Origin of the sequence: Dryocola clanedunensis (genome assembly GCF_038405435.1) — a bacterium.
In the GTDB taxonomy this organism is placed as follows: domain Bacteria; phylum Pseudomonadota; class Gammaproteobacteria; order Enterobacterales; family Enterobacteriaceae; genus Dryocola; species Dryocola clanedunensis_A.
In genome coordinates, this window is the sequence record NZ_JBBYHZ010000005.1 from 1 (window position 1) to 57,671 (window position 57,671).

The 57,671-nt window shown below is 56.1% G+C and carries 54 protein-coding genes (1 of these 54 running past the window's edge); 13 read left to right on the forward strand and 41 right to left on the reverse strand.

Annotated features, from left to right (window positions below; all coding sequences use genetic code 11):
* Window positions 1-140 precede the first annotated feature (140 nt).
* Window positions 141-323: a helix-turn-helix transcriptional regulator gene (locus AAE045_RS12790; protein WP_455548289.1), complete on the forward strand. Its 183-nt coding sequence runs from the start codon at window positions 141-143 to the stop codon at window positions 321-323.
* On the opposite strand, the gene AAE045_RS12795 is transcribed toward AAE045_RS12790, so the two are convergent.
* Window positions 292-1,479, reverse strand: a complete 1,188-nt coding sequence (locus AAE045_RS12795) for a tyrosine-type recombinase/integrase (protein WP_455548069.1) — start codon at window positions 1,477-1,479, stop codon at window positions 292-294. The genes AAE045_RS12790 and AAE045_RS12795 overlap by 32 nt on opposite strands.
* A 315-nt stretch (window positions 1,480-1,794) precedes the next feature.
* Here AAE045_RS12795 and AAE045_RS12800 point away from each other — a divergent pair, with 315 nt between their 5' ends.
* The 3 genes from AAE045_RS12800 to AAE045_RS12810 are packed head-to-tail and all read left to right on the forward strand — an operon-like array spanning window position 1,795 to window position 4,747.
* A complete protein-coding gene (locus AAE045_RS12800; RefSeq protein ID WP_455548070.1) occupies window positions 1,795-2,775 on the forward strand; it encodes a Bug family tripartite tricarboxylate transporter substrate binding protein in 981 nt (326 codons plus the stop codon).
* Between the two features lie 15 nt (window positions 2,776-2,790).
* Window positions 2,791-3,225, forward strand: a complete 435-nt coding sequence (locus AAE045_RS12805; protein WP_455425220.1) for a tripartite tricarboxylate transporter TctB family protein — start codon at window positions 2,791-2,793, stop codon at window positions 3,223-3,225.
* 10 nt (window positions 3,226-3,235) lie between these two features.
* Window positions 3,236-4,747 carry a tripartite tricarboxylate transporter permease gene (locus AAE045_RS12810; RefSeq protein WP_455548071.1) on the forward strand — a complete coding sequence of 504 codons (1,512 nt, stop codon included), beginning with the start codon at window positions 3,236-3,238 and terminating at the stop codon, window positions 4,745-4,747.
* Between the two features lie 16 nt (window positions 4,748-4,763).
* Here AAE045_RS12810 and menE read toward each other — a convergent pair whose 3' ends face one another.
* From menE to lrhA, 22 genes are all read right to left on the reverse strand, one after another.
* Window positions 4,764-6,137, reverse strand: a complete 1,374-nt coding sequence (gene menE, locus AAE045_RS12815) for an o-succinylbenzoate--CoA ligase (protein ID WP_455548072.1) — start codon at window positions 6,135-6,137, stop codon at window positions 4,764-4,766.
* Window positions 6,134-7,099, reverse strand: coding sequence for an o-succinylbenzoate synthase (gene menC / locus AAE045_RS12820; RefSeq protein ID WP_455548073.1), 966 nt, complete (start codon window positions 7,097-7,099; stop codon window positions 6,134-6,136). Before menC ends, menE begins: the two co-directional genes overlap by 4 nt.
* Window positions 7,099-7,956, reverse strand: coding sequence for a 1,4-dihydroxy-2-naphthoyl-CoA synthase (gene menB / locus AAE045_RS12825; protein WP_271129312.1), 858 nt, complete (start codon window positions 7,954-7,956; stop codon window positions 7,099-7,101). Before menB ends, menC begins: the two co-directional genes overlap by 1 nt.
* On the reverse strand, window positions 7,953-8,735 hold the full coding sequence (gene menH / locus AAE045_RS12830; protein ID WP_455548074.1) for a 2-succinyl-6-hydroxy-2,4-cyclohexadiene-1-carboxylate synthase: 783 nt from the start codon (window positions 8,733-8,735) through the stop codon (window positions 7,953-7,955). Before menH ends, menB begins: the two co-directional genes overlap by 4 nt.
* Window positions 8,732-10,402, reverse strand: a complete 1,671-nt coding sequence (gene menD, locus AAE045_RS12835) for a 2-succinyl-5-enolpyruvyl-6-hydroxy-3-cyclohexene-1-carboxylic-acid synthase (protein WP_455548075.1) — start codon at window positions 10,400-10,402, stop codon at window positions 8,732-8,734. The genes menH and menD overlap by 4 nt, the downstream gene beginning before the upstream one ends.
* Window positions 10,403-10,484: 82 nt before the next feature.
* Window positions 10,485-11,786 carry an isochorismate synthase MenF gene (gene menF, locus AAE045_RS12840; RefSeq protein WP_455548076.1) on the reverse strand — a complete coding sequence of 434 codons (1,302 nt, stop codon included), beginning with the start codon at window positions 11,784-11,786 and terminating at the stop codon, window positions 10,485-10,487.
* Window positions 11,787-11,906: 120 nt separating this feature from the next.
* Window positions 11,907-12,206 (reverse strand): DUF883 domain-containing protein, encoded by a 300-nt coding sequence (gene elaB / locus AAE045_RS12845; RefSeq protein ID WP_455425228.1) that lies wholly within the window; start codon window positions 12,204-12,206, stop codon window positions 11,907-11,909.
* Between the two features lie 93 nt (window positions 12,207-12,299).
* The gene (locus tag AAE045_RS12850) at window positions 12,300-12,749 is read right to left on the reverse strand and encodes a GNAT family N-acetyltransferase (RefSeq protein ID WP_455548077.1); all 450 of its coding nucleotides are present in this window, start codon (window positions 12,747-12,749) and stop codon (window positions 12,300-12,302) included.
* A gap of 90 nt (window positions 12,750-12,839) precedes the next feature.
* A complete protein-coding gene (gene nuoN / locus AAE045_RS12855) occupies window positions 12,840-14,297 on the reverse strand; it encodes an NADH-quinone oxidoreductase subunit NuoN (protein ID WP_455548078.1) in 1,458 nt (485 codons plus the stop codon).
* Between the two features lie 6 nt (window positions 14,298-14,303).
* Complete coding sequence (nuoM, locus tag AAE045_RS12860) at window positions 14,304-15,833, reverse strand: NADH-quinone oxidoreductase subunit M (protein ID WP_455548079.1); 1,530 nt, start codon at window positions 15,831-15,833, stop codon at window positions 14,304-14,306.
* A gap of 117 nt (window positions 15,834-15,950) precedes the next feature.
* Entirely contained in the window at window positions 15,951-17,792 is a 1,842-nt protein-coding gene (gene nuoL, locus AAE045_RS12865; protein ID WP_455548080.1) for an NADH-quinone oxidoreductase subunit L, read from the reverse strand.
* Complete coding sequence (gene nuoK / locus AAE045_RS12870; protein WP_121268556.1) at window positions 17,789-18,091, reverse strand: NADH-quinone oxidoreductase subunit NuoK; 303 nt, start codon at window positions 18,089-18,091, stop codon at window positions 17,789-17,791. Before nuoK ends, nuoL begins: the two co-directional genes overlap by 4 nt.
* Window positions 18,088-18,642 (reverse strand): NADH-quinone oxidoreductase subunit J, encoded by a 555-nt coding sequence (gene nuoJ / locus AAE045_RS12875; protein ID WP_455425233.1) that lies wholly within the window; start codon window positions 18,640-18,642, stop codon window positions 18,088-18,090. Before nuoJ ends, nuoK begins: the two co-directional genes overlap by 4 nt.
* Before the next feature lie 10 nt (window positions 18,643-18,652).
* Entirely contained in the window at window positions 18,653-19,195 is a 543-nt protein-coding gene (gene nuoI / locus AAE045_RS12880; protein ID WP_202303082.1) for an NADH-quinone oxidoreductase subunit NuoI, read from the reverse strand.
* A 14-nt stretch (window positions 19,196-19,209) separates the two neighbouring features.
* A complete protein-coding gene (nuoH, locus tag AAE045_RS12885) occupies window positions 19,210-20,187 on the reverse strand; it encodes an NADH-quinone oxidoreductase subunit NuoH (protein WP_455548081.1) in 978 nt (325 codons plus the stop codon).
* A complete protein-coding gene (gene nuoG, locus AAE045_RS12890; RefSeq protein ID WP_455548082.1) occupies window positions 20,184-22,907 on the reverse strand; it encodes an NADH-quinone oxidoreductase subunit NuoG in 2,724 nt (907 codons plus the stop codon). The genes nuoH and nuoG overlap by 4 nt, the downstream gene beginning before the upstream one ends.
* A 122-nt stretch (window positions 22,908-23,029) precedes the next feature.
* The gene (nuoF, locus tag AAE045_RS12895; protein ID WP_455548083.1) at window positions 23,030-24,376 is read right to left on the reverse strand and encodes an NADH-quinone oxidoreductase subunit NuoF; all 1,347 of its coding nucleotides are present in this window, start codon (window positions 24,374-24,376) and stop codon (window positions 23,030-23,032) included.
* Window positions 24,373-24,873 (reverse strand): NADH-quinone oxidoreductase subunit NuoE, encoded by a 501-nt coding sequence (gene nuoE, locus AAE045_RS12900; RefSeq protein ID WP_202303090.1) that lies wholly within the window; start codon window positions 24,871-24,873, stop codon window positions 24,373-24,375. Before nuoE ends, nuoF begins: the two co-directional genes overlap by 4 nt.
* Window positions 24,874-24,875: 2 nt before the next feature.
* Entirely contained in the window at window positions 24,876-26,687 is a 1,812-nt protein-coding gene (nuoC, locus tag AAE045_RS12905; protein ID WP_455548084.1) for an NADH-quinone oxidoreductase subunit C/D, read from the reverse strand.
* 89 nt (window positions 26,688-26,776) lie between these two features.
* Window positions 26,777-27,454 carry a NuoB/complex I 20 kDa subunit family protein gene (locus AAE045_RS12910; RefSeq protein ID WP_455425238.1) on the reverse strand — a complete coding sequence of 226 codons (678 nt, stop codon included), beginning with the start codon at window positions 27,452-27,454 and terminating at the stop codon, window positions 26,777-26,779.
* Window positions 27,455-27,469: 15 nt separating this feature from the next.
* Window positions 27,470-27,916: an NADH-quinone oxidoreductase subunit A gene (nuoA, locus tag AAE045_RS12915; RefSeq protein WP_455425239.1), complete on the reverse strand. Its 447-nt coding sequence runs from the start codon at window positions 27,914-27,916 to the stop codon at window positions 27,470-27,472.
* 631 nt (window positions 27,917-28,547) lie between these two features.
* Window positions 28,548-29,483, reverse strand: coding sequence for a transcriptional regulator LrhA (gene lrhA, locus AAE045_RS12920; protein ID WP_455548085.1), 936 nt, complete (start codon window positions 29,481-29,483; stop codon window positions 28,548-28,550).
* A 988-nt stretch (window positions 29,484-30,471) separates the two neighbouring features.
* On the opposite strand from lrhA, the gene alaA reads away from it, so the two are divergent.
* Complete coding sequence (alaA, locus tag AAE045_RS12925) at window positions 30,472-31,686, forward strand: alanine transaminase AlaA (RefSeq protein ID WP_455548086.1); 1,215 nt, start codon at window positions 30,472-30,474, stop codon at window positions 31,684-31,686.
* Window positions 31,687-31,770: 84 nt separating this feature from the next.
* The gene (gene yfbR, locus AAE045_RS12930) at window positions 31,771-32,370 is read left to right on the forward strand and encodes a 5'-deoxynucleotidase (protein WP_455548087.1); all 600 of its coding nucleotides are present in this window, start codon (window positions 31,771-31,773) and stop codon (window positions 32,368-32,370) included.
* A 99-nt stretch (window positions 32,371-32,469) separates the two neighbouring features.
* On the opposite strand, the gene AAE045_RS12935 is transcribed toward yfbR, so the two are convergent.
* The 8 genes from AAE045_RS12935 to yfbV all read right to left on the reverse strand — a co-directional run bounded on the left by AAE045_RS12935 (window position 32,470) and on the right by yfbV (window position 38,757).
* On the reverse strand, window positions 32,470-32,661 hold the full coding sequence (locus AAE045_RS12935) for a calcium-binding protein (protein ID WP_455548290.1): 192 nt from the start codon (window positions 32,659-32,661) through the stop codon (window positions 32,470-32,472).
* Between the two features lie 29 nt (window positions 32,662-32,690).
* Window positions 32,691-33,314, reverse strand: a complete 624-nt coding sequence (locus AAE045_RS12940; RefSeq protein ID WP_455548088.1) for a hypothetical protein — start codon at window positions 33,312-33,314, stop codon at window positions 32,691-32,693.
* A gap of 251 nt (window positions 33,315-33,565) precedes the next feature.
* Window positions 33,566-34,156, reverse strand: coding sequence for a hypothetical protein (locus AAE045_RS12945; protein ID WP_455548089.1), 591 nt, complete (start codon window positions 34,154-34,156; stop codon window positions 33,566-33,568).
* Between the two features lie 85 nt (window positions 34,157-34,241).
* Window positions 34,242-34,877 (reverse strand): hypothetical protein, encoded by a 636-nt coding sequence (locus AAE045_RS12950; protein WP_455548090.1) that lies wholly within the window; start codon window positions 34,875-34,877, stop codon window positions 34,242-34,244.
* A 266-nt stretch (window positions 34,878-35,143) separates the two neighbouring features.
* A complete protein-coding gene (locus tag AAE045_RS12955; protein ID WP_455548091.1) occupies window positions 35,144-36,976 on the reverse strand; it encodes an SLC13 family permease in 1,833 nt (610 codons plus the stop codon).
* 85 nt (window positions 36,977-37,061) lie between these two features.
* Window positions 37,062-37,742 (reverse strand): sugar phosphatase, encoded by a 681-nt coding sequence (locus tag AAE045_RS12960; protein WP_455548092.1) that lies wholly within the window; start codon window positions 37,740-37,742, stop codon window positions 37,062-37,064.
* The gene (locus tag AAE045_RS12965; protein WP_271123175.1) at window positions 37,735-38,229 is read right to left on the reverse strand and encodes a YfbU family protein; all 495 of its coding nucleotides are present in this window, start codon (window positions 38,227-38,229) and stop codon (window positions 37,735-37,737) included. Before AAE045_RS12965 ends, AAE045_RS12960 begins: the two co-directional genes overlap by 8 nt.
* Before the next feature lie 72 nt (window positions 38,230-38,301).
* Complete coding sequence (gene yfbV / locus AAE045_RS12970) at window positions 38,302-38,757, reverse strand: terminus macrodomain insulation protein YfbV (protein ID WP_455548093.1); 456 nt, start codon at window positions 38,755-38,757, stop codon at window positions 38,302-38,304.
* A gap of 333 nt (window positions 38,758-39,090) precedes the next feature.
* Between yfbV and ackA the strand changes: the two genes are divergently transcribed.
* Both ackA and pta read left to right on the forward strand, forming a co-directional pair.
* Window positions 39,091-40,293 carry an acetate kinase gene (ackA, locus tag AAE045_RS12975; RefSeq protein ID WP_455548094.1) on the forward strand — a complete coding sequence of 401 codons (1,203 nt, stop codon included), beginning with the start codon at window positions 39,091-39,093 and terminating at the stop codon, window positions 40,291-40,293.
* A gap of 80 nt (window positions 40,294-40,373) precedes the next feature.
* The gene (pta, locus tag AAE045_RS12980; protein ID WP_455548095.1) at window positions 40,374-42,515 is read left to right on the forward strand and encodes a phosphate acetyltransferase; all 2,142 of its coding nucleotides are present in this window, start codon (window positions 40,374-40,376) and stop codon (window positions 42,513-42,515) included.
* A 99-nt stretch (window positions 42,516-42,614) separates the two neighbouring features.
* On the opposite strand, the gene AAE045_RS12985 is transcribed toward pta, so the two are convergent.
* The 5 genes from AAE045_RS12985 to AAE045_RS13005 form a co-directional block, all read right to left on the reverse strand.
* A complete protein-coding gene (locus tag AAE045_RS12985; RefSeq protein ID WP_455548096.1) occupies window positions 42,615-43,547 on the reverse strand; it encodes a transketolase family protein in 933 nt (310 codons plus the stop codon).
* Complete coding sequence (locus AAE045_RS12990) at window positions 43,537-44,373, reverse strand: transketolase (RefSeq protein WP_455548097.1); 837 nt, start codon at window positions 44,371-44,373, stop codon at window positions 43,537-43,539. The genes AAE045_RS12985 and AAE045_RS12990 overlap by 11 nt, the downstream gene beginning before the upstream one ends.
* A complete protein-coding gene (locus AAE045_RS12995; protein WP_455548098.1) occupies window positions 44,373-45,752 on the reverse strand; it encodes a PTS ascorbate transporter subunit IIC in 1,380 nt (459 codons plus the stop codon). The genes AAE045_RS12990 and AAE045_RS12995 overlap by 1 nt, the downstream gene beginning before the upstream one ends.
* A 21-nt stretch (window positions 45,753-45,773) precedes the next feature.
* A complete protein-coding gene (locus AAE045_RS13000) occupies window positions 45,774-46,046 on the reverse strand; it encodes a PTS sugar transporter subunit IIB (RefSeq protein WP_455548099.1) in 273 nt (90 codons plus the stop codon).
* 81 nt (window positions 46,047-46,127) lie between these two features.
* Complete coding sequence (locus tag AAE045_RS13005) at window positions 46,128-46,571, reverse strand: PTS sugar transporter subunit IIA (RefSeq protein ID WP_455548100.1); 444 nt, start codon at window positions 46,569-46,571, stop codon at window positions 46,128-46,130.
* Window positions 46,572-46,828: 257 nt separating this feature from the next.
* On the opposite strand from AAE045_RS13005, the gene AAE045_RS13010 reads away from it, so the two are divergent.
* The 4 genes from AAE045_RS13010 to AAE045_RS13025 all read left to right on the forward strand — a co-directional run bounded on the left by AAE045_RS13010 (window position 46,829) and on the right by AAE045_RS13025 (window position 51,347).
* Window positions 46,829-47,848 carry a LacI family DNA-binding transcriptional regulator gene (locus tag AAE045_RS13010; RefSeq protein ID WP_455548101.1) on the forward strand — a complete coding sequence of 340 codons (1,020 nt, stop codon included), beginning with the start codon at window positions 46,829-46,831 and terminating at the stop codon, window positions 47,846-47,848.
* A gap of 359 nt (window positions 47,849-48,207) precedes the next feature.
* Window positions 48,208-49,221 (forward strand): ABC transporter substrate-binding protein, encoded by a 1,014-nt coding sequence (locus tag AAE045_RS13015; RefSeq protein WP_455548291.1) that lies wholly within the window; start codon window positions 48,208-48,210, stop codon window positions 49,219-49,221.
* 50 nt (window positions 49,222-49,271) lie between these two features.
* Complete coding sequence (locus AAE045_RS13020) at window positions 49,272-50,084, forward strand: ATP-binding cassette domain-containing protein (RefSeq protein WP_455548102.1); 813 nt, start codon at window positions 49,272-49,274, stop codon at window positions 50,082-50,084.
* A gap of 3 nt (window positions 50,085-50,087) precedes the next feature.
* A complete protein-coding gene (locus tag AAE045_RS13025) occupies window positions 50,088-51,347 on the forward strand; it encodes a sugar ABC transporter permease (protein WP_455548103.1) in 1,260 nt (419 codons plus the stop codon).
* Window positions 51,348-51,427: 80 nt separating this feature from the next.
* On the opposite strand, the gene AAE045_RS13030 is transcribed toward AAE045_RS13025, so the two are convergent.
* The 4 genes from AAE045_RS13030 to dalD all read right to left on the reverse strand — a co-directional run bounded on the left by AAE045_RS13030 (window position 51,428) and on the right by dalD (window position 56,320).
* Complete coding sequence (locus AAE045_RS13030) at window positions 51,428-52,084, reverse strand: HAD family hydrolase (protein ID WP_455548104.1); 657 nt, start codon at window positions 52,082-52,084, stop codon at window positions 51,428-51,430.
* A 50-nt stretch (window positions 52,085-52,134) separates the two neighbouring features.
* Window positions 52,135-53,415 carry an RbtT/DalT/CsbX family MFS transporter gene (locus tag AAE045_RS13035; RefSeq protein WP_455548105.1) on the reverse strand — a complete coding sequence of 427 codons (1,281 nt, stop codon included), beginning with the start codon at window positions 53,413-53,415 and terminating at the stop codon, window positions 52,135-52,137.
* A gap of 66 nt (window positions 53,416-53,481) precedes the next feature.
* Window positions 53,482-54,945, reverse strand: coding sequence for a xylulokinase (gene xylB, locus AAE045_RS13040; protein WP_455548106.1), 1,464 nt, complete (start codon window positions 54,943-54,945; stop codon window positions 53,482-53,484).
* Between the two features lie 10 nt (window positions 54,946-54,955).
* Window positions 54,956-56,320, reverse strand: coding sequence for a D-arabinitol 4-dehydrogenase (gene dalD / locus AAE045_RS13045; RefSeq protein WP_455548107.1), 1,365 nt, complete (start codon window positions 56,318-56,320; stop codon window positions 54,956-54,958).
* Between the two features lie 211 nt (window positions 56,321-56,531).
* On the opposite strand from dalD, the gene AAE045_RS13050 reads away from it, so the two are divergent.
* On the forward strand, window positions 56,532-57,473 hold the full coding sequence (locus AAE045_RS13050) for a sugar-binding transcriptional regulator (protein WP_455548108.1): 942 nt from the start codon (window positions 56,532-56,534) through the stop codon (window positions 57,471-57,473).
* Here the strand turns inward: AAE045_RS13050 and AAE045_RS13055 are convergent.
* Window positions 57,470-57,671, reverse strand: the end of a protein-coding gene (locus AAE045_RS13055; protein ID WP_455548109.1) for a LacI family DNA-binding transcriptional regulator. Its footprint extends 821 nt past the window's final position; only the last 202 of its 1,023 coding nucleotides appear in the window; the start codon falls outside the window, past its right edge; the stop codon is at window positions 57,470-57,472. The two genes, AAE045_RS13050 and AAE045_RS13055, sit on opposite strands and share 4 nt — an antisense overlap.

The window sequence follows — 57,671 nt, forward strand, 5'->3', positions numbered from 1 at the left end:
TTACCAGCGTGCTTCGTAATGCTCCGCTGGCACCGTCTGATAACCAGGGCAAGCCGCGCAAATAACCAACCACATTCAAACGACCTCGCCACGGCGGGGTTTTTTATTGCCTGGAGGAAACCATGGTAGATGTAAATTTAATGCCAATTAACGCCGTCTGCGAAGCGACAGGTTACAAGAAGCCGACCATCTATGAATGGATGCGCGACGGGAAATTCCCTCGCCCAATCAAGAATGGTCGCTCTGTTCGTTGGCCTTCCAATGAAGTTGATGCATGGATTAAAGAGCGGATCACGTCTTGTCCGCGCTCAGGCCAGCAATGAAGTCTCCCCACCAGTTCATCATCTCCCGCCTTTCCTTCATGTACTCTGCGTGGTTGTAGGCCGCCGCTACCCTGTTCTTTTGTTGGTGGGCTAGTTGCGCCTCAATCACTTCTGGCCTGAACCCTTCTTCATGCAGCGTGGTAGATGCGGTGGCGCGGAAGTCGTGACCGGTTATCTCTCCGCTGGCAAACCCCTGATACTCAATCGCACGATTAATTGTGGTTTTGGCAATGACCTGTCCAGGCTTCGACGGACTCGGGAAAAGGAATTCTTTGTCGCCTGTCTGCAGCTTGAGTTCTTCCAGTAATTCGATAACATGACTGCACAACGGAACGCGGTGTTCTCTGCGCTTCTTCATTATCTCTTTTGGGATTGTCCACTCAGCCTTTTCAAAGTTGATATCTTCCCAGCGGGCCAACCTCAGTTCCTGCTGACGAACGAATGTCATAATCAGCATCTTAATAGCGATAGCCATCACCGGGCTTCGATAGTGCCTCAGCGCTGAAAGCAACTGACGGATGTCATCTAGTTCTACAGCCCTTGCGTGAGTTACCGGCTTCTGAATCACCGCGCCTTTAAGTGCGGCCGCCGGATCAACTTCTGCGCGCAACGTGGCAACTGCATAGCAAAATACTGACGAGCATATCTGCCGAACCTTGCCAGCTGAATATGCGTTACCGGCGTTTTCCAGTGTGCGCATAAGCGCAAGGATGTGAGCGGCTTTCACGTCACGGATCGGGATTTTCCCGATAGCTGGGAGGATGTGCTTATCAAGAAATCCGCGATTTACTATCTGAGTTTTTTCGGCCCATGTAATGGTCTTGCGCTCAAACCATTCGTCAGAAACTGACTTGAATGTGTTAGCCGCGTCGCCCATCGTGGCAAGCTTTTCCGTGTCTTTTACAACCGTTGGGTTCCTTCCCTGTTTAACCTTCTCACGCGCCCACTCACGTTCTTTTCTGGCATCAGCCAATGAAATAGCCGGGTATTCGCCAATAGTGTACCGGCCATCTTTTTTCGGGGTGAGCCAGAAGCGGTATCGCCATATTTTGGCACCGGATGGACGCACGTCGAGATAGAGCCCGTTACCGTCCTGCAACTGGTACGGTTTTTCCTGCGGCTTAGCGGATCGTATTTTCGTGTCGGTGAGAGGCATGGTTACCGGACAAGCAATCAAATTTGTCCGGTAGGTTATCCGGTTTTTTGCCAGCTCTCAATATTCGTCGGCATAACTCGGCATAACTTGAGCCAGTTCACAAAGGGGATTTGCGGAGGTGCGACATACTAAAGCATAACTACACATAATCCAGTGCAGATAAGCCAATAAGAGACGCATATCACATCCTGTAAAGTTAGTAGCGCGGTGAAAGGAAAATGAAAGGTTACTGTTTTAACAATCGAGAAACAGAATCGCTACAGAGCGGTTCACATAACGCAAAACATCTCTCGATAATTTGATGTGAGGAAGACAATGAAATCATCTCTGCTCTGTACCCTTTCAGCGCTTTCCCTGCTTTGCAGCTCTTTTGCAGGCATAGCGGCGGAAGCCCCCTCCCGCACCGAATGTATTGCCCCGGCAAAACCCGGCGGCGGTTTCGATCTGACCTGCAAACTGATTCAGGTCAGCCTCCAGGAAACGGGAGCCATTACCAAACCGATGCGCGTCACCTACATGCCGGGCGGCGTGGGTGCCGTGGCTTATAACGCAATTGTGGCCCAGCGCCCTGCCGAAGCGGGCACGCTGGTCGCCTTCTCCGGCGGCTCGTTACTCAACCTTTCACAGGGGAAATTTGGCCGCTATGGCGTGGACGACGTGCGCTGGCTGGCGAGCGTGGGCACCGACTACGGCATGATTGCCGTGCGCGCCGACTCCCCGTGGAAGAGCCTGAAAGATTTAATGCAGGCAATGGAAAAAGATCCTAACAGCGTGGTGTTTGGCGCGGGCGCCTCCATCGGCAGCCAGGACTGGATGAAAACGGCGCTGCTGGCGAAACAGGCCGGTGTCGATCCCCATAAAATGCGCTACGTGGCCTTTGAAGGCGGTGGCGAGCCGGTGACCGCCCTGCTCGGCAACCATATCCAGGCCGTTTCCGGCGATCTGAGCGAAATGGTTCCCTATCTGAAAGGCAACAAGCTTCGCGTGCTTGCCGTGTTTGCTGAAGAGCGGCTGCCCGGCGATCTGGCCCAGGTTCCCACCGCTAAAGAGCAGGGTTATGACCTCGTCTGGCCGATTATTCGCGGCTTCTACGTTGGGCCAAAAGTCAGCGACGAAACCTACGCCTGGTGGGTAAAGGAGTTTGAGAAGCTGCAGCAGACCGCAGAATTCAAACAGCAGCGGGATCTGCGCGGCCTGTTTGAGTTCAACATGACGGGCGCAGCGCTGGACAGCTACGTCAAAAAACAGGTTACGGATTATCGCGAGCAGGCTAAAGCGTTTGGGCTGGCGAAATAACCGATACCGGAGGTCATGATGAGCGATCGTATTTTTGCCGGTATCTGGCTGCTGCTGTGCATCGGCGGCCTGTTCGTCGCCTGGCAAATCCAGAGCGAATACACCTATGAACCCGTAGGGCCAAGGCCGTTCCCGATGGCGATTGTCGGACTGATGGCGCTGTGCTCCCTGCTGCTTCTGCTACGCCAGCCGGACGTGGTCAGCTGGCCTCATCACAAGGTGCTTCAGCGCCTGCTGGTGATGGTTATCGGCCTGCTGCTGTACGCATGGGGTTTTGAATGGCTGGGCTTCCCGCTCGCCACCGCGCTGCTGACGGTCTGTATCGGCATGCAGTTTGGGGCAACATGGCCTGCCGCCATCGTGGCGGGGATCGTGATGGGCGGCGCGCTCTTTTTCGCCTTCGATTATCTGCTGGACGTCACCCTACCCCTCGGCGCCTGGCTGAGCTAACGGAGGATTTATGGATACCTGGCTTTATCTTTCACAGGGCTTTGCCGTTGCGCTCACCCCTGAAAACCTGATGATTGCCCTCATCGGCTGCTTTGTTGGCACCATCGTCGGGCTGCTGCCGGGCCTGGGGCCGATTAACGGCGTGGCGATACTGCTGCCGCTGGCTTTTGCGCTCAAGCTACCGCCCGAGTCGGCGCTGATTCTGCTGGCAACGGTCTATATCGGCTGCGAATACGGGGGGCGGATTTCATCCATTTTGCTGAACGTGCCGGGGGATGCCGCCGCTATCATGACCGCGCTGGACGGCTATCCGATGGCGCAGCAGGGGAAAGGCGGCGTCGCGCTTTCTATCTCTGCGGTCAGTTCGTTCGTCGGCTCAATGATTGCCATCGGCGGGATTATTCTGTTTGCTCCGGCGCTGGCGCAGTGGTCGCTGAGCTTCGGGCCCGCCGAGTACTTTGCGCTGATGGTCTTCGCCATTGCCTGTCTGGGCAGCATGATGGCGCAGAATCCGCTGAAATCGTTTCTTGCCGCCCTCATCGGCCTGGGTCTTGCCACCGTCGGAGTAGATGCCAACACCGGGGTTTATCGCTTCACGTTTGACAGCGTTCATCTCTCCGACGGCGTGCAGTTCATCGTAGTGGTGATCGGCCTGTTCTCGGTGTCCGAAATTCTGCTGATGCTGGAGTCCACCAGCAGCGGGCAGACGCTGGTGCGCAAAACCGGACGCATGATGTTCAACATGAAAGAAGCCGCGCAGTGTACCGGGGCGACTTTGCGCTCGTCGGTCATTGGCTTCTTCGTCGGCATTCTGCCAGGTGCCGGGGCCACCATCGCCAGCGCCATCACCTACATGACCGAGAAGAAAATCAGCGGTAACAGCGACACGTTCGGCAAAGGGGATATTCGCGGCGTGGCCGCACCGGAGGCCGCCAACAACGCCTCAGCCTGCGGGTCGTTTATCCCGATGCTGACGCTGGGCGTGCCGGGTTCCGGCACCACGGCGGTCATGATGGGCGCGCTGACGCTCTATAACATCACGCCTGGACCCGCGATGTTTACCGAGCAGCCGGATATCGTCTGGGGGTTAATCGCTTCGCTGCTGGTTGCCAACGTGATGCTGCTGGTGATGAACATCCCGCTGATTGGCCTGTTCACCCGCATGCTGACCATCCCACTGTGGTTCCTGGTTCCGGCGATTGCGGCTGTTTCGGCCGTCGGGGTTTATGCGGTTCACAGCACCACCTTCGATCTGGTGCTGATGGTCGGGCTTGGAATTCTGGGGTACATCCTGCGTAAGATGCACTTCCCGATGTCGCCGCTGATCCTGGGCTTCGTGCTGGGGGAAATGCTCGAGCAGAACCTGCGCCGGGCGCTGTCCATCAGCAACGGTGGGCTGTCTATACTGTGGGAAAGCGGCGTGGCGAAAAGCCTGCTGGTACTGGCGGTAGCGGTGATTGTAATTCCGCCGCTGTTACGTCTGGTTCGTCGTCAGCGTAAGGCGGCGGTGGAATTAGGGTGATGTTTAGTGGATGGCGCTAATGCTTATCAACCCTACTTTTCTCATTAACCCATGCAATTAACCGGGCGCGGGATATTTTTATCCCGCCCTGTTTTACCGAGTCGGGCAGAGGCAGCCAGCGCACGGGCTGCTGGAAACGCGCTAGCCTTCCCTGCACCCACTCCGCCAGAAGCGACAGATCAAATTCAGCATCCGCTTCGACCACCGCAACCGGCCGCTGGCCAAACTCGGCATCGTCAACGGGTACGATAAATACCTGCTTCACCGCCGGGTGCGCAGCGATAACCCGCTCCACCTCTTCCGGCTGAATGCCCTCCCCGCCGCTGAAAAAGAGATTATCCAGACGCCCGACAATCGTGAGCCTGCCGCCGCTTAGCACGCCCCGATCGCGGGTGCTGAACCAGCCTTCGTCATTGACAATCGGCACCAGCCTGCCGTTACGCCAGTAGCCGCTGGCCAGGCTGTTGGCGCGGATCCAGACCTCGTTTTCAACGATCTTCACTTCGCGACCGGGTAGCGCCTCGCCGACGTCAGGCAGCCCGTCCGCCCGTTTGGCACACACCGTTGAAGCAAGCTCCGTCAGGCCATAGCCACACCAGCAGTCCACGCCGCGCGCCTGGGCTGCTTCGGTTAATTCGACGGGGATTGCCGCGCCGCCCAGCAGAACTTCGCGTAATGCCAGAGGTTTAGATTGTTCGAGCAGGCGCCAGAGCTGCGTTGGCACAAGCGAGGCGTGCGTGCAGCCCTGCAACGCATCCGCGAGAGGGTGAAGCGACCTCACAACCATGCAGCCACCGGCAAGCAGCCAGCGCCAAAGGATGCCCTGCCCGGAAACGTGAAACAGCGGCAGCGAGAGCAGCCAGCTGTCGTCCTTGCCATAATTCATCACCGACAGCACGCCCTGCGCGCTGGCAAGATGCGCGGCAAAAGTATGAACCGCGGCCTTTGGCAAACCGCTGGAGCCGGAAGTCAGCGTCATAGAAGCCAGCCGCTGCGGCTGCCAGTCAGTCTGCCAGGGTTTATCCGCTATAGCCTTAAGCGTGGTGAATCCCGGGACGGGCTGCGCGTCATCCAGCACCAGCGCGTGGCTGATGGTCAGGCCGGGAAGCAGCTGGCTGAGCAAAGCGTCCGGGAGCTGGGGATTGAGCGGCAAAACCCGCACACCGCATTGCAGCAGCGCCAGCCAGCAGAGTACAGCTTCCGCACTGTTTTTTGCCCGCAGCGCAACGCCGTCGCCTTCGCGAACGCCCTGCTGGCAGAACCCACCGGCCAGCGCATCGACTCGCTGACAGAGCGTCTGCCAGCCCAGCGTTTCATCCGCCAGCCGCAGCGCCGCAGCTTCACCACTAAGCGTTGCCCAGTGCTGCCAGGGCCAGGTAACAAAATTCATAGTACGCGCTCAAGCTTGTCCAGCTGCCAGCACGGCAGCGGACTGCCCGGCCATTCGCGCACCAGCTGCGCCTGCATCAGCGACAGCGTATCAAGCCCGGGCACGGTCTGCGGCGTAAGCCAGGCGGCAATGCGCGCAAGCTGCGTCAGGCCAAGACTGGACTCAATGGATGAGCTGATCACAGCCGTTAAACCCAGAGCGTGCGCCGCTTCCACCTGCGCCCGTACTTTTGCCAGGCTGCCGGTAAGCGTGGGTTTAATAATTACGGCTTTCAGGCCAGGCTCGGCGGCAAATTCAAAATCCGCCTCGCGCAGGCTTTCGTCCCAGGCAATCGCAATGCCCGTTTCGCGCGCAAATTCGCGTGACTGCTCGCGGGTTTTACACGGTTCTTCAATAAAGGCGATGCGCGGACGCAAATCAGGATTGACGTATTTTGCAAACTGCTGCGCCTTAAGCGGCGTCCAGCCACGGTTGGCGTCCAGACGCAGCCTTAAATCAGGCACCGCTTCAAGCAGCAAGTTGACAACCATGCCGTCGCGCACGGCTTCGTACAGGCCGACTTTCACCTTCGCCACTTTCTCGCCGGGCAAAGCTTCCAGCATCGCAAAAAGCTCATCCGGGTCGCCGGTGCAAAGCGGCGCGGCGCGATAGTCTGCCCCCGCTGGCAGCTCACTGTTTAGCTCCGCCAGCGCGCAGCTCAGGCCAAACGCCACGGAAGGCAGCTCGGGCAGCTCACTGCCCCAGCCGGATTGCCAGGCGCTGAGCCATTCCAGCGTTACACGCTGCGCGTCATCTACGGTTTCTAAGCTAAAGCCCGGCAGCGGGGAGATTTCCCCCCAGCCTTCTTTGTCACCCTCGGAAAGACGCACCAGCAGGCCGTCGCGGGTTTTCAGGCGCTGATTGCGCAGCACCACGCCTGCATCCATTGGCACCTGAAAGCGCCACAGCCCAACGCTTCGCATTACGGATTCCGTTTAAATTTGCTGAAGTCCGGCTGGCGCTTCTGGTTGAACGCGTTGCGCCCTTCCTGGCCCTCTTCGGTCATATAGAACAGCATGGTGGCGTTACCCGCCAGCTCCTGCAGGCCGGCCTGGCCGTCGCAGTCCGCGTTCAGAGCGGCTTTCAGGCAGCGCAGCGCCATCGGACTGTTTTCCAGCATTTCACGGCACCAGCGCACGGTCTCTTTTTCCAGATCGGCATTCGGCACCACAGTGTTAACCAGGCCCATATCCAGCGCTTCTTTCGCATCGTACTGACGGCACAGGAACCAGATTTCGCGTGCTTTTTTCTGACCGACGATGCGGGCCATATAAGAGGCGCCCCAGCCGCCGTCGAAGGAGCCGACTTTCGGGCCGGTCTGGCCGAAGATGGCGTTTTCAGCCGCGATTGTCAGATCACACATCATGTGCAGTACGTGACCGCCGCCGATGGAGTAACCGGCTACCATCGCCACAACTGGTTTTGGGCAGGTGCGGATCTGGCGCTGGAAGTCCAGCACGTTCAGGTGATGGGTGCCGCTGGCGTCCTGGTAGCCGCCGTAGTCGCCGCGTACTTTCTGATCGCCGCCCGCGCAGAAGGCTTTTTCGCCTTCGCCAGTCAGGATAATGACGCCGATGTTGTCGTCGTAGCGGGCATCCGCCAGCGCGTTGATCATCTCTTTGACGGTCAGCGGGCGGAACGCATTGCGCACTTCCGGACGGTTAATGGTGATTTTTGCGATGCCGTCCGCAGATTTGTGATAGCGGATGTCGGTATAGCCTTCGGAGCAGTCCTGCCATTCAACCGGGGCGTAAAGTACTTTTTCATCAGGATAAATCATGGTGAGACCTCAATATGTTGACGCAATAAAGTGAGCAGGCAGGCGCGAAACGCAGCAGGATTTTCCCTGTGCGCGTTGTGCCCGGCCGCGGGAATAAGATGCGGTGACAGGCCCAGACCTGCGGCAGCGGCGCGGAATTTTTCATCCCGCTCACCACAAATATAGTGAAACGGTACGTGCAGCTTATGGAGAGGCGTGTGTAGATCGGGCTGCACGCCCAGAGAAGTGGATTCAAGCATATCTGCAAGCGTGGCGGGATTGTTATGGCTGCGCAGCTCAACCAGCGCCGCCCGCTGCACATCCGTCAGCGAGCGGAACACCGGTTGTAGATACCAGGCTTCAAGCACCTCAGCAACAGGCCGATCACGGAATCGCTGCGCCCAGAGCTGGTCAGACGCCAGCCTCGCGTTACGAGCCTCAGGATCCGCAAGCCCAGGATTTCCGCCCTCGACGATCAGCCCCCGCAGCCCGGTATTCTCTGCCTGACAGGCGTGATACATCGCCACTCTTCCACCGAGCGAGTACCCCACCAGCCAGTAGTTAAGTATGTTGTAACTAACTAACGTTTTGCGCAGCAAATCGTCAACCGCAGCAAAACCTTCCGCCGAAATCTCTGCCGAGCCGCCGTGGCCGGGCAGGTCAACGGCGAGCTGCGGCCACTGTGTAAACGAATCGTAAAACGGCGCCCACTCCTGCTGGCTGCCCAGAAAGCCGTGCAGCCAGACCACGCAGGGCAGATCCGCACGCAGGCCTGGCATGTGGGCCGCATGCAGAATCATGCCTGGCTGACCTGCGCCAGCAGCGTTTGCAGCGTCTGCGCGCCGTCCGTTTCCGGCACGGTTATTTCAACTACCGTAGCCCGTGGCGATTTCCAGGCCTGCGTCACCACGCTCTCAAGATCGCTCCAGGAGGAAGGATTGTGGTAGGCCAGCCCGAACATCGCCGCCGCGTGAGAAAAGTTGATGTCCTGCGGCATACAGTAGAAGCGCTCGCGCTCGGCGGCAGGCGTAGGCAGCAGCGAGAAGATTTGGCCACCGTTGTTGTTCACCACCAGCAGCACAAAGGGCGCAGATACCTGACGCAATAACGCCAGCGAGTTCATGTCGTAGAGCGCGGACAAATCCCCGACGATGGCAAACGTGGGGCGAGCGGTTGCCCGCTGGACGCCAGCAGAAGTCGAAAGCAGACCGTCAATGCCGCTCGCGCCGCGGTTGCTGTAAACCGGGTAGCCCGCGGGCATCTGCGCAAAGGAGTCAACGAGGCGGACAATCAGGCTGTTGCCGACGAACAGCTGGCCCCCTTCGGGAAGGAGTTCCGGCAGGCGGGCCGCGACCTGCGCCTCGCCAAATTCTGCGGTGCCCAGCTTTACGGTATCCCGCGCCAGACGAGCCAGCGGCGCCAGTTTTTCCGCCCAGGCCGAACGTTTTTCAGCCGGATGCAGTTCCAGCCATTCGCCGATATTCGCTGAAAGACGGCGACCACGATGGTTAGCGGGATCAAGCCTGCCCGGCAGCGGGTCGACAATCCAGTACTCTTCAGGCTGGCAGGTGGCCTGCCATTGCAGGACGCGCTTGCCCGTCAGGCTGCCGCCAAACTGGATGATAATTTGCGCCTGGGCAAGCTCCGTCGTCGCCTGGCTGTTGCCGAGCCACAGGTCCGCACACGGCAGCGGCTGCCCGGTTTGCGACAGCACGTCGCCTATCAGCGGCCAGCCGAGCATTTTTGCCCATACGGCAACCTGCACGCCCTCTTCCGCGCTCATGCGCCCGGCTACCACCACGCCGCGCTTCTGCCGCCAGAAGAACCAGTCGCGCTGTTTAGCGATTTCACGGCCATAAACTTCGCGCAGCCAGGGTTTATCGCCCTGCCACCAGCCGCCCAGCTCGTTGAGCCAGCCGATGCCGGTGTCATCCGGCGCGCCGTAAAGGGGTTCCGCAAACGGGCAGTTGATATGGACGCCACCGCTGGTCTGCTGCCCCAGCGCGCTGTCAACAGTCGAGACGAGCCAGCGGGCGGGGATATCCTGGGTCGGCCGCGGTAAATTCACGCTGACCGTTGGGTGGCTGCCGAACATGCCCGGCTGGCGAATCGCCTGGTTAGCCCCGCAGTCGATAAGTTCCGGCGGACGGTCCGCCGTCAGCAGAATGAGTTTCTCACCCGTCAGCCCCGCTTCAATCAGGGCGGGATAGAGATTCGCCACCGCCGTGCCGGAGGTCACTATCACGGCCACGGGCTGGCCGCTCGCTTTCGCAAGGCCTAATGCAAGATGGCCCAGCCCACGCTCATCAAAGTGGGTGTGGCAAATAAACGCCTGATTCTCCGCCGCAGTTAGCGTCAGCGGGGTAGAGCGCGAGCCCGGAGCGATACAGACATGGCGCACGCCGTGACGGGTGAGCGCTTCGAGGATCACCTGCGCCCAGCGGCGGTTAAACGAGCTTATCGACATTTTCTGGTCCTGAGTCAAATTCGCTGACTCATTATAATTATTGCTGGAATGGTTATTTTGATATGAATCGGTAATGAATCATTCAGAAGGCCGTTTTGGTCAGCAAAGTCCGCAGGCTTGCCGCTTTATTTTCTATTTCCTGCCACTCCTGCTCCGGGTCAGACCCGGCGACGATCCCTGCCCCGGCGTACAGCCGCACCGTGATGCCGCTGACCTTAGCCGAGCGCAGCGCAACGCAAAACTCTGTCTGGTGGCAGGAAAGATAACCTGCCGAACCGGCGTACCACTCCCGGTCGAAAGGTTCGAAATCATTAATAAACGCTTTAGCGGATTCACGAGGAAGCCCGGCGACGGCGGCGGTTGGCTGTAGCTGCTCCAGGCAAACGGCGTCATCCGGATTTTCAAGATCCGTCCAGATGCAGCGGCGAAGATGCTGCACCTTACGCAAGCGAATCACCTGGGGAGGCAGCACGTCCAGCACGCCGGACTGGCCCTTCAGGCGTTCGCAGATATCCTCCACCACCAGCATATTTTCCCGCTGGTTTTTATCATCTTTGAGCAGCCACTGGCCCAGCGACCACGCATGGTGATCGTCAACGTGATTGGCTACGGTGCCCGCCAGCGCTTCGGTACGCAGCGCCGAGTCGATACGCCGCCACAGCCGCTCCGGGCTGGAGCCCAGGAAAGCAGTATTGGCGTCGAAGACCATCATGAAATGGTAGCACCTGAAATTCACCCGTCGGCTGGCTGCCATCAGCGCCGCGGGCGCAACGGGGCCGGAGAAGCGCAGATCGGTTGCTCGGGCCAGCACGACTTTTTCCATCTCGCCGTTGCCAATGGCTTCCGTTGCCCGTCCAATCAGGCGATACCAGTCATTCTGCCCCGGCTGATGCTGTTCGCTCATGCATTGCAGATGCAGAGGCAGCAGCGGCTTAGCAGGAAGAAGCTGTTCAATGAAGTCCGCCGCCGCCCGGGCGTCGTCTTTAAGCGAGGTCTCGCTGTATAAATGCAGCCACAGGCAGGCTTCGCCGCCTTTACGCCGCCATTCAAGACGCGAGAGGAATAAGCAGCCCTGCGCCGGGTCGAAGGCGTTCAGACCCCAGATGCGCAGCGAAGCGTGAGTTGAATGGGCTTTCAGAAAGGCCTGGGCATCCGCCAGCGCCGTAAACTGCCGCAGGGAGCCAAGCGCGGCGACTTCGTCACTGCCCTCGCGCTGCTGCCAGTAAAATTGCGGATACAGCTTCTGGCAGGCCAGCCAGGCAAGCGGGTCGGAATCATCGCTCAGGGTGACATCCACGCACAGGCGGTGAAGCCCCGGGGCATCCGCAAATTCGCCTGTCAATGCAAGCCGGAGTTGTTGCAGCGCGACGGTTACTGAATTCACGTTTACCTCACCTTCCCTGAAAACCACTGATTATACGTGGTCATGGCGACAAAAAAAAATCCCACCCAGTAGGTAAGATTTCTTTAGCTGGCGTACGGTTAAATGTACGCCAGTACCACTTTAACGTCGGGCCAGCAGCAGCCCAAGTATTAACCCTGCCGCGGCGCCCACGCCAATTCCCTGCCAGGGTTTTTCGTGGACATAATCATCCGCACGATAGGCCGCTTTTTTAGCGCGATAATAGTAGTTGTCAGAAGCATGGCTGACCCGATCTTTTACATCGTTCAACGCCTGTTCGGCGCGCGCTTTAAGCTCGATGTATTTTTGGTCAGCCGGATCGCCGGAAGAGCGCAGGACTTCCTCAAGCGTCTCACTCAGCAGGGTCAGGTCATCATCAAGACGAGATTCATACGGTTGCATTATTGTTCTCCGTGTTATTTCCGGGAAAAGGAAGGAAATTTGCTCGTCCGCTAACTATAGACAATGAGCACGCTTCTTGCCTGCCCGCAACGCTTAACGATTCGCCATGCCGACGTGGGGGATGCCATCTTCGTCATAAACTTCCGTTACGGGCTTAAAGCCAAAGCGGGCGTAAAAGCCTTGCAGATGCGCCTGTGCGCCCAGATAAACCGTGCTCTGCGGCCAGTGCTGCTGGCATGAAGCCATCGCCTGCTCCATCAGTTTGTAGCCCAGCTTTTCGCCGCGCGCCGCCGGGTCGATAATCACCCGTCCGATCACCACCGGTTCGAGATCGTTATCGCTTTTCAAAATACGGGCGTAGGCCGCAAGCTTGCCGTCGCGCCAGCCGAGCAGATGACGATTTTCGCCGACCAGATCGTCACCGTCGATATCCTGATACGGGCAGTTTTGCTCAACGATAAATACCGCGTTGCGCAGGGCCAGCACGCTGTAGAGATCGCTGACGCTGAGTTCGGAGTGATGCAGGTCTTGCCAGATTAACATGCTGATGTTCCTTATTTTCTCGACGGGAGAGTTATCTTCCCCCATAAAAAAACCGCCGACAAGCGGCGGTTTTTCAAAGCAGGACTTAGCTTACATCAATGGCTTCGCTAACTGTACCAGCTCGATAAGCGGCTGCGGGTAAACGCCCAGCAGCAGCACCAGCACGGCAGAGATCAGCACCACTACGCCGCCCGCGGTAAACGCCCAGTTCCCCGGGGTGTCGCGGTTGAGCTGCTGAGGCGCACTCAGATACAGGCTCACGGTGACGCGCAGGTAGTAATACAGGCCGATGGCGCTGCCCAGCACTACTGCGCCGGTCAGCCACCACAGGTGCGCCTGAACGCCCACTGCGATGATGTAGAACTTACCGATGAAGCCCAGGGTCATTGGGATACCCGCCAGGGACAGCATCATCACGGTCATGACCGCTGACAGAACCGGCTTGTGCCAGAACAGACCACGGTAGGAGTACAGGGAGTCTGCATCCGGGCCACGGTACGGGCTGGACATCAGGCTGACCACGCCGAACGCGCCGAGGCTGCTGAACAGGTATCCTGCCAGGTAAACGCCGACGGATTCCATGGACATGCTGCCGTTTTGCATCGCAATCAGCGCTACCATCAGGTAACCCAGGTGCGCGATGGAGGAGTAGCCGAGCAGACGCTTGATATTGGTCTGGCTCAGCGCCATCAGGTTACCGAAGAGGATAGAGGCGAAGGCGATAATGCCCAGCACCACGCGAACGGCCTCGCTGTCACCAATCGGTGCGTAGAGGAACAGACGCATCACCACGCCAAAGATGGCGATTTTACTGGCGGTAGCCAGGAAGGTGGAAACCGGAGCAGGTGCGCCCTGGTAAACGTCTGGCGTCCACAGATGGAACGGCACCAGCGACAGCTTGAAGCCCAGGCCAACGATCATCAGGCCCAGACCCGCCAGCAGCAGCGGCTCGTGCAGCATGTTGTCCGCCAGGCTCTTGCCGAGGCTAACGAACGACAGGCTGCCGGACTCTGCGTACACCAGCGCCATACCGAACAGCAGGAAAGAAGAGGCCGCAGCGGACAGGATCATGTACTTGATGCTGGCTTCCAGCGAGCGTTTCTGTCGGAAGGCGTAGCCAATCAGACCGAACAGCGGCAGTGAAATCAGCTCAATGCCGAGGAACAGCGCGGCCAGGTGGTTGGCGTTCGCCAGCAGAATCCCGCCCAGGGCGGCAATCAGCACCAGCAGATAGAACTCTTCTTTGTTGTCGGTATAGCCCTGTAACCACGGATAAGCGAAGGTACAGGTCGCGAGGCTTGCCAGCAGCACCAGCCCGGTATAGAGCATGGCGTAGCCGTCAACGCGCATCAGCGGGGTGACATCCATCGCACCGGCCTGCCCTACAAACCACAGGGAGACGAGTGCCGCGTTAAGCCCGATAACGGACAGTGTTGCATTAACAAAATGGTCGCGTCGCCACGCTATGGAGAGCATCACAACCACCACCGTCAATCCGACGATCAACAGCGGCAGCAGCGCGATCAAATGTTGAGGAGTTATAGTCATGGCGAATTACGGCCTTGTAGTTGAAAGTGAACTGCTAAACCACTGCTGAACATTGCTCATCGCAGCGTGCGAGGTATCCAGAATCGGCTGTGGATAGAAGCCCAGCAGGACCAGCAGCACCACCAGCAACAGGATGATAAAGAACTCGCGCAGCGACATGCCCGGCAGCTGTTTATCGCTGATTTCGCTCTTCGCTTTACCGAAGTAGGCGCGATGCAGCATCGCCAGGGAATAGACAGAAGCAAACACCAGGCCGAAGGTGGAGATCACAGTGATCACCGGCACGGTGTGGAAGCTGCCGAACAGGATCATGAACTCACCAACGAAGTTACCGGTGCCCGGCATCCCTAGGGTTGCCACAGCAAAGAACATCGACAGACCCGGCAGCCATTTGATTTTGTTCCACAGGCCGCCCATCAGACGCATGTCGCGGGTGTGCAGACGCTCGTAGAGCTGACCACAGATGATGAACATACCCGCCGCGGAAAGGCCGTGGGCAATCATCTGGATAACCGCACCCTGGTAAGCGAGCTGGTTGCCGGTATAGATAGCAATCAGCACGAAGCCCATGTGGGAAACGGAGGTATAAGCAATCAGACGTTTGATATCGGTCTGCGCGAAGGCCATCCACGCACCGTAGAAGATACCGATGACGCCCAGCCACATAGCGATTGGGGCAAACTCAGCGGAAGCCTCCGGGAACAGCGGCAGCGAGAAGCGCAGCAGGCCGTAAGCCGCGGTTTTCAGCAGGATACCCGCCAGGTCAACGGAACCCGCCGTTGGTGCCTGGGAGTGAGCATCCGGCAGCCAGCCGTGCAGCGGAACCACCGGCATTTTCACCGCAAACGCAATGAAGAAGCCGAGCATCAGCAGCCACTGCACACCGTGGGACATCGGCGTTTTCAGCAGCAGCTCATAGTTGAAGGTCCAGACGCCGGTTGCGTTGTAGTGCACGAACACCAGGCCAAGAATAGCAATCAGCATCACCAGGCCGCTTGCCTGGGTATAGATGAAGAACTTGGTCGCAGCGGTAATACGCGTCTTCCCGTCGGAGGCTTTGTGGCCCCACAGTGCGATCAGGAAGTACATCGGCACCAGCATCATTTCCCAGAAGAAGAAGAACAGGAACATGTCGATGGCAAGGAACACGCCGATAACGCCACCGAGGATCCACATCAGGTTGAGGTGGAAGAAGCCCTGATACTTTTCAATCTCGTTCCAGGAACAGAGTACTGCCAGCACGCCGAGCAGACCGGTCAGCACGACCATCAGCAACGACAGGCCGTCCAGCGCTAAGTGGATTTCAATCCCGAAGCGGGGGATCCACGGCAGAACAAATTCAGACTGCCACTGCGGCAGGCCAGCCGCCTGCGTCAGCGTGTAGCCGCCGGCTAACCACAGTTGCAGCGAGAGAGCCAGCGTCAGCCCCATGGTCACCAGCGCGATCCAGCGCGGCACTTTTACGCCGAAGCGCTCAGTTTGCCAGCAGAGGAAGCCGCCGATAAAGGGGATTAATATTAGCCAGGGTAATAGCATGGCATTTGTGTCCCTAAGTCAAAATAAACCAAAACATCACTCACCTCCCCTTCCCGGGTAGGGTGGATAAGCGTTAGCGTCATCCACCAATTGCACCCGAGCGGGGAACGAAAGGAATTAGCGCAAGACCAACAGCAGGCCCAGAACCACCACCGCACCAATGCTCATTGAAGCCACATACCAGCGCAGATAACCGTTCTCGCTCACCAGCAGGCCGCGGCCCCCGAAGCGGGCAAGGACTGCCGGAATGTTCATCAGCGAGTTCAGCGGATCGCGCTTCAGCAGCCAGGCAATGCCGAGGAATGGCTTAACGAAGACTTTGTCGTACAGCCAGTCGAAGCCCCAGGCATGGAACCACCAGGTCCCGAAGAAGCGGCCAGGCGCGCTGTTAGCGATAGCCGTCACCAGCGTGCGTTTGCCCAGCCACAGCCATGCTGCAATCAGGATGCCCGCGATGGCGACAACACCAGAGGTTATCTCGAGCGTCAGCACGCTACCGTGTGCAAGTTCAGCCGTTGCCGGCAGCACGCCCGCTAACGGCGGAACAATCATTGCGCCAACGAAGGTGGACAGCACCAGCAGCACAATCAGCGGCAGGTGGTGAGTAATGCCTTTACCCGCGTGAGCGTGGATCTGCTCTTTACCATGGAAGACGATGAAGATCATACGGAAGGTATACAGGGAGGTCATAAACGCACCCACCAGCCCCGCAATCATCAGATTCATATGACCATTTGCCAGCGCACCGGCAAGGATTTCGTCTTTACTGAAGAAGCCTGCGGTAATCAGCGGCAGAGCGGACAGCGCCGCGCCACCGACCAGGAAGCAGACGTACACCAGCGGAATGGACTTGCGCAGGCCACCCATTTTGAAGATGTTTTGCTCGTGGTGGCAGGCCAGAATCACCGAACCGGATGACAGGAACAGCAGCGCCTTGAAGAACGCGTGGGTCATCAGGTGGAAGATAGCCGCATCCCACGCCTGCACGCCCAGCGCCAGGAACATGTAGCCAATCTGGCTCATGGTCGAGTAAGCAAGCACGCGTTTGATGTCGGTCTGCACCAGGGCGGCAAAGCCCGCCATCACCAGAGTGATCGCGCCCACGATACCGACCAGATGCAGCACTTCAGGCGTCATCAGGAACAGGCCGTGAGTACGGGCAATCAGGTAGACGCCAGCGGTAACCATGGTTGCCGCGTGGATCAGCGCAGAAACAGGCGTTGGACCAGCCATCGCATCCGCAAGCCAGGTTTGCAGCGGAAGCTGTGCAGATTTACCAACCGCACCGCCCAACAGCATCAGGGTTGCCCAGGTGAGCATCTGATTGCCAGCGGCGAAGTGCGCAGGCGCCAGCTCCACCATTTCGCGGAAGTTCAGCGTGCCCAGTTCGTTGTAAAGAATGAACAGCGCGAAAGCGAGGAACACGTCACCCACACGGGTAACCACGAACGCTTTCATGGCCGCCGCGCCGTTCTTCGGATCGGTGTAGTAGAACCCGATCAGCAGATACGAGCACAGGCCCACGCCTTCCCAGCCGAGATACATCAGCAGCAGGTTATCGCCCAGCACCAGCACAACCATGCTTGCGATAAACAGGTTGGTGTAGGCGAAGAAGCGAGAGTAGCCCTCTTCCCCACGCATATACCAGGAGGCGAACATGTGGATCAGGAAGCCCACGCCGGTCACCACGGAGAGCATGGTCAGCGACAGGCCGTCCAGCACCAGGTTGAAGCCGATGTTGAAATCACCCACCGACATCCAGGTCCACAGCGGCTGCACGAACGCCTGACGGCCGTTGTTGAAGAAATCAACGCCCGCAATGGCGGTAACCAGCGCGGCCAGGCCGACAGAGCCAATCCCGATGGTGGCAGACAGGTTTTCAGACCAGCGGCCACGGGAAAATGCCAACAGAACAAAGCCAATAAATGGCAAAAGAATGGTTAACCAGAGAAGGTTCATCCACGCATCTCACTTACTGAATCGATATTCAGATTCTGGCGACGACGATGGAGCTGCAGTAACAGCGCGAGGCCAATACTGGCTTCGGCGGCCGCTAAGCTAATCGCCAGGATATACATCACCTGACCGTCGGCCTGGCCCCAATAACTACCGGCAACCACAAATGCGAGCGCCGCGGCGTTAATCATGATTTCCAGGCTAATCAGCATGAAAAGCAGGTTGCGACGGATGACCAGCCCCGTCAGACCCAGCACAAACAAAATGGCTGCGAGGATGAGTCCATGTTGCAACGGGATCATACGTGCTCCTCCGTTTTTCTTTTTGTAGCCATTTCTGGACGGTTGCTCAGCACTTCACCCATGCGGTCTTCACGACCCAGGTGGAAGGCAACAATCAGACCCGCCAGCAGCAGCATGGATGCCAGCTCAACGGCCAGAACGTATGGCCCGAACAGCGCGATACCGACCTGCTTGGCGTCAATTGCCGTGCCGTCGATGCCCTGGTCGTTAAGACCCAGAATCGCGTAAACCAGCACGGCCAGCAGGATGGCGGACAGCACGCCCGGCCCAATCCACAGCTGCGGCTTCAACCACTCGCGCTCCTGCTGCACCACCGAGTTACCCAGGTTAAGCATCATGACCACGAAGACGAACAGCACCATGATGGCCCCGGCGTAAACGATAATCTCCAGCGCACCGGCAAAATACGCGCCGAGCGAGAAGAACACCCCGGCGATAGAGAGCAGAGAGATAATCAGATACAGCAGCGCATGCACCGGATTACTGTGCGTGATCACCCGCAGGGTGGTCAGGATCGCCACTAAGGCGCATATATAAAAAGCGAATTCCATTCCTGACTCCTTAAGGTAACAGGCCTTTGACGTCGATAGGCTTGGCTTCGTTTTCCGCTTCGCCCTTATCTTTGCCGTCGATTGCCATGCCTGCCATCCGGTAGAAGTTATATTCCGGGTATTTGCCCGGACCGGAAATCAGCAGGTCCTCTTTTTCGTAAACCAGATCCTGACGTTTAAACTCACCCAGTTCGAAATCCGGGGTCAGCTGAATCGCCGTTGTTGGACAGGCTTCTTCGCACAGGCCGCAGAAGATGCAGCGTGAGAAGTTAATGCGGAAGAATTCCGGATACCAGCGGCCGTCTTTGGTCTCTGCTTTTTGCAGAGAGATACAGCCAACCGGGCAGGCAACCGCACACAGGTTACAGGCAACGCAACGCTCCTCGCCGTCCGGATCGCGCGTCAGCACGATACGGCCACGGTAGCGTGGCGGCAGATACACTGGTTCTTCCGGATACATCTGCGTTTCGCGTTTCGCGAAGGCGTGCAGACCGATCATCCAGATACTGCGTACCTGGGTGCCGAAACCAACCACTAACTCTTTCAATGTCATGGTTTTTTCACCCCTTATGGTGCCTGATAGAGAATGACCGCGGCGGTCACCAGCAAGTTGACAAGCGTCAGCGGCAGGCAGATTTTCCAGCCAAACGACATCACCTGGTCATAACGAGGACGAGGCAGCGCTGCGCGAATCAAAATGAACATCATCATGAAGAACGCGGTTTTCAGCGCGAACCAGATGAACGGTGGTAACCACGGGCCATTCCAGCCACCAAAGAACAGCGTCACAATCATGGCGGAGACGGTGACGATACCGATGTATTCACCCACGAAGAACAGACCGAATTTCATACCAGAATATTCAATGTGGTAGCCATCGGCCAGTTCCTGCTCGGCTTCCGGTTGGTCAAACGGGTGACGGTGACACACCGCCACGCCCGCAATCGCAAAGGTTATAAAGCCAAAGAACTGCGGGATGACGTTCCACAGGTGCGCCTGGTTGTTGACGATATCGCCCATATTGAACGAACCGGCCTGAGCAACCACGCCCATCAGGGAAAGACCAAGGAACACTTCGTAGCTCAGCGTCTGCGCGGATGCACGCATTGCGCCCAGCAGGGAGTATTTGTTGTTACTTGACCAGCCCGCGAACAGCACGGCGTAAACCGCGAGGCCTGCCATCATCAGGAAGAACAGGATACCGATGTTCAGATCCGCAACCACCCAGCTCGGGCTGACCGGCACGATAGCAAAGGCCAGCAGCAGCGAGGTGAAGGCGATCATCGGTGCCAGAGTAAAGATCACGCGATCCGCGAAGCGCGGAACCCAGTCCTCTTTAAAGAACATCTTGATCATGTCGGCAACCAGCTGGAGCGAGCCGCCCCAGCCAACGCGGTTTGGTCCATAACGGTTCTGGAACAGACCGAGCAGACGACGTTCACCGAAACTCATGAACGCGCCGCAGGTGACGACAACCAGCAGGATAACCACCGCTTTGAGGATGGTAAGCAGAATGTCGATAACATCCGGTGTTAACCAACTCATTGCGCAGCCTCCTGCAGATTTTCAAGACGGGCACCGGCCAGTACCGGGGCAATGCCAGGCATGCCCATTGGCAGACCAACCTGCCCTGCTACCAGACCTTCGGACAGCTGCAGCGGCAAGCTCAGCGTCTGGCCTTCGTAGCTGAAGGAGATCAGCTGACCGGCATTCACGCCAAGCTTCGCGGCGTCTGCCGGGTTGAGAGTAATGTGTGGTGTGACCATACGGCTCTGGAAGACAGGAGAACGCTGGGACATCTCGTCGCTACCGAACAGGTGGTAGTACGGCGCGATACGCCATTTGCCTTCTTCTGCCTGGAAGCTTTCCGGCACGGTAGCGAAGAAATCGATCCCCGTGTCCGCTGCTTCAATCAGACGCACGCCCGGATCGCCGTGGCGCAGCTTGCCGCCCACTTCGGCCTGGAATTTGTTCCATGCCTGCGGTGAGTTCCAGCCTGGTGCCCATGCGAACGGGATCTGCTGGCGGTCGGCCAGCGGGCTGTTGTTCCCTTCCATAGAGAAGGCGAACATCGTGTCTTTATCCTGCGGCTGACGCGGCTCATGTACGCTGATATTAGCGCGCATGGCCGTACGACCGCTTGAGCGGATAGGAGAACGAGCCAGTTTCTGACCGCGAATACGGAAGCTTGCGTCCGGCGCGGCATCTTTAATACCGGCCAGCTGCGGCAGCGCTTTCACGCAGGCGTCGATAACGTGATCGAGCTGCGTCCAGTCCACTTCACGGCTCAGCACAGTGCTGTGCAGCGAGTGCAGCCAGCGCCAGCTTTCGAGCATCGCCACGTTTTTGTCGTAGTAGGCCGGGTCGTAAACCTGGAAGAAGCGCTGGGCGCGACCTTCGTTGTTGACGACCGTGCCGTCGCTTTCCGCAAAGCTTGCGGTTGAGAGCACCAGATGCGCTTTGTCCATGATCGCCGTACGCTGATGGTCGATGACCAGAACCAGCGGTGCTTTAGACAATGCTGCATCAACGCGAGCGGCTGAAGCATGACGGTGAAGATCGTTTTCCAGCACCACAACCGCATCGGCCGCGCCGCTTTCCAGCTCGCTCAGCGCCTCTTCAAGAGAGCCGCCGCCAATCATGCCCAGACCAACGCTGTTCACGGCGCGGGCAATCATGGTGATACCCACATCGGCACCGCGACCTTTCAGCGCTTTCGCAACGTTCGCCGCAGCCTGAATCACCGCTTCGCTGCCTGAGTTAGTCCCGGAAACGATAAGTGGCTTCTTCGCACCCGCCAGCGCCTGAACAATCACGTCGACCTTGTTTTTCAGGTCGCGATCCAGTTCGACTGCCGGAGAGTTGCTGTCCAGCGCGTTGGCAATCGCAAAGCCCAGGCGGGCCTGATCTTCAACCGGTGCGCGGTAGGTCCATGCTGCGATGTCATCCAGGCGGGTGTTATCCACGTTGGTAACAAACAGCGGATGCTTAGCGTGCTGGCCGATGTTCATGATTGCCGCGATCTGCCAGTCAGCCACTTTCTGTGCTGCTGCCATTTCACGTGCTTTGCCTTTCACTGCCTGACGAATCGCCAGCGCGGCGCGAGCGCCGGTCTGAGTGACATCTTCACCCAGAATCAGTACCGCATCGTAGGATTCGATTTCACGCAGCGCAGGGGTATGAACTCCGCTTTCGCGCAGCACTTTAAGCATCAGCTGCAGGCGAGCCTGCTCCCCTGCCGCAATGCCGGTATAGAAGTTGGCGGCACCCACCAGCTCACGCAGCGCGAAGTTGCTTTCAACGCTGGCACGCGGGGAGCCGATACCGATAACCTTCTTCGACTGGCGCAGAATATCTGCCGCGCCCTGCATCGCCTGTTCGGCGTTCAGGGTAATCAAATCGTCGCCACGGCGCTGAATTGGCTGGCGTGGACGGTCTTTCAGGTTCACATAGCCATAGCCGAAACGACCGCGGTCACAGAGGAAGTAGTGGTTGACCGTGCCGTTGTAGCGGTTTTCGATACGACGCAGTTCACCGTAACGTTCGCCCGGGCTGGTATTACAGCCCAGAGAGCACTGCTGGCAGATGCTCGGTGCGAACTGCATATCCCACTTACGGTTGTAACGCTCGGAGTGAGTTTTGTCGGTGAAAACGCCTGTCGGGCAAATCTCTACCAGGTTGCCGGAGAACTCGCTTTCCAGCGTGCCGTCTTCCGGGCGACCGAAGTAGACGTTGTCGTGAGCGCCGTAGACGCCCAGATCTTTGCCGTCTGCATAATCTTTGTAGTAACGCACGCAGCGGTAGCAGGCGATACAGCGGTTCATTTCGTGAGAGATGAACGGGCCGAGATCCTGATTGCGGTGCGTACGCTTGGTGAAACGATAGCGGCGGAAGCTATGACCGGTCATCACGGTCATATCCTGCAGGTGGCAGTTGCCGCCCTCTTCACAGACCGGACAGTCGTGCGGGTGGTTGGTCATCAGCCACTCCACAACGCTCTCGCGGAACTGCTTCGCTTCGCCGTCATCAATAGAGATGAACGTACCGTCTGAAGCCGGTGTCATACAGGACATCACCAGGCGACCACGGGTATCTTCTGCGTTCTGATATTGCTTCACCGCACACTGGCGGCAAGCACCGACGCTGCCCAGCGCCGGGTGCCAGCAAAAATAAGGAATATCGAGCCCAAGGGAGAGACAAGCCTCTAGCAGGTTGTCGGCCCCGTTGACCTCATATTCTTTGCCGTCTACATGAATCGTAGCCATAGTCAGCATGCTTCCAGTTGGCCTGAGTAATCTCAGGCGTTAATCAAAAATTCTTGTGCGACCTTCACCGCCCGTTTTACTCCCTCGCCCCTTTGGGGAGAGGGCCGGGGTGAGGGGCCATATCACCAGCGCGTTTTTAACAGGTTCGGCTGAATGCCACCGATGGCACGCAGATTTCCGAGATCCTGTTTGGCAATGCCTGCTTCGAATTCTTCGCGGAAATATTTAATCGCACTCTGCAATGGCTCAACCGCGCCCGGCGCGTGTGCACAGAAGGTTTTACCCGGACCGAGGAAACGACACAGCTGCTCGAGCGTTTCGATATCCCCAGGCTGGCCTTCGCCACGCTCCAGCGCGCGCAGAATTTTTACGCTCCACGGCAGGCCGTCACGGCAGGGTGTACACCAGCCGCAGGATTCACGGGCAAAGAACTCTTCCAGGTTACGCACCAGCGGCACCATGCCAATTTCATGGTCTACGGCCATCGCCAGCGCCGTACCCAGACGGCTGCCCGCTTTACCGATGCTTTCAAATTCCATCGGCAGGTCAAGGTGAGATTCGGTCAGGAAGTCTGTCCCTGCCCCACCCGGCTGCCAGGCTTTGAATTTCAGTCCGTCGCGCATGCCGCCGGCATAATCTTCCAGGATTTCACGTGCGGTAGTCCCGAACGGTAATTCCCAGACGCCTGGATTTTTCACGCGGCCTGAGAAGCCCATCAGCTTAGTGCCAGCGTCTTTGCTTAGCCCGCCGCCAATGCCCTGGTACCACTCAACGCCATCCGCCAGAATCGCCGGGACGTTACACAGCGTTTCAACGTTGTTGACGCAGGTTGGTTTGCCCCAGACGCCGCTTGAAGCAGGGAAAGGTGGTTTTGAACGTGGGTTCGCGCGGCGGCCTTCCAGGGAGTTAATCAGCGCGGTTTCTTCACCGCAGATATAACGCCCGGCACCGGTGTGCACGATCAGCTCAAAATCAAAACCAGACCCGAGAACGTTTTTACCAAGCAGGCCCGCTTCGGTCGCTTCTGCAATGGCACGGCGCAGGTTCGCTGCCGCTTCAATGTACTCGCCGCGCAGGAAGATGTAGCCGCGATAAGCTTTCAGCGCGAATGCGGAAATCAGCATACCTTCCACCAGCAGGTGCGGCAGCTGTTCCATCAGCAGGCGGTCTTTATAGGTGCCCGGCTCCATTTCATCGGCGTTACACAGCAGGTAACGGATGTTCATGGATTCGTCTTTCGGCATCAGGCTCCACTTCAGACCAGTGGAGAAGCCCGCGCCGCCGCGGCCCTTCAGGCCCGCGTCTTTTACGGCGTTAACGATGTCGTCCGGCGCCATACCGGTTAATGCTTTACGCGCACCTTCATAACCGTTTTTGCTGCGATATTCATCCAGCCACACCGGCTGTTTGTCATCGCGCAACCGCCAGGTCAGCGGATGGGTTTCGGCAGTACGAATAATCGTCTTCATTTATACTGCTCCAGCAGGTCAGGGATCGCTTCCGGCGTCAGATGGCTGTGAGTATCGTCATCAATCATCATGGTCGGCCCTTTGTCGCAGTTGCCCAGACAGCAGGTCGGCAGCAGGGTAAAGCGACCATCAAACGTGGTCTGGCCCGGTTTGATATTCAGCTTCGCTTCGATAGCGGACTGAATGCCCTGGTAGCCCGTGATGTGGCAAACCACGCTGTCGCAGTAGCGAATCACGTGGCGGCCCACCGGCTGGCGGAAAATCTGGCTGTAGAAGGTGGCAACGCCTTCGACGTCGCTGGCAGGGATGCCCAGCACGTCAGCGATGGCGTAAATTGCCCCGTCCGGCACCCAGCCACGCTGCTTCTGAACGATCTTCAGCGCTTCGATGGACGCGGCGCGAGCATCTTCATAATGGTGTTTTTCGTGCTCGATCGCTTCACGCTCAGCCGCACTCAGCTCGAAAGCTTCGGTTTGTGGTTGTTGATTCTCGTGCATAGTTAGCGGTCCACATCTGACATGACAAAATCGATACTACCCAGATAGACAATCAGGTCAGAGACCAGGCTGCCGCGGATCGCCGCCGGGATTTGCTGCAGGTGCGCAAAGCTCGGGGTACGAATGCGGGTACGGTAGCTCATGGTGCTGCCGTCGCTGGTCAGGTAGTAACTGTTAATCCCCTTGGTTGCCTCAATCATCTGGAAGGATTCGTTGGCCGGCATGACCGGGCCCCAGGAAACCTGCAGGAAGTGAGTAATCAGGGTCTCGATATGCTGTAGCGTGCGCTCTTTCGGCGGCGGCGTGGTCAGCGGATGATCCGCCTTGAACGGGCCAGCAGGCATGTTTTTCAGGCACTGGTCAAGAATACGCAGGCTCTGGCGCAGCTCTTCTACCTTCAGCATCACGCGGGTATAGCAGTCGCTCACGCCACCGCCGACCGGGATTTCGAAGTCGAAGTTTTCATAGCCAGAGTAAGGGCGGGCTTTACGGATATCGAAGTCGATACCGGTGGCGCGCAGGCCAGCACCGGTGGTGCCCCACTCCAGCGCTTCTTTCTTGCCGTAAGCGGCAACGCCCTGGGAACGGCCTTTCAGAATGGTGTTACGCAGCGCGGCTTTCTCGTAGGAATCCAGACGCTTCGGCATCCACTCGAGGAACTCTTTCAGCAGGCGCTCCCAGCCGTTCGGCAGGTCGTGTGCCACACCGCCGATGCGGAACCAGGCCGGGTGCATACGGAAGCCGGTAATAGCTTCAACCAGATCGTAGATTTTCTGACGGTCGGTGAACGCGAAGAATACCGGCGTCATCGCCCCAACGTCCTGAATGAACGTGGAGATATACAGCAGGTGGCTGTTGATACGGAACAGTTCGGAGAGCATGACGCGGATGACGTCAACGCGTTCTGGCACCTTGATGCCCGCCAGTTTCTCAACGGCCAGCACGTATGGCATTTCGTTCACGCAGCCGCCGAGATACTCGATACGGTCGGTGTAAGGAATGTAGCTGTGCCAGGACTGGCGCTCGCCCATTTTCTCAGCGCCACGGTGGTGGTAGCCGATATCCGGTACGCAGTCGACAATCTCTTCACCGTCGAGCTGCAGGATGATGCGGAACGCACCGTGCGCGGACGGGTGGTTTGGCCCCAGGTTCAGGAACATGAAGTCTTCATGTTCGCTGCTGCGCTTCATGCCCCAGTCTTCAGGCTTGAAGGTCAGCGCTTCCATTTCCAGATCTTCTTTCTGTTTGGTTAACTCAAACGGATCGAATTCGGTGGCGCGAGCCGGGTAGTCTTTACGCAGCGGGTGCCCTTCCCACGTTGGCGGCATCATGATGCGCGTCAGGTGCGGGTGGCCGGTAAAGGTGATGCCAAACATTTCCCAGGTTTCACGCTCGTACCAGTTGGCGTTCGGGAAGAGTTTGGTGATTGTCGGCACGTTCAGATCGTTTTCTGAGAAGGCCACCTTGAGCATGATGTCGCGGTTGCGATCGATAGAAATCAGGTGGTAGAAAACGGAAAAATCCGCGGCCGGTAAACCGTCGCGGTGAGTTCTGAGACGCTCGTCCATGCCATGTAAGTCGAACAACATGACATAAGGCTTCGGCAATCTTTTCAGGAAATCGATAACTTCCAGTAGCTGTTCACGCTTGACCCAGACGACCGGGACCCCGGTGCGGGTTGGCTGAACGCTGAAGGCATCCGGCCCAAAACGGTTACGCAGTTCGCCAATTACCGGGTCATCCAGATGATCCCTTGTCTGCCAGGCTGGCAGGGCGGCGTCTTGCGCGGTTAAATCGGTCATATTTCTCACCATTGCAAATGGTTCTGTGGTGACTGTCGGCCAGCAGCTCCGCGCTAATATTATTGATATGCGAAGCAGTGTTTGCTGGCTACAGGCGCAAATTAAATCTCGTCTGGCGACCTCAGATTGGTCACAGCAATTCGCTCGCCGCGCTTACGCTCGCGCTCGGACTGCATGTTGGCGCGGTAAACGCCCTGATCGCCAACAACCCACGACAGCGGGCGGCGCTCTTTACCAATCGATTCCTGCAGCAGCATCAGCGCCTGCATATAGGCTTCTGGACGCGGCGGGCAGCCCGGGATGTAGACGTCAACCGGCAGGAATTTATCCACGCCCTGCACGACGGAGTAGATGTCGTACATGCCGCCTGAGTTGGCGCAGGCACCCATGGAGATTACCCATTTTGGCTCAAGCATCTGGTCGTAAAGGCGCTGAATAACCGGTGCCATTTTGGTGAAGCAGGTCCCGGCGATAACCATCAGGTCAGCCTGACGAGGAGACGCGCGCAGTACTTCTGCACCAAAACGGGCCACGTCATGCACGGCGGTAAACGAGGTCACCATCTCTACGTAGCAGCAAGAAAGGCCAAAGTTATATGGCCAAATTGAGTTTTTACGTCCCCAGTTAACCATGTCGTGCATGGCATGCTCGAGCTTGCCCATGTACACGCTACGGTTAATTTCTGCGTCCAGTGGATCGGTAACGATTTCCTGTTTTTGCAGGGGATAACGGTCATTCTCACCGTTGTTGGGGTCTATGCGGGTGAGCGTATAGTCCATCTTATTGCCTCGCTGTTACTGCGTATGACGGTTAGTGAGACTGTCGGTTTCCGGGTTGATTTGCTCACGGCGCGAACGCGCAGGAGTCCAATCGAGCGCGCCAATACGCACCAGATACACCAGACCAGCCAGTAGCACTAAAATGAAAATTGCGGCTTCCGCGAAACCAATCCAGCCACTTTCCCGAATGGAAGTAGACCACGCATAGAGATACAGGGCTTCCACGTCGAAGATAACGAAGAACATGGCCACCAGGTAAAACTTAGCGGAAAGGCGTAAACGCGCGGTACCAACGGAGTCAATACCTGACTCGAAGGGGGTATTCTTGTGCCGGCCCTTGGCTCTCCCGCCGAGGAACCATGCCCCGAGCAGCATTACGCAACACAGGCCAACGGCAACAATAAGAAAGACAGCGAACGCCCAGTGATGAGCGATAACTTCAGTGGTTGTTGACATACTCATTGCTTACTCATCAAAAGTGGCGCTAAAACCTCTGCTCTTGGCTGGCAGATGAACACCACATCGATTCATGGGGAGGAACAAATAACCTTACAATAACTGCCGGAAAACAGAAATTTACCAGCAAATTGATGGGGTTTTTTACTCCTTTCTATAACCTTTTGTCAACTTTAACAAAAGTATCCACACATTAATTTACATCGACGCCAATTCATTAACATTTAATGCCTAATACTCGATGTAACCGAATTATTAATCAGCTTTAACTGTAGGTGAATCGTGTCCGTAAGGCGCGGAAAAATATGCAGCCCCTCTATTTTGGCAGGAAATCACAACTATTCCTCCCCCTAAGAGGGAGTATTTTCTTGATCTGAGACACGCTTTTGTTAATTGGAAGCCTAAAGGAGCAACATTGCCGCCCGTTTTTTAACAATTCCTGGCACTCAGAATTTGTCAAAGGGCATTTGCAAAAAGCGTCACCGCGCAATGATAAATAATTGTTTATATTGTTATTTTTATTGCTTATAAAAAAATAAGCGCACATTTTGATAAAAAATGGGCCGCTGGAAGAAAAATTCGCCCCAGCGGCCCGTTTTATACAGCTAACAATTTGTTACCAACAAATTCCTAAAAACTAGTCGATATCGCGCTCAACCAGCAGCGGATCGCTACCCTCTTCCGGCGTTGCTGCATAAGCATACGGGTTCGGGCTGGTTTCCATCGCGCTGAAGATTGCCTGCGCCATCTCATTGTTGGTATTCGGGTCGCGACAGAGCAGATAGCGGGTATCCGGCATGGCAGGCAGACCGTCCGAGGCGCCCAGCACGCGAAGTTCAGGGCTCATCATCTCCACCGGCCGCGCGGTGATCCCCAGACCCGCCTTCACTGCCGCTCTGACGGCGGCAAGCGTGGAAGCCACATAGGAGATCCGCCACGGAATGCGTTCAGCATTAAGATGTTCAAGCATCATGTCGCGATAGGGGCTTGGGTCGTCGAGCAGTACCAGCGGCACGGCCTCCCCTTTCTGGAAAACGTAATCCGCCGCGCAGTACCATAACGTTGGCGAGGTGCGCAGTACGATAGAGTCAAAATGCGCAGGCCTGGAAGTCGTGACGACCAGATCAACTTCCTGCTGGTTCAGCATTTCAATCATGAAAGGATTACGTTTGACGCGCACATCGAGCGCCAGCTTCGGGTAGACCGAACTCACCCGATTAAGCAGGAAAGGTAAAATCGTATCTGCGGTTTCGTCTGATGCGCCGATTGTCAGCACGCCCTGCAGATTACTGAACATTAAAGACGAACAGGCTTCATCGTTAAAACGAAGGATTTTTCGCGCATAGCCCAGCAGCTGAATGCCGTGCTCCGTCAAAAGTTTGTTACGCCCATGACGCGCAAAGAGTTCTTTTCCTACCAGTTGCTCAAGGCGCTGCATCTGCTGACTGACGGCGGACTGCGTGCGGCGCACTGCTGCGGCAGCGGCCGCAAAGGTGTTCAGATCGGCAACCGCAACAAAAGTCCTCAACAGATCGAGGTCGAGATTAAGGATCGGACGATTTGCGTTAATCATAATTTTTTCACTAGTAGGTTGCTCTTACGAGTCTGCCCTTGTTCTATTGCTGTGATTTATCAAAGAGATAAAGCAATTCCATTTACAGAACGGATCCTGAGAGTTTTTACTGCCATTGGGTTCAGTCGTTCTGACAAGTAATTTTTATTACCGCTGCGTCTTCTCTATTTTGAGAAAATCGACGCGGGATATTGCACTGACGAATACAACATACAAATAATCGTCTCGTCGTACCAGTGTGTTTAATTAAAAAAGCGTAATATTTGTAAACTCACTTCAGGAATGATTTTAATTATTCCTGGCGCAGGTAAGAAACGCAGTACGTGAAATCCGGCCTGGAGACTAGCGGCGCAAGCACGGGCGCAGAAACAACGAGACATCAGTGAACTACCAGTAACACAGGGGATAATCCGAAAATGAGGTAATGCAACTACCTTATTCCGGGGGTATCTTACCGCAAATCAACACAACTTATAAGGTAACATGCGAATTATCTGATCTCATTCTCTTTTTTTCACATCCACCCAGCCAGTTTATTCTTAACGTTGAGTGATTTTGTCACGCGCTATAATAAATTCACCTTAACTATTACTCATGCATATATTAATTACATCTCGGATGAAGATTATAAACATCTTCTTAACGCCTGAACTTTGCTATTCATCCGGGTGCATGAACATTCATTTTTCCTTATGCATTGTTCAATAATGTTACAAATGGATAGCGCTACTGTAAGGGTCGATCGCCAGCGGTAGTGGATAAAATCATACTAAAAGCCATAAGCCAGAGAATCATGTTGGACAAGGTTAAATTTTAAAAACAAAAAACCAACAAAGATTTCTATAGCTAAACTTTCGACTTACTCAGCGGGACAAACATGCGCAACTTCCCACCTCGCCTCGCTTCAAATCTCGGGCCTGCAGGAGTACATTGGTGCCTGGTTGCTTCCACGGCAGGAAGTAACGCTCACATTTAAGGTCGAAGGTTCATGTCCCCTATCGAAAAATCCAGCAAATTAGATAACGTCTGTTACGACATTCGCGGTCCGGTTCTCAAAGAGGCAAAACGCCTGGAAGAAGAAGGCCATAAAGTGCTTAAGCTGAACATCGGCAACCCGGCGCCGTTCGGTTTTGACGCCCCGGATGAAATCCTTGTCGATGTGATCCGCAACCTTCCGACCGCGCAAGGATACTGCGATTCGAAAGGGCTGTACTCCGCGCGCAAGGCTATCATGCAGCATTACCAGGCTCGCGGTATGCGTGATGTAACCGTCGAAGACATCTACATCGGCAACGGCGTGTCCGAACTCATCGTCCAGTCGATGCAGGCGCTGCTGAACAGCGGCGACGAAATGCTGGTACCGGCCCCGGACTACCCGCTGTGGACCGCCGCCGTGTCTCTTTCCGGCGGTAAAGCGGTTCACTATCTGTGTGATGAATCCGCAGACTGGTTCCCGGACCTCGACGATATCCGCGCTAAAATCACGCCCCGCACCCGCGGCATCGTAATAATCAACCCGAATAACCCAACCGGGGCAGTCTATTCGAAAGAGCTGCTGATGGAGATCGTTGAGCTGGCGCGCCAGCACAACCTGATCATCTTCGCCGATGAGATTTACGACAAAATCCTTTACGACGAAGCAGAGCACATCTCCATCGCCACGCTGGCGCCGGACCTGCTGACCATTACCTTCAACGGGCTGTCCAAAACCTACCGTGTCGCGGGCTTCCGCCAGGGCTGGATGGTGTTGAGCGGGCCGAAGAAGCACGCGAAAGGCTATATTGAAGGGCTGGAGATGCTGGCCTCGATGCGTCTTTGCGCCAACGTCCCCGCCCAGCATGCGATTCAGACCGCGCTGGGTGGCTATCAGAGCATCAGCGAGTTTATCGTGCCCGGCGGGCGTCTTTACGAGCAGCGCAATCGGGCATGGGAGCTGATCAACGATATTCCCGGCGTTTCGTGCGTGAAACCACGCGGCGCGCTGTATATGTTCCCAAAAATCGATGCCAAACGGTTTAACATCCACGACGACCAGAAAATGGTGCTGGATTTCCTGCTGCAGGAGAAAGTGCTGCTGGTACAGGGCTCGGCGTTCAACTGGCCGTGGCCGGACCATGTGCGTATCGTCACGCTGCCGCGCGTGGATGAGCTGGAGATGTCCATCAACAAATTTGGGCGTTTCCTGGGGCATTACCACCAGTAGTCTGATTCACGCAGGGTGGTCATCCACCCTCTTACCGGCGGGTGACGCTCTGCTTACCCGCCCTACGCATAATTCGGTGATCCCATGAGTCAAAGTCATTTCTTCGCCCATCTCTCCCGCCTGAAACTCATTAATCGCTGGCCGCTGATGCGCAACGTGCGCACCGAAAACGTCTCGGAGCACAGCCTGCAGGTGGCAATGGTTGCCCATGCCCTGGCGGCGATCAAAAACCGTAAGTTCAACGGCCGCGTGAACGCCGAGCGTATCGCGCTGCTGGCGATGTACCACGACGCCAGCGAAGTCCTGACCGGCGATCTGCCCACCCCGGTGAAATACTTCAATTCGCAGATTGCCCATGAGTACAAAGCGATTGAAAAAATAGCCCAGCAGAAGCTTATCGATATGGTGCCGCAGGAGCTGCGGGATATCTGGGCGCCGCTGATTGATGAACATCAGTGCAGCGAAGAAGAGAAAGCGATAGTGAAGCAGGCCGACGCGCTTTGCGCCTATCTGAAATGCCTGGAAGAGCTGTCCGCCGGAAACAATGAGTTTCTGCTTGCAAAGAGCCGTCTGGAGAAAACGCTGGCCGACCGGCACAGCGAAGAGATGGATTACTTCATGAACGTGTTTGTGCCGAGCTTTCAGCTGTCGCTGGATGAGATAAGCCAGGATTCACCGCTCTAGGTGATTTATTTAAAGGTGACGGTTATTACTCTGTAAATTGGTCAGCATTAACTGGGGGACGCAGGATACCCACAAAAGGAACCGCGCCCCCAGACAACGTTAACCCCAGAGAGCGCCCTGAATCGGTGCCGTGAAACCAGCGGGGACAGTGTCTAACCGGCCATCTGACGCAGGCAATAGTGATGGTGATGACGCCAATAAATGTTGGACCGGCTGTATTCGGTCGTTGATTGTTGATTGATCCCAGAGGGTTCCGTCAGCAAATTCTACGTACTCAATCCCCTCTTCCATATTCAAATTTTATGGAGTTCTGTTGCAATTTAACTTTCTTCATTGACTGCCTTAACAAGAGGCCCAACTGCAAATTTAGTTATAAAGAAAATAATAAGCGCAAGAAAAATAAAATATATTATTAAATCACTCACCCAACCCTCTCTAACATCCTTAATATCCTTTCTTACACTCTCTCTGGAGATAACAACAACATTATTAACCGTAAGTTGTAACAATCTTGATTGTCTGAAAAAAAAATTAGTTGGTTGATTAAACCACAAAACTTCCGCATCTTTACCTTTCCAGCTCTCAAAGTAATCCCTTTGAAAGTGATCGCCTTTATATTTCTTATATAGTTCTCTATCATTGATGCAGTCTTCATGCACATTAGGTCTAGCCCTGCAACTAAAATACACTTCCCTGCCGGCCACATAGATTCCAGGAACATAGTCCCCTCGACCTACATACCTATATATAAACTCACCTTTAACATGCTTAATATCTTTATCCTCTGGGAAGTAAGCACACCAGGAGTAAATTAATGGCGGCAGAATCATAAGACTAAAAAAAACACCACTTAATAAAGTAACACTTACTTTTGAACCCAGGAAAAATCGAACTATTCTTCTACCGCCCAGCATTCCCGCTTGAGCATTATCTTTTACTTTCATTTCCAGCCCTTGCCTTAGCTAAGGTCATGAGTCCAGAATAGACACAGCCAAAGCAAACACTATGCATATTTTGACTGGATTTCAAACTGCGGCGGGAAGTTTTATACTGATTTTAATATTTTACTTTTTCATGGCCATTATTTTATATAAAAGCATCAGGGCGGTGGCTAAGATCGCTTTAATAATTTACAGGAATGAATGACAGGGGAATGTGAGAGTTTCAGCAATATTGGCTAACTAGATAGATTTCCTTAATATCTTTTTCTCTTGAGGAAGGGAAAACAGCAGTTCCAAACTAAACCACAAATTAAAATTGCAAGGCTATCCAGAACACCATTTAAAATACCGGCCAATTCTATACTCGAGTCCTTAGATGCCATGCTGGCAAGCGTAAGCACACCGCCTGCGACCGTTAGCACCGTTGCTGTCGCTATAAGAAAGGGACTAGAAGCGGCCGCAGCTCCCATTAAAGCTACAGTACTTGCAAAAGAAGCAATATTACCTAATGCTGAATAAATATCACTATTCTTAATCGTTCCATCCTTTTGGTAGGATTGCAGCATGCCATTTAAATCGTAATAAAGACCTGAAGCAGATAACATTCCCGCCATCAAGGGTACTGATTTTCCGGCAAATTTAATAGTGTATAGTTCTTTGCCAATCATCTCCCACACTGAAGCACTTGTTTGCGCTGCACTTATACCGACTTTTATAAAACTTTCTATGTCAATGCTTGATTTATTGTACTCAACTATATTATTAACAGTAGAAGCCGAACTGGTTTTCCCAGTCAAATATGCCAATATAGAACCATATCCCGAACTTATTAATGTGTTCGCCATATTGAAACCCTCAAATCCTCATTGATACAGACTAATCAAACTCCATGCAAAAAACCATCCAATTTAATTCGCACGTTTAATTACTTCATAAATCATCCTTAATTGATCTTATAAAATTGCCAGCAATAAATTCATTGAAAACCAGAGAAAAAATCAAAAGACAAATAAGATAAAAGGCTAAATCATTTACCCAATTTTCTCTATTTTCATCAATGACTCTCCTGACGTTTTCTGCAGGTATTACTACTACACCATCAACTATGAGTTCTATTAACCTTCTTTGTTCGGAAAAGAAATAAACAGGCTGGTTAAACCATGATATTTCCGCATCCTTACCCTTCCAGGTTTCAAAACGATCCCTTTCTAAACTATCTCCTTTGTATTTTTTGTAGAGCTCTTTATCATTAATGCAATAATGATGTAGCCCAGCCTGTTTTTTACAGCCGAAATATTCTTCCCGCCCTGAAATGTCAATACCAGGAACATAATCTCCTTTTCCAGCAGCCTTATATATAAACTTAACTTTTCTGTGTTTTATATCTTTACTTTCTGGAAAGAAAACACCCCAGGAATAAATTATCGGTGGCAAAGTCAACATACTAAAAACCACAAAGAAGAGGAAAAATATTCCCCATCTCGTCCCCAGTAAAAATCCAACTATTCTTTTGCCAATTCTATCTTCACCCGGCATTCCCGCCTGAGCATTATCCTTCACTTTCATTACAATCCTTTGCCTTTGCTAACGTAATGAATCAAGAATAGAGACAGCCAAAGTAAACACTATGCATATTTTGATTGAAATTCAAACTGCGGAGGGAAGTTTTATACTGATTTTATATTTTATTTTTTCGTGGCCATTATTTTATATAAAAGCATCACGGCAGTGGCTAAGGTCGCTTTAATAATTTGCGGGAAGGCATTGTGGGGTAGGCGCGAGTCTCTGCTATCCGGGCTGAAGATACAGAGACTCTGGCTATAATCATTTAATTAGAAGGGGAACAGCATCGGCACCATTACAACGCTTACCACCATCACAATTACCGTGAACGGCACGCCCAGCTTTACGAAGTCGCTGAACTTGTAGTTGCCCGGTCCCAGCACCAGCGTGTTCACCGGGGAAGAAACAGGCGTCATAAACGCGGCGGAAGCTGCGAGCGCCACAATCATCGCAAACGGATAAGGGGATACACCCATTGTTTTTGCGGCAGCCAGAGCAATTGGCGCCATTAATACGGCCGTTGCGGTATTAGAGATAAACAGCCCGATAGCCGCACACATCACGAACAGGCACACCAGCATGATGTACGGCCCGTAACCGCCTCCGAATGACATTAATCCACTGACGATTAAATCCACCCCGCCGGTTTTTTGCAGCGCCAGCGCGAACGGCATCATGCCGACGATCAGAATAATGCTCGGCCAGTGAATCGCTTTATAGGCGCTTTCCATGTCGATACAGCGGAATTTACCCATCAGCAGGCAGGCAATGATGGCCGCGATGGGGTTGGGAATTTCATCCGTCAGCATCAGCGCCACCATCAGGGCCAGGCAGAAGATGGCGTGCGGGGCCTGGCTGTGCGCAGGAGAGGCTTCACCCTCTTCCACCGGCAGGTTCAGCACCAGGAAATCGCGGCTTTTCTGGTTCAGCTGGCTGATGAGCTTCCAGTCCCCCACCACCAGCAGGATATCCCCCAGCTGAAGGGCCTCATCGACCAGCACGCCTTCCAGCGCCTCGCCGCTGCGCTTCAGGCCTACCACGTTCAGCCCGTAGCGGGTACGAAAGCCGATTTCTCGCAGCGTCTGCCCGATAAGCTCTGAATCCGGGATCATCGACACTTCCGCCATTCCCACGTCCAGCGCCTGGTCAGAGAAGTAGTCTCCTCGCAGCACCATAGGCTCCAGCATCTGCTGGGTGCAAAACTCCCTGAGGTCCACATCCGAGGCGGACATATCAATCAGCAGTACGTCGCGGGCGCGGAACTCCGTAACCCCGGTAACGTTGACGATCACGCGACGGAATTTACGCCAGCGCTCCAGGCCAATCACGTTGGCCCCATAACGCTCACGCAGTTTTAAATCATCAAGGCGGTGGCCCACCATAGGTGAGCCGGGGCGGATAGCCAGGCGACGGGCGCGTCCGGTCAGGCGATACTCTTTTATCAGGTCACGGAACGTGCGCCGCTTCCATCCCGCCCTGCCTTCTTCCTTGCTCTGGCCGTTAAGGGCGAACCGCGCGAACAGCATATAAAGGATACCGAGAACCAGCACGACTAGACCGATTGGCGTGACGCTAAAGAAGTTGAAGCCCTGCAGCCCTTCGCGCAGCAGCTCGCTGTTGATAACCAGGTTAGGCGGCGTGGCGACCAGCGTCATCATGCCGCTGATAAGGCCGGCGAAGCTCAGCGGCATCATCAGCCGCGACGGGGAGATTTTCATGCGCATGGAGACGCTGAGTACAACGGGGATAAAAATGGCGACTACGCCGGTGGAGCTCATAAAGGCACCCAGTCCGGCAACGGTCAACATCAGCAGGACCAGCATTTTCGTTTCGCTGCTGCCCGCAGCGCTGACCAGCCAGGATCCCATCTTGGTTGCCACGCCGGTGCGCACCAGGCCGTCGCCGATAATAAAGAGGGCGGCAATCAGAATAACGTTAGGATCGCTGAAGCCGGAAAAAGCTTCGCTGAGCGTGAGCGTGCCGCTAAGCACGAAGGCGACAATCACCAGCAGCGCGATGGCGTCCATCCGAACCTTGCCGGTGGCGAACAGCACGACGGCAATGCCCAACAGCGACAGGACCCAAATCAATTCCGAATTCAAAACGCGTCCTTGTTTTCCGAAAATTAACCGAATGCGCTGAGCATGCCATAAAAAAACCCCGCCGGTGCGGGGTTAAATCATGGGATCAGTGTTTTCTTAGAACTTCGACGCTGCCGTCCGGCATTTTCTGAATCAGCAGCTCGGTCAGCGATTTCAGCGCGTAGTCAACGTGTTCCAGGCGAGGCGTGTCGCCAGGCGCGTTCACCGCGATCACGTGGCAGCCCGCAGCCAGGCCGGACAAAATCCCCGCCGGAGCATCTTCCACCACGACGCACTCTTCTGGCTCAAGGCCCAGCAGCTGTGCGCCCAGCAGATAGGCGTCCGGCTCCGGCTTACCGCGCGCCACGCGTTCTGCGGTGACGAAAACTTCCGGCTCCGGCAGCCCGCCCGCCAGGCGGCGCGCGGCGGCAACCGGCACCGAACCAGAGGTGACTATCGCCCAGGGAATGCCCGCTTCATTAAGATGCGCCAGCAGCGCTACCGCACCCGGCAGCGCCGTGACGCCGTCGGTGTCTTCGGATTCGATTTTCTCCAGGCGCAGAAACTCCTGCTGGATCTCTTCTTCAGAGGCTCCCGCCATGAAGTGGCGCAGTGAAGTTATCGCCTGCTTGCCGTGGATAAAGCCCAGCACCTCCTGAGGCGAAATATCAAATCGCTTCGCCCAGTTAACCCATGCGCGCTCAACGGCCGGCAGGGAGTCCACCAGCGTACCGTCCAAATCAAACAGGAAACCTTTACACTTCACCACACGTCTGTCCTCAGGCATTGATAATCTGCGCGATTTCGTTCGCACTTAAATGATACTGACGCGGGCAGGACTGCCACACTTTCAGCATACGTTGGTATTTTTCCCACATTGGGGTCTGGGCGTTGAAACCGTGCGTGCCCGCATCGAAGTGGGCGTAGCGGCCTTCAACGTTAACCATAAAGCGCACGTAGCCCAGGAAGCGCGCTTCGGTGGCGGCGTCAAAGCCCAGGAAAGTCACGCGGCGCTCGTCGATGTTCTGGCTGTCTTTCAGGTTGGCCCAGGAAACGTGCAGCGCGTGGTACATCTCCATAATGTCGATAACCGTGCGGCAGGTCTCTTCGGTCAGCTGGCCAAACTCGCGATCCAGCTCGCGCATTTGCAGGCCGTAGCCACGCTCGATAATCGTTTGCAGGCGGCGATAACGCTCGGCGTTGTCCGGATCCAGCATGGTCATCATTTTGTACTGATTAGATAAAATCAGACGCTGGGCGTTAGTCATTTCCATTTTTAAGCTCCTGTTACGGTAAAAGTCCCGCTAAAAAGTATGCCTTCCTTTATATGCGTAATCGCCCTGCTTTTACAAATCATCGAGGAAAGTTTTATCCAGCTGATTAAAGGCACGTTTAAGCACATCGGCTAACGCCTGGTAGTCCGGCTTGCCTTCGACGGGGGCCAGCGCCTGCCCGGCTTCTTCAAGCTTGCCGCGCACTTCGTAGTACCAGCCTAACAGGGTTGGCGGCAGCGGGGTCACGGAGCGTTTGCCCAGCCACCACAGCCCCTGCATCGGCAGGCTACAGGCAAAAAGTGCGGTTGCTACGGCGGGGCCAAGCTGGCCGCCAAGGGCGATTTGCCAGGTCAACGTGAAGATGGCGAGCGGAGGCATAAAGCGGATCGCAAAGCGGGTGGCGCGGATCACGCGGTTTTCGACAAAGATAGGGGCGAGGCGTTTATCCACGGGCCAGGTCTTTGAATAATGCTGGCCACGACCAAAAAGGCTGAACCAGCTTATGTGGCTATTCTGGGGTGTCGACATGGCTTTACCTCAACTTCACATATAAAAAATAAAATTTTTGTGCAAGACAACAACTCTATATGACATCATTCAAAATCTTTTGTCTTTACGGGCCACGGAGGTTATCCTGTGCCGGCTTTTGATGGTCGTAGCCGGGAAACCCGCGCCTGTCAAATTATCACTCTACTCGCCTTTGCCGAAAAAATGCGCAAAATGGCGTAAACTCAAGAGACTTTCTTCGCCATGCCAGAAAAACCACTTTGGCATGACGTTAATCATAAATGTCAGCCTCTTCATGCGCTACGCTGAGAGACTATCTGACGTTTTTTTAGCCACGTAAAAGTAGGTACTTCCATGTCGAGTAAGTTAGTACTGGTTCTGAACTGCGGTAGCTCCTCACTGAAATTCGCAATCATTGATGCATTAAACGGTGACGAGTACCTCTCTGGTTTAGCCGAATGTTTCCATCTTCCTGAAGCGCGTATCAAGTGGAAAATGGATGGCGGTAAACAAGAAGCGGCTTTAGGTGCAGGCGCCGCTCACAGTGAAGCTCTTAACTATATGGTTAATACCATTCTGGCACAAAAACCAGAGTTGTCCGAGCAACTGACCGCAATCGGCCACCGCATCGTCCACGGCGGCGAAAAGTACACCAGCTCCGTCGTTATCGACGACTCTGTGATTCAGGGTATCAAAGATTCCGCCTCTTTTGCACCGCTGCATAACCCGGCGCACCTGATCGGTATCGCTGAAGCGCTGAAATCCTTCCCTAAACTGGCTGATAAAAACGTTGCCGTGTTCGACACCGCGTTCCACCAGACCATGCCGGAAGAATCTTACCTCTACGCCCTGCCGTACAAACTGTACAAAGAGCACGGCGTTCGTCGCTACGGCGCACACGGCACCAGCCACTTCTATGTGACTCAGGAAGCGGCCAAAATGCTGAACAAGCCGGTGGAAGAAGTGAACATCATCACTTGCCACCTGGGCAACGGCGGCTCCGTTTCTGCTATTCGTAACGGCGAATGTGTTGATACTTCTATGGGTCTGACCCCGCTGGAAGGTCTGGTCATGGGCACTCGCTCTGGTGACATCGACCCGGCTATCATCTTCCACCTGCACGATGCCCTGGGCATGAGCGTTGAAGATATCAACAAAATGTTGACCAAAGAGTCCGGCCTGCTGGGCCTGACCGAAGTCACCAGCGACTGCCGTTATGTTGAAGATAACTACACCACCAAAGCTGACGCTAAGCGTGCAATGGACGTTTACTGCCACCGCCTGGCAAAATACATCGGTTCTTACACCGCGCTGATGGACGGTCGTCTGGACGCGGTTGTGTTCACCGGTGGTATCGGTGAAAACGCGGCAATGGTACGTGAACTGTCTCTGGGCAAACTGGGCGTTCTGGGCTTTGAAGTTGACCACGAACGCAACCTGGCCGCTCGCTTCGGCAAGTCCGGCTACATCAACAAAGAGGGTACCCGCCCGGCGATGGTCATTCCGACCAACGAAGAGCTGGTTATCGCTCAGGATGCATCTCGCCTGACAGCCTGATTCTCCCGCCGCCAGCCTTAGCTGGCGGTGTTGTTTTCTGAGTCTCACAAGCCGCGCTTGTGCAACAAAGAGGTTATCCCGTGTCCCGTACTATTATGTTGATCCCTACCGGAACCAGCGTCGGCCTGACCAGCGTCAGCCTGGGCGTTATCCGTGCTATGGAACAGAAAGGCGTTCGCCTTAGCGTCTTCAAGCCTATTGCCCAGCCGCGTACCGGCGGCGATACGCCAGACCAGACCACCAGCATCGTGCGTGCTAACTCCACCATCCCTGCGGCCGAGCCGCTGCACATGTCCCACGTTGAGTCGCTGCTCTCCAGCAACCAGCAGGACGTGCTGATGGAAGAGATCATCGCCAACTACCACGCCAGCAGCAAAGATGCGGAAGTGGTGCTGGTTGAAGGCCTGGTGCCGACTCGTAAGCACGAGTTCGCCCAGTCCCTGAACTACGAAATCGCCAAAACCCTGAACGCTGAAATCGTCTTCGTGATGTCCCTGGGCAACAACACCCCGGAACAGATGAAAGAGCGTATCGAACTGGCGCGCAGCAGCTTCGGCGGCAGCAAAAACACCAGCATCACCGGCGTTATCATCAACAAGCTGAACGCCCCGGTTGATGAGCAGGGCCGCACCCGTCCAGATCTGTCCGAGATTTTCGATGACTCCACCAAAGCGAGCATCGCAAACATCGATCCGAAAGAGCTCTTTGCCGACAGCCCGCTGCCGGTGCTGGGCTGCGTACCCTGGAGCTTCGAGCTGATTGCCACCCGCGCAATCGACATGGCTCGCCACCTGAACGCAACCGTGATCAACGAAGGTGACATCAAAACCCGCCGCGTGAAGTCCGTGACCTTCTGTGCGCGCAGCATTCCGCACATGCTGGAACACTTCCGCCCAGGTTCACTGCTGGTGACCTCCGCAGACCGTCCGGACGTGCTGGTTGCAGCCTGCCTGGCCGCGATGAACGGCGTTGAAATCGGCGCCATCCTGCTGACCGGCGGCTACGAAATGGACCCGCGCATCACCAAGCTGTGCGAACGTGCCTTTGCCACCGGCCTGCCGCTGTTCATGGTTGATACCAACACCTGGCAGACCTCCCTGAGCCTGCAGAGCTTCAACCTGGAAGTGCCGACCGACGACCATCAGCGCATCGAGAAAGTGCAGGAATATGTGGCAAGCCACATCGACAGCAGCTGGATCGAATCCCTGACCGCCACCTCCGAGCGCAGCCGTCGCCTGTCTCCACCGGCGTTCCGCTACCAGCTGACCGAACTGGCTCGTAAAGCCGGCAAGCGCGTTGTGCTGCCAGAAGGCGACGAGCCGCGTACCGTGAAAGCGGCCGCAATCTGTGCTGAACGCGGTATCGCGACCTGTGTGCTGCTGGGTAACCCGGATGAGATCACCCGTGTTGCTGCGGCGCAGGGCGTTGAGCTGGGCGCAGGCATCGAAATCGTTGACCCGGAAGTGGTTCGCGAAAGCTACGTTGCCCGCCTGGTTGAACTGCGTAAGAACAAAGGCATGAACGAAGCCGTTGCTCGCGAGCAGCTGGAAGACAACGTGGTGCTCGGCACGCTGATGCTGGAGCAGGACGAAGTTGACGGCCTGGTTTCCGGTGCGGTTCACACCACCGCGAACACCATCCGCCCACCGCTGCAGCTGATCAAAACTGCACCGGGCAGCTCGCTGGTTTCCTCCGTATTCTTCATGCTGCTGCCTGAACAGGTTTACGTTTACGGCGACTGCGCGATCAACCCGGATCCAACCGCAGAGCAGCTGGCAGAGATCGCGATTCAGTCTGCGGATTCCGCTGCTGCATTCGGCATCGAGCCACGCGTAGCGATGCTCTCCTACTCCACCGGTACCTCTGGTGCAGGTAGCGACGTAGAGAAAGTGCGTGAAGCGACTCGTCTGGCACAGGAAAAACGTCCTGACCTGATGATCGACGGCCCGCTGCAGTACGACGCCGCCGTAATGGCAGACGTTGCGAAGTCCAAAGCGCCAAACTCCCCGGTTGCGGGTCGTGCTACCGTGTTCATCTTCCCGGACCTGAACACCGGTAACACCACTTACAAAGCGGTACAGCGCTCAGCTGACCTGATCTCCATCGGGCCAATGCTGCAGGGCATGCGCAAGCCGGTCAACGACCTGTCCCGTGGCGCACTGGTAGACGATATCGTTTACACCATCGCGCTGACGGCGATCCAGTCCTCCCAGCAGGACTAAGTTTCGTTGATGAGCAAAAAGGCCGCGAAAGCGGCCTTTTTTATTGGCAGTGTCGGATGACGTAGGGTGGATAAGCGCCAGCGTCATCCACCGAAAAAGCTAAAGCAGTTCCCGCGCGGCCTTAACGATATCGTCCGCAGTCAGGCCGTACTCCTTCTGCAAATAGTCCTGGGTTCCCACCTGGCCATAGCGTTCTTTCACCCCTACCCGCCTCATCGGTACCGGGCAGGTTTCCACTAAGACCTCCGCCACCGCCGATCCCAGCCCGTTGTGGATGCTGTGGTTTTCGCAGGTCACGATGCGCCCGGTTTTCTCCGCATAGTTCTTGACCAGCACGCGGTCGATGGGCTTGAGGGTAAACATATCGATCACCGCCGCCTTCACGCCCTGCACCGCCAGCATATCCGCCGCCTTCAGCGCTTCGGCGACCATAATGCCGTTGGCGATAAGCGTAACGTCCTCGCCGTCGCGCAGCACGTTGCCCTTGCCGATGGTGAAGGTCGCCCCTTCTTCGTAGATCTTCACCGCCTGCTTGCGGATGGTGCGCACCCAGTAAAAACCCTCCAGCGTTATCAGCTGACTGAGGATATCTTTGAACATCGTCGCGTCCGTCACCTCCAGCACGACCGAGTTCGCCAGCCCGCGCACGATGCCCATATCCTCAAACGACATATGCGTGCCGCCGTTATGACAGGCCGTTACCCCCGCGTCGGAAGCAATCACCTTCACGTTGTTACGCTGGTAGTCCAGGGACATAAACAGCTGATCGAAGCAGCGGCGGCTGGCGAAAGCGGTAAAGGTGTGGACGAACGGTTTACGTCCGGTAAGCGACAGCCCCGCCGCCACGCCAATCACGTTGGCCTCCATAATGCCGCAGTTAATCACCTGCTGCGGGTAGTCCCGCTGCACGCTGTCCATCGCCATCGAACTCATCAGATCTGCTTCCAGCGCGATAATCTCGCCGCCTGCCGTAATCTGCTGCTGCACAAATCCCGCGTAGACCTTACGCATCTCAATGCTGTCATTTGTCATCTGCTGCCTCCAGCTCTGCAATAGCCTGCTCAAGCGCCTGTTTTGAGGAATCGGTCAGTCGAATATGATGTGAATTGCTGAGCTGCTCGAGATAAGGCACGCCCTGCCCCTTAATGCTGTCGAGAATCACCACCAGCGGACGTTCAACTTCGCCCCGCACGGGCTTCACGGCTGCCAGCAGGCCGCTGATGTCATCGCCTTTCACGGTCTGCACGTCGAAGCCAAACGAGGTGAATTTCCCCGGCAGGTCAAAGGCGCAGATAATTTCATCCAGCTCGCCGTCCAGCTGCTGCTTATTCCAGTCGATAAACACCGTCAGGTTGTTCAGCTTATGGTGGGCGATGAACTGGAACGCCTCCCAGCACTGCCCCTCGTTCAGCTCGCCGTCGCCGACGATGCAAAAAACTCGGTTGCTGCGCCCGGCAAGTTTGTGGGACAGCGCCATCCCCGCCGCAATGGAAATCCCCTGCCCGAGCGAGCCGGTCGTCGCATCCACGCCGCGCGTTTTCAGGCGATCGGGATGGCTGGGTAATTTGGTGCCGTTCTCGTTGAGCGTGGAAAGCTGCTCAACGGGGAAGTAGCCTTTCAGCGCCAGCGTGCTGTACAGCGCCGGGCCCGCGTGGCCTTTCGACAGCACAAAATAGTCGCGCTCCGCCCAGTCCGGGTCGCCCGGATCGATACGCATCACGTCGCCATACAGCACCGCCAGCGTCTCTACCACCGACATGCTGCCGCCGTAGTGCCCGAATCCGAGCTGCGTTAACGCCTTCAGCGTTTCCAGACGGATATGGCGCGCAAGGGTCGTTACCTCTGCCAGATTACTCATCATTTCACCTCTGCATTGTTTTCAGACGGCACTTTCTTTTTGCCCAGATAGTTGAAGCCCACCAGCACCGCGAACAGCGCGACCACCAGCGCGGTGATGCCAACCGGCGACACGAAGCGCGCCAGATTGCCCAGCACGATGCCAACCACGCCGAAGTCCGCGTCCGAGAAGGTGGTATTGGCGAAGCCGATCGCCCCCAGTACCGGCAGCAGCAGGACGGGCAGGAAGGTGATCAGCAGGCCGTTGGCAAATGAGCCGAGCATTGCGCCACGGCGGCCGCCGGTTGCGTTACCGAACACGCCCGCCGTCGCCCCGGTAAAGAAGTGCGGCACCACGCCCGGCAGTATCAGCACCAGCTTCATCTGCCCGAGCAGGAACAGCCCCACCAGCCCGCCGAGGAAGCTGAACAGGAAGCCAATCAGCACCGCGTTTGGCGCGTAGGGGTAGACCACCGGGCAGTCGAGCGCTGGCCGGGCGTTTGGCACCAGTTTTTCAGAGAAGCCGGTAAACGCCGGAACAATTTCCGCCAGAATCAGGCGCACGCCCTGCAGGATGATAAAGACACCCGCCGCGAAGGTAATCGCCTGAATGATCGAATAAACCAGGAAGTTCTGCCCACCGCTGAGCTGGCCTTCGACATAGTCTTTACCGGCGCAGACGGCGAGGATCATGTAGATGACGATCATGGTCAGCGAGATTGAGATGGAGCTGTCGCGCAGGAAGCTCAGGTTCTTCGGCAGGTTCATCTCTTCCGTTGAACGCGATCCCTTGCCGCATTTACTGCCTATCCAGCCGGAGAGCACGTAGCCCAGCGTCCCAAAATGCCCGAAGCCGATGTCATCGGTGCCGGTAATGCGGCGCATATAGCGCTGGGCAATCGCCGGGAAGAACGCCATGATCAGGCCCAGAATCAGCGAACCGGTAAACACCAGCCCTACGCCCTCGAAGCCAGCGACGGTCAGGATCACGCTTATCATGCAGGCCATATAAAACGTGTGGTGGCCGGTCAGGAAGATATATTTCAGCCTGGTGAAGCGGGCGACGATGATGTTCGCCACCATGCCGAACGCCATAATCAGCGCGGTGGACGCGCCGTATTTCTCCAGCGCAATTGAAACGATGGCTTCGTTATTAGGAATAATTCCCTGAATATTAAAAGCATGTTCAAACATGCCGCCGAGAGGATTTAACGAGCTGACTAATACCGTCGCCCCGCCGCCCAGAACAATAAATCCCAGCACCGTTTTAATTGAGCCTTTCACCACGTCAGAAAAAGATTTCTTTTGCGCCACCAGGCCAATCAGAGCAATTAAGCCAACCAGGATGGCGGGCACCTTAAGAATATCAACAATAAAATTCAGCGTTTCAAGGATAAACATATCCACCTCGCCCTGTAGGGATTAACGGTTAGCAAAATAAGCGCTGAGCTTATCTTCCAGTTCGTTGATATCAATAATGCTGGTCAGCACCACCAGCCTGTCGCCCGGCACGCTGGCACTTTCAGCGATGTCCTTTGCCATTACAAACAGGTCGGCGGCCCCCGGCGTGGCGGAGGATAAATCAGAGTGCTCCACCTCCGCGTCGATATTCAGCTTTTTCAAAACTTTTTTGATATTCATCTCGACCATAAAACTGCTGCCAAGACCCGATCCGCAGATAGCCATTATTTTCATCTTTATTTCCTTTGATTAAGGATGCATACCGCCGCACCGCATTTCAAATGCAATGTAAGAAATCAGGGTAGAAAAGGTAATTCAGTAACGGTTGATTATTGTTTTAATCCCCTCCACGTTTTTTGCTTTATGTAGTAATGCCATATCTTCATCACTGGAAAATAATTCTGCTAACGCAGATATTGTCTCAATATGGCTGTGGCTGTCCGTCGCCGCGAGCATAATTATCAGGTCAACGGGATCGTTATCCTCGGAATTAAAGCTCACCCCTTTTTCAAGCTTCAGGAGAGAGAGCCCTAACCCCTGCGCCCCCTCCTCCGGCCTGGCATGCGGCATGGCCAGCCCAGGCGCCAGCACGTAATACGGCCCGAGCCTGTCGTGCTGCTGCTTAATGGCGGTAACGTAATCCGCCGTAATAATATCGGCGTCCAGCAGGGGCCGCGCGCAAACGTCCAGCGCCTGCATCCAGCTTTCCACCTCCGGCAGCACCCTGATGGTGCCGTCATGTAACCAGCGATTAAGCACGCTCTCCTCCTTTCGGTTTAAAAACGGACCAGCAAGATGGGCAAACTTTATGCAACGCTTCGCCTTCTGACAGTGATGATAGTCACAAAGATAGCGCTACCAAAAACTATCGCGCAAATTTGTGATAGCGCTATCAGATCGTAATCATTGGCCTAAAAGCCAGCGATCGGGTGGATTTCCGGCGTATACTTAACACCGATTTCCCCTGTAGATTCAGGGGAGAAGATGTCACAACAACGATAAGAACAGGCATAACCATGTCCATGACCCGAAAGCGACGTAGTACAGGGAAGGTAACGCTTGCCGATGTAGCCCAGCTGGCAGGCGTCGGCACCATGACCGTATCGCGAGCCCTTCGCACCCCGGACCAGGTCTCTGATAAGCTCCGGGAAAAAATTGAGGCCGCAGTGAGCGAACTCGGCTACATGCCCAACCTGGCGGCCAGCGCGCTGGCATCGGCCTCCTCCTATACCATCGCTATGGTCGTGCCGAGCCTTGCGGAGTCTGGCTGCACGGAGATGTTTGCCGGGCTACAGCAGGTGCTGCAACCGGCGGGCTACCAGATAGTGCTGGCGGAATCGCAGCACCGCCTGGAGCAGGAAGAGAAGCTGCTGGAAACCCTGCTGACCTCAAATCTCGCGGCGGCGATTCTGCTCAGCGCGGATCACAGCGATACCGTACGCAGCTGGCTGACAAACGCCAACGTGCCGGTGCTGGAGATAGGCGCAACGCGCGAAGATCCTATCGACATGAACATCGGCATCGATAACGTCGCGGCGATGTTTGAACTGACGGAGATGCTCATCAGGCGCGGCTACCAGAATATCGGGCTGCTGTGCGCCAACCAGGAGCAGTGGATATTCCAGCAGCATCTTCAGGGCTGGTATAAGGCGATGCTGCGCCACCATATGTCGCCCAATCGGGTGATCAACGCCGCCGCCCCGCCCGTCTTCTCAACCGGAACGGCGCAGCTGCCCGAATTTTTACTGGCCTGGCCGGAGCTGGACGCGCTGGTCTGCGTGTCGGACGAACTGGCCTGCGGCGCGCTGTACGAATGTCAGCGCAGGCGCATCAAGGTGCCGGATGATTTAGCGATTGTTGGTTTTGGGGACAGCGACGTCAGCCGCGTGTGCCAGCCTGCGCTGACAACGATGGCGGTGCCGCATCGTAAGATTGGCATCGAAGCGGGTCGCGCATTACTGGCAAGAATCAACGATGAGCCCTGGGATGCGAACCCGACCATTGCTTCAGCGCTGTGCATGCGGGATAGCTGCTAGAGCCTCCTGTTCCGTCAGATATCCGGGGCGCAACGCTCTGATTATCCCGCGCCTTAAGCTGCTCTGACTGACCGCCTACATTCAGCGGCAGAATCGTTACTTTCTGCCGTCTATTCTGCAGTCAATCACAAAATCCACATCGCTTTTCTACCCTTTCTTGACAACCTGAATGCAGAGTGTCAATTCTTGCTTCACCGATTGAGCAAATGTAATCGCAATGATAATAAAAAGCTGCACTTTGGTTTCTTAACGTCTTAACAAAACCTCTGCCTCAGCGCGCTTTGCCCGGGGCAGTCATCCTGTCCGAGTCAGTGAGGAGCAGAATTATGCGTTACCCTACAGTGTTCAAAGCATCGCTTATGGCGGCATTGGGTTTCAGCGCCGTGGCGCAGGCTCAGGAGGCGGCAACCATTGCCTTTCTGATGCCCGATCAGGCATCAACCCGCTACGAGCAGCATGATTTTCCGGGCTTCAAAGCGGAGCTGACTAAGCTCTGCCAGCAGTGCAAGGTTATCTACCAGAACGCCAACGCCAGCGCCTCTTTGCAACAGCAGCAGTTCAACTCCGCTATTGCCCAGGGCGCGAAGGTGATCGTGCTGGATCCGGTTGACTCTTCCGCCGCCGCAGGCCTGGTGGAAATCGCCCACTCGCAGGACGTAAAAGTAGTGGCCTACGACCGTCCGATCCCCGGCAAACCTGCCGATTTTTATATCTCTTTTGATAACGAAGGTATCGGCTACGCGATATCCACCTCGCTGGTTGAACACCTGAAGGCGACAAACGTGCCCGCAGGCTCCGGCGTGCTGCAAATCAACGGCTCGCCAACGGATGCCGCAGCGGGCCTGATTCGCGACGGTATTCATCGCGGGCTGAAAGAGTCCGGGTATAAAACGCTGGCTGAATTCGACACCCCTGAATGGGCACCGCCAAAAGCGCAGGAGTGGGCAGCCGGGCAGATAACCCGTTTTGGCGACAAGATTAAAGGCGTGGTTGCGGCGAACGACGGAACCGGCGGCGGGGCTATTGCCGCCTTTAAATCCGGCGGCGTACAGCCGATTCCTCCGGTGACGGGTAACGATGCGACAATCGCCGCGCTGCAGCTGATTATCGCCGGGGATCAGTACAACACTATCTCTAAACCATCTGAAATCGTTGCCGCCGCTGCCGCCAATGTTGCGGTACAGCTGATCAACGGCCAGAAGCCGAAGGCCACCTCAACCCTCTACAACACGCCGTCGCAGCTCTTTGTTCCGGCGGTAATCACCGCAAAAAATATCAAAGCGGAAATCTTTGATAAGAAAATCCAGACGCCGCAACAGGTTTGTACCGGAGAGTACCAGCAGGCCTGCCAGAAATTAGGGATCCTCAACTAAGCCGCAGCCGGTGCGTTCGCGGACGCACCGACGATAAGAAGGTTTTTACTATGTTAATCGATAATGGCCTCGCCCCGCGCACGGATAGCCCGCTTCTTCAGCTAAGGAAAATCTCTAAAAATTTTGGCGCCGTTTCTGCCCTGACGGATATCGATCTCGACGTTTACGCGGGTGAAGTCGTGGCGCTGGTCGGCGATAACGGCGCGGGCAAATCGACGCTGGTTAAAGTACTGGCGGGGGTGTATCAGCCCACTTCCGGCACTATTGAATTTGAGGGCAAGGAAATCACTCTCGACAGCCCGGGCAAGGCGCTGGAGCACGGCATTTCCACCGTGTTTCAGGATCTGGCGCTGTGCGAAAACCTGGACGTGGTGGCGAACCTGTTTCTGGGGCACGAGCTGTCGGCCTGGGAGCTGGATGAGGTGACTATGGAGGTGCGGGCCTGGACACTGCTAAAAGAGCTGGCGGCCCGCATTCCCTCAGTGCGCGAACCGGTTGCCTCCCTTTCTGGCGGACAGCGGCAGACCGTCGCTATCGCCCGCTCGCTGCTGCTCAACCCCAAAATCATTATGCTCGATGAACCCACGGCCGCCCTCGGCGTGGCGCAGACCGCAGAGGTGCTGAACCTGATTGAGCGGGTGCGTGAACGCGGGCTGGGCGTGATTATCATCAGTCACAACATGGAAGACGTGCGGGCGGTTGCCGATCGGATAGTGGTTCTGCGCCTGGGCCGCAACAAAGGCATTTTTACGCCGGAGGCCACCAACCAGGATCTGGTTGCCGCCATTACCGGAGCGACGGAGAACGCCGTGTCGCGCCGGGTGGAGAGAAAATCGCATCAACATACGACGGGGGCGAGCTGAGCCATGACCACAACCACCAATAAACCGCTGTCGCCTGAAACCCGGCTGGACCGCAGCGACGAACGCGTCAGTCACCAGGACACGCTTTCCGGCCTGCTTCGTGCTTACATCACGCGTATCAAGACCGGCGACCTGGGGATGATCCCCGTAGTGCTCGGGCTTATCATTATCTCCATCGTCTTTACGGTGCTGAACCCGATTTATCTGGCCCCCAACAACCTGGTCAATATGCTGTTCGACTGCGCTACGGTGGGCTTTATTTCGCTGGGTATCGTCTGCGTACTGCTGCTGGGTGAGATTGATCTTTCCGTAGGGTCGATGAGCGGTCTGGCCTCGGCCATAATCGGCGTGCTATGGGTAAACCAGGGCTGGCCCATTGTGGGCGCGATAGCCGTCGCACTGGCGGTAGGCGCCGCCGTGGGCCTGCTTTACGCCCAGCTGTACAGCCGTTTAGGGATGCCAAGCTTTGTGGCAACCCTCGCCGGGCTGCTCGCGCTGCTCGGCATGCAGCTCTATATTCTCGGCCCGTCGGGAAGCATTAACCTGCCCTACGTTTCCCCGCTGGTGCGCTTCGGCCAGGTGCTGGTGATGCCGGGCTGGCTGGCGCATCTGTTTGCGCTGCTGCCAGGGGTGCTGATGCTGGTCCTGGGGCTGCGCACCCGCACGCGCCGGACTCAGGCCAACCTGTCCTGCGAACCTCTCGGCTCGCTTTGGGCGCGCAGCATATTTATGACTGCCGTGTTCGAATTTATGGTTTTCTATCTCAACATCGGACGCGGGGTTCCGTGGGTATTCGGGCTGTTTATCCTCGTCGTTGTCATGCTGAACTACGCGCTGAAACGGACAAAATGGGGCCGCTCAATGTTTGCCGTTGGGGGCAATCGCGAAGCTGCCCGCCGCTCCGGCATTAACGTACGGCGTATTTATATCAGCGCGTTTATGATTTGTTCCGTGCTGGCAACCACCGGCGGGATCCTTGCCGCTTCACGTCTGGCCTCCGCCAGCCAGCAGGCGGGGACCGGAGACGTGAATCTTAACGCCATCGCGGCGGCGGTGATCGGCGGCACGAGCCTGTTCGGCGGACGCGGCAGCGCATACTCGGCCCTGCTCGGCATCATCGTCATTCAGTGTATTTCCAACGGACTGACGCTGCTCAATCTGCCGTCGTCATTACGCTATATGATAACTGGCGGCGTGCTGGCTATTGCGGTGATTGTGGATTCGATGGCGAGACGCTCGCGGGTGAGCCACGGCCGCGCCTGATTAGCATAAAAAGGGGAAGCGCAGAAGCCGGGTTCACAAAGACCGGTTACTCCCCCGGGTTGGTTTCTGCGCTTCCAGATTTAATAAACCTGCTCAGGCTCCAGCGCGTCGACGAGCTCCCTTAAGGAGGCATAGCGGCCAAACGCCGCCGCAAACTTTGCGTCATCGTAGTCGGGTGCCACCACAAAGGTTTTGATTCCCGCCCGCTGCGCGGCGGTAAAACCATTCAGGCTATCCTCAATCACCCTGCACTCTCCTGCCTCCAGCCCCAGCTTGTGTAATACCTTGCTATAAACTGCGGGATGGGGCTTGCCAAAAAGTTCATCATCCGCGCTGCACACCACGTCAAACCAGTCCCATAATTTCAGCCGGTCAAACACCGCTTCAATGATCTGTTTACAAGAAGAAGTCGCCAATGCCAGGCGGTAGCCAGCGGCACGGAAGCTGCGCAGTGCCTGTTCTAACCCGTTCATTGCCACGCCCTCGCGGCGGATGGCAGCGCAGACCAGGGTAACAATTTGCTCTTCAGCCTGGGGCGAGGAGATGCTCAGCGAGTATCTTTCGCACCATAGCCTTGCGATATCATCAATCCGTTTCCCTTTGGTGAAGCGCTCGCACTCCTCAGCGGTAATGGCGATTCCCTGTTCTGCCAGCACCTCGATTTGGGCACGCTGCCAGAAGCCTTCCGAATCAATAATGACGCCGTCCATATCAAAAATAACCGCTTCAACTTTCATGACTGTTCCGCTTGATTAAATGGCTGACAACGTTGCCAGCCAAAAATCTGTTAAGACGCCCGCACCGCCCCTTTCGTGGCAGAAACTGCGGTACTTTCAAAACCTGGCTGCTCAACGCGGATAAAGTGGCACAGGAAGAAGGCGATGACATACAGCGCGGTATAGGCGATAACCACGCCGAGAGTGCTGAAGTACGGCAGCAGCACAACCGCAATCGCCGGGGCCAGGAAGTTCGACAGACCCGCAGAGAGGTTATAGACGGAGATTGCCGCCCCCTTGTGGCGCGGTTCCAGCGCCGGGAAGACCGCCGCCATCGGCACGAACGCCGCCACGAAAATTCCCAGCGAGATTGCCGGAAGCAGCGCCATGGCGAAGTTATGCCCGAAATGCTGCGGCACGTAGTAGAACGCCAGGCTCGAAAGGGCCATACCGATACAGCCGAACCAGCGCACGACGCGCATCCAGCCCAGTTTTTCTGCGACTATGCCCCAGAAAATATTGGAGAAAATGGTGGTAAAGAAGAACACCGCCCATACCTGTAGCCACTCGGAGGTGGTAAAGCCCAGCTCATCGACGAACATCAGCGGCATGATAACCGCGAAGCCGAACAGCGACAGGGTATTAATGATGCGCACCATGCTCGAATACATAATGCTGCGGTTGGTATAGAGCAGCGTGATTGCCCGGCTCAGCTCGTTGAGCTTCTCTCTGGTGGTGAGGTTGTGCATGTGCGTTGGGGTATGGACGTTACGCAGGGAAATCATCGCAATCACCCCGCCCGCCAGGCAGAAGAATAGCGCCATCCACAGCGTACCCAGCTCGCCCACCAGCGGAATGGTAAAGCTCGGAATGTAGCTGCCCGCCACGCCAATACCAATCGAATAAACCGCCCAGTACCAGCCCAGCGCGGAGCTGGCGTTCTCGCTCTTCACGTTATGGATAATCACCACGATGAAGGAGTAGAGGAACAGCGGATAGGCAAAGCCGCGGATGCCATAGAACAGTAAAATCAACGGATAGTTGGCATGGCCCAGGCCAAAGGTGAGGAACAGCACGTGGAACACGCACCACAGCACGAACCCGATAAACATGGTTTTCTGCGGTGTAATAATTTCGGCGACCACCCCGGATACCCAGGCGGACAGCGCGGCGGCGAGGCCGTAGAGTGTGAAGGCAAATGACGCCTGCGCGGGCGAGAAACCCAGTTCTTTAATGTAGTGGGAGAGGAACGCCAGCTCAAAACCGTCGCCGGTCATGAATACGGCGATGGCGATATAGCCCCACAGCAGGTGAAGCGGTAATCCAAACCATTGTTTGTTAGCAACGGACATAGTGACCTCGTTTCTTATGTACAGGGTAAGCCCCGGCCGTAACCGGGGTCATTTTTATTATTAAAATCAGAAGGTTCTATAATTCAGATCGTTAAGATAGAGCGCGTTAAATTGCCCATAGCGCTTCATCAGCGCGGTATGCTGCTGCGCCCGCGGCGGCCAGGTCTGGTAAATTTCCGGCTTCCTGCAAACCGATGCCAGCTCTTTACCCGCCGCCAGACAGGCCAGGCGGGCAGCCCCCAGCGCGCCGCCGGTTTCGCCGCCCTTGTGGGTGACAATCGGCATATTGAGCACGTCCGCCAGCAGCTGCGCCCACAACGGGCTACGGGCACCGCCTCCTACCAGCGAACACTGTTCAATACGCGTACCGCTTTCCTGCAATACCCGCAGCCCGTCGGCCAGGCCGAAGCTCACGCCTTCAAGCACGGCGTAACCCATGGAGGCGCGATTGCTGGCGTGCGTCAGCCCGTGGAAAATCCCTTTGGCGTTCGGATCGTTATGGGGTGTGCGTTCGCCGGAGAGATACGGCAGGAACATCGGTGCCTCCGCCTTTTCGTCCTCGCCGAGCTGAGCCACCTCTTCCAGCAGCGCCGTTTCGGTGACGCCAACCAGACGGCAGAACCATTGCAGGCAGCTGGCGGCGCTCAGCATCACGCTCATCTGGTGCCAGCGGTTGGGCAGCACGTGGCAAAAAGCATGGACCGCAGAGGCCGGCGCCGGGCGATACGCTTCGTTAACCACAAACAGCACGCCGGAGGTGCCCAGGGAGATAAACGCATCCCCTGGGTTAACCGCCCCGACGCCAATGGCGCTGACCGCGTTGTCGCCGCCGCCCCCGGCCACCACCACCGATGGGTTAAGCCCCCAGCGTTCGGCAATTTCCGGCGCAAGCGTTGCAGAGACATCGCAGCCTTCCACCAGCGCGGGCATATTGCGCCTGGACAAGCCACACTGCTCGAGCAGGCTGTCCGACCAGTCACGCCTTGCAACGTCAAGCCAGAGCGTGCCCGCCGAATCGGACATGTCAGAGATTTTTTTCCCGGTCATCTTTAGCCGCAGATAATCCTTCGGCAGCAAAACCGTCTCGATACGCCTGAAATTTTCCGGCTCATGCCTGCGAACCCACAGCAGCTTCGGTGCCGTAAAGCCCGGCATGGCGAGGTTCCCGGCCACCGTATGCAGCTCAGGAGCCATTTCTTCCAGCTCGGTGCACTCCAACGCGCTGCGGGTATCGTTCCACAGGATGGCCGGGCGAATCACCTCGTCTGACTCGTCCAGCAGCACCGCGCCGTGCATCTGCCCGGAGAGGCCAACGGCTTTAATTGCCGCCCAGTGCTGCCCGCATTTCTCTTTTAGCGTGCTCATCAGGTAGTCGGTGGCTTCCCACCAGGCCTGCGGACTTTGCTCTGACCAGTGCGGATGGGGTCGCTGAATGGTCAGCGGCGCGCTGTGGCTGGTCACGATGTCACCGTTTTCGTCAATGACCAGCGCTTTTACTTCGGAGGTGCCGAGATCGATGCCTAAGTACATGATTTATTCCTCAGCGGATCAGCGAATAAACAGCCTGAATTTTTTCACGCAGCAGCGCGGTGAAGTCTTCCCGCTGCGCCAATTCCCCGAACAGTGCTTTGTCACTGGCGTAAAGCGCAACCGGGTCTTCGGCGTTAAACATGGCGTGTACCGCGTCCGCATCCAGAATGCCGTCCTGGTATTCATACGGCAGCTGGCCCTTGTGCCACTGCTCCATAAAGACAAAGAACAGCGCAGGGAGCATGGCGGTTGCATGCGGAACGGCACCGCGCTGGTAGCATTCGATCATCGTCGGGGTCATCATCGCCGGGATTTTCGAGAAGCCGTCGGCCGCCACCCGCTGGTTGGTATCCTCGATGTACGGGTTAGTAAAGCGTTTGAGCACCACGTCGCGGTAGGTCGGCAGGTCAATGCCGTTATCGCCAAGGCTTGGGATCACATCTTCGGTGACATAGCGGTCGGCCACGGCGTAGATGGCGTCCGTCAGGGTGCTTTCGTGGATAAACTTCATCCCCATCAGCGTGCCCGCCCAAGCGATGCAGCTGTGGGAGGCGTTGAGAATTCGGATTTTCGCCTCTTCATAAGGGATGACAGACTCGACCATCTCCACGCCAATGGCCTCCAGATCCGGGCGAACGTCGCGGAAATTGTCCTCAACGACCCACTGGATAAAGGTTTCGCCCATCACCGGGGCTTTATCGTCAATGCCGGTCTGCGCTTTGATACGCGCGGGCAGATCCGCCGCCGGACGAGGCGTGATACGGTCGACCATCGTGTTCGGACAGGTGGCGTTTGCTGCCAGCCACTCGATGACCGACTGTTTACCGGTCAGCTGCAGGAACTCCTCCAGCCCGTCGTGGAAACGTTCGCCGTTGTGGCGCACGTTATCGCAGTTGAGCAGGGTCAGCGGGCCCGCACCGTTTGCCATGCGCTGCTCAAGGATACGGGTGATGACGCCATAAATCGTTTTGTTGCCGCCCTTCAGATCGCAGGCGAGATCGGCGTTTGCAACCTCCAGCCCGTGGGAAGTATTCAGGTAATAACCCCCCTCCGTCACGGTGAACGCGATGACCCTGGTTTCCGGCTTTGCCCCTTCGGCAATCAGCGGTTGCAGATCGGCCTGCCACGGCAGCAATTTCTGAATGGAGGTGATCTCTTCATAGGCCCGCTCCCCTTCAGGACTGACCGTTTCCAGCACGTAGCGGCCCTTCTGCGCCGTCAGGGCAGCGACGACATGCTCCGCATCATTGCGAATATTCCCGGCGGCGATGTGCCAGCGGGTATCGCCCTGCGCAATCAGACGGTGCAGGTACCAGGCCTGGTGCGCGCGGTGAAAAGATCCCAGACCAATGTGTAACCAGGTATTCGTAGTCATGACGTAGCTCTCCATTCAGGTTTGTGAGCTGAATGTAATTGAACATTTAATTTATTTAAGAGCTTTACGTCACAAAAGAGCAAATGACCTATAAAAATACAAATGACCAGATGCGGATAAATTAGTGTTGCCTGCATGGTCTGCACGCGCCAGAATGCGGGTATCACAGCGGGAAATAGCTTCCCGCCCTCCTTCTAAGGTGCTGAAAAAATTGATAACTGAAGATGATATCCGGTTGGATCAGAAAGTACGCGCCGCGTGGATGTACTACATTGCCGGACAGAACCAGAGCGAAATAGCCACCCAGCTGGGCACCTCCCGCCCTGTCGTACAGCGCCTTCTGGCGGCGGCGAAAGAGGAAGGCATCGTTTCCATTGGCCTTAACCATCCGGTGGCCAGCTGCATGAACTACGCGCAGATGCTGAAAGAAAAATACGATCTGATCGAGTGCAACGTCGTCCCCGCTTTTACCAGCGACATGACGCTCGACAGCGTCTCCTTCGGCTGTTACCAGCTGATGGAGAAATATCTGCACGGCGACAATGACAAAGTGGTCGGCATTGGCTCAGGCCTGACGCTGAAAAAGACCATCCGGCGGATTGATTTCGACAGTGACAATACGCGCTGTGTGGCGTTAATCAGCGCCATGAACGCGGACGGGAAATGTAACTACTACGACGATGTTCCGCTGCTGCTGGCCAGTAAAATCCAGGCCAACTATTATCAGTGGCCCGCGCCGCGCTACGCGCAGACCTCGCTGGAACATCAGATGTGGTGTTCCAACCGCCTGTTCAACAACGTCTCAGATGTTGCCCAGGACGCAGACGTGATCTTCGTCGGCATCGGTGCGCTGTCGCAGCAAAGCCCTATCTTTAAGGATGGGTTTATCACTCTGGAGCAGCTGGAAACCCTGACGCGGCAAGGCGCTATTGGCGAAATTCTGGGCCGCTTTATCGACGCCAGCGGCGACGTGGTGGAGAGCGATATCAACAATCTGATCACCAGCTATGATATCCGCCGCAGCCAGTGTCCACGCATTGCCGCAGCCTGTGGCGAAGACAAACGCCCGGTGATTTACTCGGCGCTGCAGGGCCGGTGGATTAACGGCCTGGTGACCGATGAGCACACTGCCCGCTGGCTGCTCACCCGCTAAAGCGGGCTACCGGTAGTAAGGGTCGGTGGGATTTCGATGCACTGAATTTTGGCGTCGCCGGAATCGATAATCGAAAACGCCGCCTCCAGCATTGCGGGCACGTCCTGACGCACCATATCAATATCGTGCCCCAGCAGCGGCACGAACGGATCCCAGTCAAAGCAGCCCATCGGCGGCTGCTGCGTGCCGGTTTGCCCG

Coding starts and splice junctions, on each gene's coding strand:
- AAE045_RS12940 (WP_455548088.1), bottom strand. CDS start 33,314: ATGAAAGTAAAAGATAATGCTCAAGCGGGAATGCTGGGCGGTAGAAGA.
- menC (WP_455548073.1), bottom strand. CDS start 7,099: ATGCGAAGCGTTGGGCTGTGGCGCTTTCAGGTGCCAATGGATGCAGGC.
- yfbV (WP_455548093.1), bottom strand. CDS start 38,757: ATGTCGACACCCCAGAATAGCCACATAAGCTGGTTCAGCCTTTTTGGT.
- yfbR (WP_455548087.1), top strand. CDS start 31,771: ATGAGTCAAAGTCATTTCTTCGCCCATCTCTCCCGCCTGAAACTCATT.
- nuoE (WP_202303090.1), bottom strand. CDS start 24,873: ATGCACGAGAATCAACAACCACAAACCGAAGCTTTCGAGCTGAGTGCG.
- AAE045_RS12810 (WP_455548071.1), top strand. CDS start 3,236: ATGGATACCTGGCTTTATCTTTCACAGGGCTTTGCCGTTGCGCTCACC.
- nuoH (WP_455548081.1), bottom strand. CDS start 20,187: ATGAGTTGGTTAACACCGGATGTTATCGACATTCTGCTTACCATCCTC.
- AAE045_RS13020 (WP_455548102.1), top strand. CDS start 49,272: ATGTTAATCGATAATGGCCTCGCCCCGCGCACGGATAGCCCGCTTCTT.
- AAE045_RS13000 (WP_455548099.1), bottom strand. CDS start 46,046: ATGAAAATAATGGCTATCTGCGGATCGGGTCTTGGCAGCAGTTTTATG.
- alaA (WP_455548086.1), top strand. CDS start 30,472: ATGTCCCCTATCGAAAAATCCAGCAAATTAGATAACGTCTGTTACGAC.
- AAE045_RS12935 (WP_455548290.1), bottom strand. CDS start 32,661: ATGGAAGAGGGGATTGAGTACGTAGAATTTGCTGACGGAACCCTCTGG.
- AAE045_RS12790 (WP_455548289.1), top strand. CDS start 141: ATGCCAATTAACGCCGTCTGCGAAGCGACAGGTTACAAGAAGCCGACC.
- AAE045_RS12805 (WP_455425220.1), top strand. CDS start 2,791: ATGATGAGCGATCGTATTTTTGCCGGTATCTGGCTGCTGCTGTGCATC.
- menD (WP_455548075.1), bottom strand. CDS start 10,402: ATGTCGATAAGCTCGTTTAACCGCCGCTGGGCGCAGGTGATCCTCGAA.
- elaB (WP_455425228.1), bottom strand. CDS start 12,206: ATGCAACCGTATGAATCTCGTCTTGATGATGACCTGACCCTGCTGAGT.
- lrhA (WP_455548085.1), bottom strand. CDS start 29,483: ATGATTAACGCAAATCGTCCGATCCTTAATCTCGACCTCGATCTGTTG.
- AAE045_RS12960 (WP_455548092.1), bottom strand. CDS start 37,742: ATGCCTGAGGACAGACGTGTGGTGAAGTGTAAAGGTTTCCTGTTTGAT.
- menB (WP_271129312.1), bottom strand. CDS start 7,956: ATGATTTATCCTGATGAAAAAGTACTTTACGCCCCGGTTGAATGGCAG.
- ackA (WP_455548094.1), top strand. CDS start 39,091: ATGTCGAGTAAGTTAGTACTGGTTCTGAACTGCGGTAGCTCCTCACTG.
- AAE045_RS12990 (WP_455548097.1), bottom strand. CDS start 44,373: ATGAGTAATCTGGCAGAGGTAACGACCCTTGCGCGCCATATCCGTCTG.
- AAE045_RS13015 (WP_455548291.1), top strand. CDS start 48,208: ATGGCGGCATTGGGTTTCAGCGCCGTGGCGCAGGCTCAGGAGGCGGCA.
- AAE045_RS12995 (WP_455548098.1), bottom strand. CDS start 45,752: ATGTTTATCCTTGAAACGCTGAATTTTATTGTTGATATTCTTAAGGTG.
- nuoN (WP_455548078.1), bottom strand. CDS start 14,297: ATGACTATAACTCCTCAACATTTGATCGCGCTGCTGCCGCTGTTGATC.
- nuoG (WP_455548082.1), bottom strand. CDS start 22,907: ATGGCTACGATTCATGTAGACGGCAAAGAATATGAGGTCAACGGGGCC.
- nuoM (WP_455548079.1), bottom strand. CDS start 15,833: ATGCTATTACCCTGGCTAATATTAATCCCCTTTATCGGCGGCTTCCTC.
- AAE045_RS12985 (WP_455548096.1), bottom strand. CDS start 43,547: ATGACAAATGACAGCATTGAGATGCGTAAGGTCTACGCGGGATTTGTG.
- nuoL (WP_455548080.1), bottom strand. CDS start 17,792: ATGAACCTTCTCTGGTTAACCATTCTTTTGCCATTTATTGGCTTTGTT.
- nuoK (WP_121268556.1), bottom strand. CDS start 18,091: ATGATCCCGTTGCAACATGGACTCATCCTCGCAGCCATTTTGTTTGTG.
- AAE045_RS12850 (WP_455548077.1), bottom strand. CDS start 12,749: ATGTTAATCTGGCAAGACCTGCATCACTCCGAACTCAGCGTCAGCGAT.
- AAE045_RS12800 (WP_455548070.1), top strand. CDS start 1,795: ATGAAATCATCTCTGCTCTGTACCCTTTCAGCGCTTTCCCTGCTTTGC.
- nuoA (WP_455425239.1), bottom strand. CDS start 27,916: ATGAGTATGTCAACAACCACTGAAGTTATCGCTCATCACTGGGCGTTC.
- AAE045_RS12910 (WP_455425238.1), bottom strand. CDS start 27,454: ATGGACTATACGCTCACCCGCATAGACCCCAACAACGGTGAGAATGAC.
- AAE045_RS12945 (WP_455548089.1), bottom strand. CDS start 34,156: ATGGCGAACACATTAATAAGTTCGGGATATGGTTCTATATTGGCATAT.
- AAE045_RS13030 (WP_455548104.1), bottom strand. CDS start 52,084: ATGAAAGTTGAAGCGGTTATTTTTGATATGGACGGCGTCATTATTGAT.
- AAE045_RS13010 (WP_455548101.1), top strand. CDS start 46,829: ATGTCCATGACCCGAAAGCGACGTAGTACAGGGAAGGTAACGCTTGCC.
- xylB (WP_455548106.1), bottom strand. CDS start 54,945: ATGTACTTAGGCATCGATCTCGGCACCTCCGAAGTAAAAGCGCTGGTC.
- menH (WP_455548074.1), bottom strand. CDS start 8,735: ATGATTCTGCATGCGGCCCACATGCCAGGCCTGCGTGCGGATCTGCCC.
- AAE045_RS12950 (WP_455548090.1), bottom strand. CDS start 34,877: ATGAAAGTGAAGGATAATGCTCAGGCGGGAATGCCGGGTGAAGATAGA.
- nuoJ (WP_455425233.1), bottom strand. CDS start 18,642: ATGGAATTCGCTTTTTATATATGCGCCTTAGTGGCGATCCTGACCACC.
- AAE045_RS13025 (WP_455548103.1), top strand. CDS start 50,088: ATGACCACAACCACCAATAAACCGCTGTCGCCTGAAACCCGGCTGGAC.
- AAE045_RS12965 (WP_271123175.1), bottom strand. CDS start 38,229: ATGGAAATGACTAACGCCCAGCGTCTGATTTTATCTAATCAGTACAAA.
- dalD (WP_455548107.1), bottom strand. CDS start 56,320: ATGACTACGAATACCTGGTTACACATTGGTCTGGGATCTTTTCACCGC.
- menE (WP_455548072.1), bottom strand. CDS start 6,137: ATGAATTTTGTTACCTGGCCCTGGCAGCACTGGGCAACGCTTAGTGGT.
- AAE045_RS12795 (WP_455548069.1), bottom strand. CDS start 1,479: ATGCCTCTCACCGACACGAAAATACGATCCGCTAAGCCGCAGGAAAAA.
- nuoF (WP_455548083.1), bottom strand. CDS start 24,376: ATGAAGACGATTATTCGTACTGCCGAAACCCATCCGCTGACCTGGCGG.
- AAE045_RS13035 (WP_455548105.1), bottom strand. CDS start 53,415: ATGTCCGTTGCTAACAAACAATGGTTTGGATTACCGCTTCACCTGCTG.
- nuoC (WP_455548084.1), bottom strand. CDS start 26,687: ATGGTGAGAAATATGACCGATTTAACCGCGCAAGACGCCGCCCTGCCA.
- nuoI (WP_202303082.1), bottom strand. CDS start 19,195: ATGACATTGAAAGAGTTAGTGGTTGGTTTCGGCACCCAGGTACGCAGT.